Origin of the sequence: Aeromonas sp. R7-4, from assembly GCF_040908055.1 — a bacterium.
Taxonomy (GTDB): domain Bacteria; phylum Pseudomonadota; class Gammaproteobacteria; order Enterobacterales; family Aeromonadaceae; genus Aeromonas; species Aeromonas sanarellii.
Window position 1 is genome coordinate 1 of the sequence record NZ_JBFODA010000051.1, and the last position, 56593, is coordinate 56593.

At 63.8% G+C, this 56593-nt stretch carries 50 protein-coding genes, 1 tRNA gene and 1 riboswitch; of the genes, 17 read left to right on the forward strand and 34 right to left on the reverse strand.

Translation table 11 applies throughout. The annotated features are described in order from the left end of the window. The coding region (locus tag AB5Y72_RS13490; RefSeq protein WP_176235144.1) for a transposase at positions 1–278 on the reverse strand (278 nt) is incomplete at its 3' end. Between AB5Y72_RS13490 and AB5Y72_RS13495 the strand changes: the two genes are divergently transcribed. Continuing rightward, positions 277–801: a hypothetical protein gene (locus tag AB5Y72_RS13495; RefSeq protein WP_368199091.1), complete on the forward strand. Its 525-nt coding sequence runs from the start codon at positions 277–279 to the stop codon at positions 799–801. The genes AB5Y72_RS13490 and AB5Y72_RS13495 overlap by 2 nt on opposite strands. 128 nt (positions 802–929) lie before the next feature. Here AB5Y72_RS13495 and AB5Y72_RS13500 read toward each other — a convergent pair whose 3' ends face one another. From AB5Y72_RS13500 to AB5Y72_RS13520, 5 genes are read right to left on the reverse strand one after another with little or no spacing between them, the layout of a single operon-like run. Beyond that, positions 930–3722: an FAD-binding and (Fe-S)-binding domain-containing protein gene (locus AB5Y72_RS13500; RefSeq protein ID WP_368199073.1), complete on the reverse strand. Its 2793-nt coding sequence runs from the start codon at positions 3720–3722 to the stop codon at positions 930–932. Beyond that, a complete protein-coding gene (locus AB5Y72_RS13505) occupies positions 3722–4366 on the reverse strand; it encodes a lactate utilization protein C (protein ID WP_368199074.1) in 645 nt (214 codons plus the stop codon). Before AB5Y72_RS13505 ends, AB5Y72_RS13500 begins: the two co-directional genes overlap by 1 nt. 1 nt (position 4367) lies before the next feature. Continuing rightward, positions 4368–5804: a LutB/LldF family L-lactate oxidation iron-sulfur protein gene (locus tag AB5Y72_RS13510; RefSeq protein WP_368199075.1), complete on the reverse strand. Its 1437-nt coding sequence runs from the start codon at positions 5802–5804 to the stop codon at positions 4368–4370. Beyond that, on the reverse strand, positions 5797–6597 hold the full coding sequence (locus AB5Y72_RS13515; protein ID WP_084202572.1) for a (Fe-S)-binding protein: 801 nt from the start codon (positions 6595–6597) through the stop codon (positions 5797–5799). Before AB5Y72_RS13515 ends, AB5Y72_RS13510 begins: the two co-directional genes overlap by 8 nt. Before the next feature lie 13 nt (positions 6598–6610). Then, the gene (locus AB5Y72_RS13520; protein WP_368199076.1) at positions 6611–8308 is read right to left on the reverse strand and encodes an L-lactate permease; all 1698 of its coding nucleotides are present in this window, start codon (positions 8306–8308) and stop codon (positions 6611–6613) included. A 63-nt stretch (positions 8309–8371) separates the two neighbouring features. Between AB5Y72_RS13520 and AB5Y72_RS13525 the strand changes: the two genes are divergently transcribed. Continuing rightward, positions 8372–9349 (forward strand): LysR family transcriptional regulator, encoded by a 978-nt coding sequence (locus AB5Y72_RS13525; RefSeq protein ID WP_084202571.1) that lies wholly within the window; start codon positions 8372–8374, stop codon positions 9347–9349. Positions 9350–9373: 24 nt separating this feature from the next. Here AB5Y72_RS13525 and AB5Y72_RS13530 read toward each other — a convergent pair whose 3' ends face one another. Then, positions 9374–10171, reverse strand: coding sequence for an alpha/beta fold hydrolase (locus tag AB5Y72_RS13530; RefSeq protein ID WP_368199077.1), 798 nt, complete (start codon positions 10169–10171; stop codon positions 9374–9376). Between the two features lie 107 nt (positions 10172–10278). Between AB5Y72_RS13530 and AB5Y72_RS13535 the strand changes: the two genes are divergently transcribed. The 3 genes from AB5Y72_RS13535 to AB5Y72_RS13545 are packed head-to-tail and all read left to right on the forward strand — an operon-like array spanning position 10279 to position 11536. Continuing rightward, complete coding sequence (locus tag AB5Y72_RS13535; RefSeq protein WP_325783138.1) at positions 10279–10647, forward strand: MmcQ/YjbR family DNA-binding protein; 369 nt, start codon at positions 10279–10281, stop codon at positions 10645–10647. After that, on the forward strand, positions 10644–11189 hold the full coding sequence (locus AB5Y72_RS13540; protein WP_325783139.1) for a GNAT family N-acetyltransferase: 546 nt from the start codon (positions 10644–10646) through the stop codon (positions 11187–11189). Before AB5Y72_RS13535 ends, AB5Y72_RS13540 begins: the two co-directional genes overlap by 4 nt. Positions 11190–11200: 11 nt before the next feature. Then, positions 11201–11536, forward strand: coding sequence for a DUF3802 family protein (locus AB5Y72_RS13545; RefSeq protein WP_325783140.1), 336 nt, complete (start codon positions 11201–11203; stop codon positions 11534–11536). A 303-nt stretch (positions 11537–11839) separates the two neighbouring features. On the opposite strand, the gene msrA is transcribed toward AB5Y72_RS13545, so the two are convergent. Continuing rightward, positions 11840–12472 carry a peptide-methionine (S)-S-oxide reductase MsrA gene (msrA, locus tag AB5Y72_RS13550; RefSeq protein ID WP_010674365.1) on the reverse strand — a complete coding sequence of 211 codons (633 nt, stop codon included), beginning with the start codon at positions 12470–12472 and terminating at the stop codon, positions 11840–11842. Between the two features lie 252 nt (positions 12473–12724). Here msrA and argA point away from each other — a divergent pair, with 252 nt between their 5' ends. Both argA and lysC read left to right on the forward strand, forming a co-directional pair. Beyond that, positions 12725–14053: an amino-acid N-acetyltransferase gene (gene argA, locus AB5Y72_RS13555; RefSeq protein ID WP_325783141.1), complete on the forward strand. Its 1329-nt coding sequence runs from the start codon at positions 12725–12727 to the stop codon at positions 14051–14053. A 106-nt stretch (positions 14054–14159) separates the two neighbouring features. Next, positions 14160–14381, forward strand: a riboswitch (Lysine riboswitch). Positions 14382–14467: 86 nt separating this feature from the next. Continuing rightward, positions 14468–15820 carry a lysine-sensitive aspartokinase 3 gene (gene lysC / locus AB5Y72_RS13560; RefSeq protein ID WP_325783142.1) on the forward strand — a complete coding sequence of 451 codons (1353 nt, stop codon included), beginning with the start codon at positions 14468–14470 and terminating at the stop codon, positions 15818–15820. Positions 15821–15978: 158 nt separating this feature from the next. Here the strand turns inward: lysC and AB5Y72_RS13565 are convergent, their stop codons facing one another. Continuing rightward, complete coding sequence (locus tag AB5Y72_RS13565) at positions 15979–17061, reverse strand: hypothetical protein (protein WP_209791745.1); 1083 nt, start codon at positions 17059–17061, stop codon at positions 15979–15981. 249 nt (positions 17062–17310) lie between these two features. Between AB5Y72_RS13565 and AB5Y72_RS13570 the strand changes: the two genes are divergently transcribed. Beyond that, the gene (locus tag AB5Y72_RS13570; RefSeq protein WP_325783143.1) at positions 17311–19572 is read left to right on the forward strand and encodes an LTA synthase family protein; all 2262 of its coding nucleotides are present in this window, start codon (positions 17311–17313) and stop codon (positions 19570–19572) included. A 118-nt stretch (positions 19573–19690) separates the two neighbouring features. Here the strand turns inward: AB5Y72_RS13570 and AB5Y72_RS13575 are convergent, their stop codons facing one another. The 6 genes from AB5Y72_RS13575 to AB5Y72_RS13600 all read right to left on the reverse strand — a co-directional run bounded on the left by AB5Y72_RS13575 (position 19691) and on the right by AB5Y72_RS13600 (position 27024). Then, the gene (locus AB5Y72_RS13575) at positions 19691–20008 is read right to left on the reverse strand and encodes a heavy metal-binding domain-containing protein (RefSeq protein WP_042075218.1); all 318 of its coding nucleotides are present in this window, start codon (positions 20006–20008) and stop codon (positions 19691–19693) included. 158 nt (positions 20009–20166) lie between these two features. After that, positions 20167–21459 carry an NAD(P)/FAD-dependent oxidoreductase gene (locus tag AB5Y72_RS13580; RefSeq protein WP_042075216.1) on the reverse strand — a complete coding sequence of 431 codons (1293 nt, stop codon included), beginning with the start codon at positions 21457–21459 and terminating at the stop codon, positions 20167–20169. A gap of 74 nt (positions 21460–21533) precedes the next feature. Further along, positions 21534–22073, reverse strand: a complete 540-nt coding sequence (gene ycfP / locus AB5Y72_RS13585) for an alpha/beta hydrolase YcfP (protein ID WP_010674358.1) — start codon at positions 22071–22073, stop codon at positions 21534–21536. A 185-nt stretch (positions 22074–22258) separates the two neighbouring features. Continuing rightward, positions 22259–24067: a M3 family oligoendopeptidase gene (locus tag AB5Y72_RS13590; protein ID WP_325783145.1), complete on the reverse strand. Its 1809-nt coding sequence runs from the start codon at positions 24065–24067 to the stop codon at positions 22259–22261. Positions 24068–24147: 80 nt separating this feature from the next. Then, positions 24148–25938 carry a M3 family oligoendopeptidase gene (locus AB5Y72_RS13595; protein ID WP_325783146.1) on the reverse strand — a complete coding sequence of 597 codons (1791 nt, stop codon included), beginning with the start codon at positions 25936–25938 and terminating at the stop codon, positions 24148–24150. Between the two features lie 171 nt (positions 25939–26109). Continuing rightward, entirely contained in the window at positions 26110–27024 is a 915-nt protein-coding gene (locus tag AB5Y72_RS13600; protein WP_325783147.1) for a DUF808 domain-containing protein, read from the reverse strand. Between the two features lie 265 nt (positions 27025–27289). Between AB5Y72_RS13600 and AB5Y72_RS13605 the strand changes: the two genes are divergently transcribed. Next, entirely contained in the window at positions 27290–27892 is a 603-nt protein-coding gene (locus AB5Y72_RS13605; RefSeq protein WP_325783148.1) for a DUF924 family protein, read from the forward strand. Between the two features lie 66 nt (positions 27893–27958). On the opposite strand, the gene secF is transcribed toward AB5Y72_RS13605, so the two are convergent. From secF to hinT, 9 genes are all read right to left on the reverse strand, one after another. Further along, entirely contained in the window at positions 27959–28873 is a 915-nt protein-coding gene (gene secF / locus AB5Y72_RS13610; protein WP_325783149.1) for a protein translocase subunit SecF, read from the reverse strand. A 109-nt stretch (positions 28874–28982) separates the two neighbouring features. Beyond that, positions 28983–30785 (reverse strand): protein translocase subunit SecD, encoded by a 1803-nt coding sequence (gene secD / locus AB5Y72_RS13615; protein ID WP_325783150.1) that lies wholly within the window; start codon positions 30783–30785, stop codon positions 28983–28985. A gap of 146 nt (positions 30786–30931) precedes the next feature. Then, positions 30932–31399, reverse strand: coding sequence for a hypothetical protein (locus tag AB5Y72_RS13620; protein WP_042075203.1), 468 nt, complete (start codon positions 31397–31399; stop codon positions 30932–30934). A 108-nt stretch (positions 31400–31507) separates the two neighbouring features. Continuing rightward, positions 31508–32368 carry a DUF6279 family lipoprotein gene (locus AB5Y72_RS13625; protein WP_042075201.1) on the reverse strand — a complete coding sequence of 287 codons (861 nt, stop codon included), beginning with the start codon at positions 32366–32368 and terminating at the stop codon, positions 31508–31510. A gap of 50 nt (positions 32369–32418) precedes the next feature. Further along, positions 32419–33279 carry a phosphotransferase gene (locus tag AB5Y72_RS13630; protein WP_325783152.1) on the reverse strand — a complete coding sequence of 287 codons (861 nt, stop codon included), beginning with the start codon at positions 33277–33279 and terminating at the stop codon, positions 32419–32421. Beyond that, the gene (lpoB, locus tag AB5Y72_RS13635; RefSeq protein WP_325783153.1) at positions 33269–33865 is read right to left on the reverse strand and encodes a penicillin-binding protein activator LpoB; all 597 of its coding nucleotides are present in this window, start codon (positions 33863–33865) and stop codon (positions 33269–33271) included. The genes AB5Y72_RS13630 and lpoB overlap by 11 nt, the downstream gene beginning before the upstream one ends. Then, the gene (locus tag AB5Y72_RS13640) at positions 33865–34263 is read right to left on the reverse strand and encodes a YcfL family protein (protein WP_325783154.1); all 399 of its coding nucleotides are present in this window, start codon (positions 34261–34263) and stop codon (positions 33865–33867) included. The genes lpoB and AB5Y72_RS13640 overlap by 1 nt, the downstream gene beginning before the upstream one ends. A gap of 66 nt (positions 34264–34329) precedes the next feature. Further along, a complete protein-coding gene (locus AB5Y72_RS13645; RefSeq protein WP_325783155.1) occupies positions 34330–35742 on the reverse strand; it encodes a hypothetical protein in 1413 nt (470 codons plus the stop codon). Further along, positions 35742–36092 (reverse strand): purine nucleoside phosphoramidase, encoded by a 351-nt coding sequence (gene hinT, locus AB5Y72_RS13650; RefSeq protein ID WP_209791711.1) that lies wholly within the window; start codon positions 36090–36092, stop codon positions 35742–35744. Before hinT ends, AB5Y72_RS13645 begins: the two co-directional genes overlap by 1 nt. 257 nt (positions 36093–36349) lie before the next feature. Between hinT and AB5Y72_RS13655 the strand changes: the two genes are divergently transcribed. After that, positions 36350–38362 carry a methyl-accepting chemotaxis protein gene (locus AB5Y72_RS13655; protein ID WP_325783156.1) on the forward strand — a complete coding sequence of 671 codons (2013 nt, stop codon included), beginning with the start codon at positions 36350–36352 and terminating at the stop codon, positions 38360–38362. A gap of 74 nt (positions 38363–38436) precedes the next feature. Here the strand turns inward: AB5Y72_RS13655 and AB5Y72_RS13660 are convergent, their stop codons facing one another. Beyond that, a complete protein-coding gene (locus AB5Y72_RS13660) occupies positions 38437–39321 on the reverse strand; it encodes a 6-carboxytetrahydropterin synthase (RefSeq protein WP_325783157.1) in 885 nt (294 codons plus the stop codon). A 79-nt stretch (positions 39322–39400) separates the two neighbouring features. On the opposite strand from AB5Y72_RS13660, the gene AB5Y72_RS13665 reads away from it, so the two are divergent. From AB5Y72_RS13665 to AB5Y72_RS13685, 5 genes are all read left to right on the forward strand, one after another. Further along, complete coding sequence (locus tag AB5Y72_RS13665) at positions 39401–40744, forward strand: dihydroorotase (protein WP_219144023.1); 1344 nt, start codon at positions 39401–39403, stop codon at positions 40742–40744. Position 40745: 1 nt separating this feature from the next. Beyond that, positions 40746–40868 (forward strand): hypothetical protein, encoded by a 123-nt coding sequence (locus AB5Y72_RS13670; protein WP_325783158.1) that lies wholly within the window; start codon positions 40746–40748, stop codon positions 40866–40868. A 211-nt stretch (positions 40869–41079) separates the two neighbouring features. Continuing rightward, positions 41080–41156: transfer RNA gene (locus AB5Y72_RS13675), tRNA-Pro, on the forward strand. Positions 41157–41279: 123 nt separating this feature from the next. Beyond that, positions 41280–41756 (forward strand): hypothetical protein, encoded by a 477-nt coding sequence (locus AB5Y72_RS13680; RefSeq protein ID WP_325783159.1) that lies wholly within the window; start codon positions 41280–41282, stop codon positions 41754–41756. A gap of 203 nt (positions 41757–41959) precedes the next feature. Further along, positions 41960–43219, forward strand: a complete 1260-nt coding sequence (locus AB5Y72_RS13685; protein WP_042075181.1) for a dicarboxylate/amino acid:cation symporter — start codon at positions 41960–41962, stop codon at positions 43217–43219. A 72-nt stretch (positions 43220–43291) separates the two neighbouring features. Here the strand turns inward: AB5Y72_RS13685 and AB5Y72_RS13690 are convergent, their stop codons facing one another. Beyond that, a complete protein-coding gene (locus AB5Y72_RS13690; RefSeq protein ID WP_219144021.1) occupies positions 43292–43738 on the reverse strand; it encodes an isoprenylcysteine carboxylmethyltransferase family protein in 447 nt (148 codons plus the stop codon). 173 nt (positions 43739–43911) lie between these two features. Between AB5Y72_RS13690 and alr the strand changes: the two genes are divergently transcribed. Continuing rightward, a complete protein-coding gene (alr, locus tag AB5Y72_RS13695) occupies positions 43912–45138 on the forward strand; it encodes an alanine racemase (protein ID WP_042075178.1) in 1227 nt (408 codons plus the stop codon). Positions 45139–45195: 57 nt separating this feature from the next. Here the strand turns inward: alr and AB5Y72_RS13700 are convergent, their stop codons facing one another. From AB5Y72_RS13700 to AB5Y72_RS13735, 8 genes are all read right to left on the reverse strand, one after another. Continuing rightward, positions 45196–46152: a TerC family protein gene (locus AB5Y72_RS13700; protein ID WP_216990007.1), complete on the reverse strand. Its 957-nt coding sequence runs from the start codon at positions 46150–46152 to the stop codon at positions 45196–45198. A 291-nt stretch (positions 46153–46443) separates the two neighbouring features. Next, positions 46444–47439: a murein tripeptide/oligopeptide ABC transporter ATP binding protein OppF gene (oppF, locus tag AB5Y72_RS13705; RefSeq protein WP_318163017.1), complete on the reverse strand. Its 996-nt coding sequence runs from the start codon at positions 47437–47439 to the stop codon at positions 46444–46446. After that, entirely contained in the window at positions 47440–48420 is a 981-nt protein-coding gene (locus AB5Y72_RS13710; RefSeq protein ID WP_042075173.1) for an ABC transporter ATP-binding protein, read from the reverse strand. Between the two features lie 107 nt (positions 48421–48527). After that, complete coding sequence (gene oppC, locus AB5Y72_RS13715; protein ID WP_042075170.1) at positions 48528–49439, reverse strand: oligopeptide ABC transporter permease OppC; 912 nt, start codon at positions 49437–49439, stop codon at positions 48528–48530. Positions 49440–49453: 14 nt separating this feature from the next. Next, positions 49454–50374, reverse strand: coding sequence for an oligopeptide ABC transporter permease OppB (oppB, locus tag AB5Y72_RS13720; RefSeq protein WP_010674330.1), 921 nt, complete (start codon positions 50372–50374; stop codon positions 49454–49456). Between the two features lie 97 nt (positions 50375–50471). After that, the gene (locus AB5Y72_RS13725; protein ID WP_325783160.1) at positions 50472–52091 is read right to left on the reverse strand and encodes an ABC transporter substrate-binding protein; all 1620 of its coding nucleotides are present in this window, start codon (positions 52089–52091) and stop codon (positions 50472–50474) included. Between the two features lie 280 nt (positions 52092–52371). Then, complete coding sequence (locus AB5Y72_RS13730) at positions 52372–53007, reverse strand: YchE family NAAT transporter (RefSeq protein WP_042075167.1); 636 nt, start codon at positions 53005–53007, stop codon at positions 52372–52374. A gap of 164 nt (positions 53008–53171) precedes the next feature. Beyond that, positions 53172–53363: a hypothetical protein gene (locus AB5Y72_RS13735; RefSeq protein ID WP_325783161.1), complete on the reverse strand. Its 192-nt coding sequence runs from the start codon at positions 53361–53363 to the stop codon at positions 53172–53174. Between the two features lie 494 nt (positions 53364–53857). Between AB5Y72_RS13735 and adhE the strand changes: the two genes are divergently transcribed. Then, positions 53858–56533: a bifunctional acetaldehyde-CoA/alcohol dehydrogenase gene (gene adhE, locus AB5Y72_RS13740; protein ID WP_216990005.1), complete on the forward strand. Its 2676-nt coding sequence runs from the start codon at positions 53858–53860 to the stop codon at positions 56531–56533. The last annotated feature ends 60 nt before the right edge of the window (positions 56534–56593 follow it).

A 56593-nucleotide genomic window follows, 5' to 3' on the forward strand; every position in this document is an offset into this window, starting at 1 on the left:
AACCGGGCAAACAGACGCATGGAGGCGATTTCGTACAGAGCATCTTCCATCGCGCCATCGCTCAGGTTGTACCAATGCTGCATGCAGTGAATGCGTAACATGGTTTCCAGCGGATAAGGTCGCCGGCCATTACCAGCCTTGGGGTAAAACGGCTCGATGACTTCCACCATGTTTTGCCATGGCAGAATCTGCTCCATGCGGGACAAGAAAATCTCTTTTCTGGTCTGACGGCGCTTACTGCTGAATTCACTGTCGGCGAAGGTAAGTTGATGACTCATGATGAACCCTGTTCCATGGCTCCAGATGACAAACATGATCTCATATCAGGGACTTGTTCGCACCTTCCCTAAGGGAGGGTCAAGTGATAAAAAAATCATCCTTGAACCAGTCAGAAAAACACCTCTGGATTATGTTTTTTTAATCCTGGCTATAGTTTTGATAACGTTAGCTGGCTTTAACTATTTTAAAGAAAAAGACCTTACAACATCACTTCCAATTGCATTTTTTGCAATAATACCACTGGCTCTATTTAGTCGTCCAAAAAAACCTTCAAACAAATTTTTTACCTGTTCTCGCTGTCGCTGCAATGCTCCGTTTGACAATCGCACCATTCGTGCTTGGAATACGGGCACAATAAAACTCTATTGCTCAAATTGCCATGCTGAATGGTTGAATAACCGAGAAAACACAAGTAATAATTTCCACTCATCATCAAGCCGGGGTAGCGGCTGCCTTGGTGTTCTAGCAATGATGATCGTTATTCCAGTAGGGTTAGTGTCTATTGCATCCTGGCTGAGTTGAACATTACATAATGAGAACTTGGTGTGAAGCAGCTAGCGGCCATAGGCGTTAAAAATAGACGTCAGACTCTTGCTCCTATTTTTCCAACAAAGAAAGCCCCGTCAGAACTTGTTCTGCCGGGGCTTTCTTTATCTCGCCGCCTGATCCACCAGATAAAGGATGCTGTGATAGGGAATGCCGGCGTGCTGGCTGAGCCCCATTTCGCAGGTGCGGCTGTTGCTGAAACCCTGACGGCAATCGCTGGGCACCTGGGCTGGCAGGCTGGCAAGCGCCGCGGCGTTGAGCTCCGGGGTCATCAGCCCCTTGTCGCCGGCAAAGCCGCAGCACTGGATATGCTCAGGGATTATCACCTCACGGGCGCAGGCGCGGGCCACCGCCAGCATCGTCTCCCCCAGCCCCATGCGCCGGCTGCTGCAGGTGATATGGAGCATGACGGTCTCGTCGATGGGGGTCAGCTCAAGGTGGGGTAGCAGGTGTTCCAGCACAAAGGCGGAGGGCTCGAACACCCGAAGCCCCTTGCCGAGCGCCCCCGACAGCAGTCGCTGCACGCAGGGGCTGGTATCGAGCAGCACGGGCCAGCGCCCCTGCTCGCTTGCCTGCCACAGCGCCGCCACCAGCTCACTGCGCTTGGCGGCAGCCACCTCGACCATCCCCTTGCTGTCATAGGGCATGCCGCAGCAGAGCCCCTCAACTCTCACCGGCACTATCACCCGGCAACCCGCCTTCTTGAGCAGGGATAACACCACGTCCGGCAGTGACGGGGCATCCTCCTGCTGGCCGAATACCCGGCTGGCGCACGACGGCAGATAGACCACGGCGCGCTCGATGGATCCATCATTGCTCCCCTCCCCTTGCGACCACCGGTAGCGGCTCGGGCCCGGCAGGGTCGGCAGCCAGGCGGGTGTGCGCTGGCCGCTCAGATGGCGAACCCCGTTCACCAATCCGGCCAGCGCTTTGTCCCCCAACAGCTTGCCGGCAATCCTTTTGAGGCCGAGGGCTCCGCGAGCCGTGCGGGTGACGCCGGCGAAGTGATCGGCGCTCCAGCGGGCGATGGGCACGAAGCGCCGGTATTTGTCAGTGCGCAGCTTCTTGATGAGCGCACCGGTATTGATGCCGACCGGGCAGCGATCGGCGCAGAGCCCGGTGGCGGCGCAGGTGTCGATGCCCTGATAGTCAAACAGCCGGGCCAGCTGGTTGGAGGGCTCATCGGCACGATTGCGGCGGGCCAGTTCGCGGTAAAGCACGATGCGCTGGCGCGGCGAGAGCGACAGGGTGCGCGAGGGGCAGACCGCCTCGCAAAAGCCGCACTCGATGCACGGATCGACGATAGCATCGCTCGCCGGCATGGGCTTGAGGTGGGCCAGATGGGCCTTGGGGTCGTCGTTGATGATGACGCCGGGATTGAGCAGGCCATCGGGGTCGAGCAGCGCCTTGATGCGGCGCATCAGCGCCATCCCCTCCGGCCCCCATTCCAGCTCCACATAGGGGGCCATGTTGCGGCCGGTGCCGTGCTCGGCCTTGAGCGACCCGCCAAAGCGCACGGCGACGAGTTCGGCCACCGCATCCATAAAGGCGCCGTAGCGGGCCACCTGCGCCGGATCCTCGAACCCCTGGGTAAAAACGAAGTGCAGGTTCCCCTCCAGCGCGTGGCCGAAGATGATGGCCTCGTGATACTCAAACTCGTCGAACAGTTGCTGCAGCCCCGCAACCCCTTCGGCCAGACGCTCGATGGGAAAGGCGACATCCTCGATGATGACGGTGGTGCCGGTGGTGCGCACCGCCCCCACCGCCGGGAAGAGCCCCTTGCGAATGGCCCAGAGCCCGGCGCTATCGGTAGTAAAAGGCACAGAGGCGACCTGGGCGAACTCGGCCGCCATGGCCGTCACCTGCTCGCAGCGAGTCACCAGCTCCTCTTTCGATTCCCCATGCACCTCGACAAGCAGGGCGCAGGCAGCCAGGTCCAGCGTCTTGATAAAGTCCGGCAGGCCGGGCTTGCCCGCGACCGAGCGAAGGGAGCGCCCATCCATCAGCTCCACCGCCGCCACCGGCGCACTTTTCAGGCGCGAGGTGGCCAGACAGGCCTGCTCCGCATCCCGAAACACCAGCAGGGCCGAGGCCTTGTGGGGGTATTCGGGCACGGTATCGAGCACCACCTCGGCGATAAAGCCGAGGGTCCCCTCCGAGCCGATCATCAGGTGGGTGAGGATATCGATGGGGTCTTGATGGTCGAGCAGGGCATTGATGGCGTAGCCGGTGGTGTTCTTGAGCCGGTACTTGTGGCGAATTTTGGCGGCAAGCTCGGCGTTCGCCAGCACTTCGGCGCGCAGGGCGGCGAGCCCGGCCAGCAGCTCCGGGCGTCTGGTCGCCAAGGCGGCGCGGCTGTGGGGATCGCTGCTGTCCAGCACGGTGCCATCGGCCAGCAGCAGGGTCATGGCGTGCAGGGTGTGATAGCTGTTGTGGGCGGTGCCGCAGCACATGCCGCTCGCGTTGTTGGCGGCGATGCCGCCCAGCTTGCAGGCGTTGATGGAGGCGGGATCCGGCCCAATCTTGCGGCCCAGAGGCGCCAGATAGCGGTTGGCATCGGCGCCGATCACCCCGGGTTGCAGGGCGATGCGCTTGCCCTCGTCCAGAATGCGGTGGCCGCGCCAGCTATCGGTGAGAGTGATAAGCACCGAATCGCTCAGGGCCTGACCCGAGAGGCTGGTACCGGCGGCGCGAAAGGTGCACGGCAGGTGCAATTCGCGGCACACCCTGAGCACGAAGCGCACTTCATCGAGGGAGTCGAGGCGCACGATGCGCTCGGGCACCAGCCGGTAGAAGCTGGCGTCCGTGCCGTGGGCGAGCCGCAAGTCCGGGTCGCTCACCAGCCGCTCCGGCGGGATACGCGCGAGCACGGCGGCATCAAACTGGTTCCAGCGCATCAGCAATCCTCCACCAGCACCACCAAGAGGCGACTCGGGCCGTGGGCACCGTAGGCCAGGGTCTGCTGGATGTCGGCGGTCTTGGAGGGGCCGGAAACCAGCAACAGGTTGGTGGGCATGGCCTGCTGCCAGCGCCCGGCGTCCACCAGCCCCGCCAGGTTGTCGGCGATGGTGGAGGCCGCCAGCAGGGCGATATGGCAGGGGGGCACCAGGGATAAGGTGCGCGGCTCGCCGCCGTCCGGCAGCAACACCAGCGTCCCGGTATCGGCGATGGCCCCCGCGCAGTGGGTGATCCCCGCCTGACAAACGTCAAACAGCTCGTCTTTCCAGCCGGCGAACTCCCCCGCCGGGGTCAACACAGAGCGCCCGGCGCAGGCGGCCGTGACCTCATCCTGCCAGCGGCCGCCCTGGCCACAGGCCAGACTCGTCACGCCTTCTTCATCCAGCCAGGCGCTCAGATCACGGGCCAGGTTTGCCTGTTGGACAGTGAGGATCTCGGCGTGGCTGGCGGTGATCATGCCAAGAAAGCGCTCACGCCGCGCGTTGTCATCTTCCCCGCGCCAGGGCTGCCAGGCGTGCGGAGCCTGGGCAATGGGGGTAGCGGCGCCGCGCAGGCGGTTCAAGATAGCCTCTTTGCTCGACATCTCAGGACTCCTTCTTCTTCTGGCGCAGCAGGGCGTGCAGGCTCTGGGGGGCGGGTTTGGGGGCCTCGCGGCACTGGGTCCAGGGGCCCAAGTGTTTGGGCATCAAGCCCCGCAGGCGACCGGCCACACCGGTCGCGGCGTGATAGAGGCGCGGATGAGTGGCGGCAAAGGCAAAGCCCTGCATGGCCAGGGTCTCGAGCCGGCTCCTGGCCGCCCCCTGCCCCGCCAGCGGTTCGTGACCGGGCTCTGCGTCGTGTTTGGCCTCCCGGCGCAGGCGCTGCAACATGTCGGGAATGGGGATACGCACCGGGCACACCTCGCCGCAGGCCCCGCACAGGCTCGATGCGGTCACCAGATCGCTCGTGCTTTCCAGCCCCAGCAGGTGGGGGGAGATGATCTTGCCGATGGGGCCCGGGTAGATGGTGCCGTAGGCGTGGCCGCCGATGCGGGTGTAAACCGGGCAGTGGTTCATGCAGGCGCCGCAGCGGATGCACTGCAATGTCTTGCGCAGCTCCTCATCCCGGTAAGCCTGGCTGCGGCCGTTGTCGAGCAGCACCAGGTGCACCTCGTCCGGGCCGTCCAGCTCCCCTGCCCGGCGCGGGCCGCTGATGACGTTGAAGTAGGTGGTGATGGCCTGGCCGGTGGCCGAGCGGGTCAGGGCGCTGTAAAGAGGCGGTACGTCACTGAAAAACTCCACCACCTTCTCGATGCCGGTGATGGCCACGTGCACTTTCGGCACAGTGGTGCACATGCGCCCGTTGCCCTCGTTCTCGACGAGGCACAGGCTGCCAGTCTCGGCCACCGCGAAGTTGACGCCGGAGAGCCCCATGCCGGCGCGGCGAAACTCTTCGCGCAGGGCCCGCCGCCCGGTCTGGATCAGGGCGTCCACGTCCGTGGTGGGGGTAAAGCCTTCCAGGTTGCTTGCGAAGGTGTCGCTCACCTCCTGCTTGTTCTTGTGGATGGCGGGCATGATGATGTGGGACGGGGTGTCGCCGTCGAGCTGGACGATAAACTCCCCCATGTCGCTCTCAAGACAGCGAATGCCGTGGCGCGCCATCTCGTGGTTGAAGCCCACCTCCTCGCTCACCATGGACTTGCCCTTGGCGATGCTGCTCACCCCATGCTGCTGAGCGATGTCGAGGATGATGGCGTTGGCCTCGGCCGGCGTCTGGGCCCAGTGCACCCTGATACCGTTGCGCTCGCAGTTGGCTTCGAGCTGCTCCAGCAGCTCCGGCAAGCGCGAGAGGCAGCGCTGGCGAATTTGCTCGGCCGCATCGCGCACCGCCGCTTCTTCCTGCGGGTCGGCGAAGGCGTCGCGCCGCTTGCCGCGCAGGTAATCCATGGCGCCGCGAAAATTCTGGCGCAGCACGGGGTCGGCCAGGGCCGCCTCGGCCTGGGGGTGGAAGCGGCGCGGCGAATACTTGGCGTGATCACTCATGATGGGCCCCCTGTTTTTGCAGGGCCTGAGCCCCTTGTTTGTCTGATACCGGCTCGCTATGGGCGAGCAGGAAGCTGGCCAGATGGGTGGCGGGGAGCGTCTTGCCCTGATAGGCCAGGGATCCCTTGATGTTCAAGAGGCACCCCCAGTCGGCGCTCACCAGGGTGTCGGCGCCGGTCGCCAGCAGGTGGCGGGTCTTGTCCTCCACCATGGCCTGGCTGATGTGGGGGTGGCGCACCGAGAAGGTGCCGCCAAAACCGCAGCACTCGCTCTCGTAAGCCTGTTCGTGCAGGGTGACGCCGCCCAGTTGCCCCAGCAGGCTGCGGGCCGTGGTGTGCACCTGCATCTCGCGCCGGGCCGAGCAGGAGGTGTGCATGACGATGTTCGCCTCCCCCACGGCGCGCCAGCGCACCCGGCAGACCCGGGCCAGAAACTCGGTGAGCTCGAACACCCGCTCGCAAAACGCCGCCACCTCGGGGCTGTCCGGGAAGAGGCGGCGGTAGTGATGGTGCATCATGCCGCCGCAGGAGCCCGACAGCACCACCACCGGCCAGGGCTCGGGGAAGAGCGCCATCTGACTTTGCGCCACCTTGCGCGCCTCCTCCTCGTGACCCGAGGTGTAGGCCGGCTGCCCGCAGCAGGTCTGTTTCTCGACAAAGTGCACCCTTATCCCTTCCCGCTCGATCAGGGCGATGGCATCGAGCCCCGCCACCGGGTCGAACAGGTCCACCAGACAGGTGGCGTAGAGATAGACATCGGCCGGCTTGGCCGGATAGACCCGCATTACCTTCATCACTTGCTCTCCTTTACTTCAACTGCAGCAGTGCGTCCGAGACGTGGAAGCTGTACATGAGCGCCAGCCCGATAAGGCCGGTGGCCAGCAGGTAGTAGAGGGTCGGCAGCGCCGTCTTGCGCAGCGTCGCCCCCTCGCGCCCCAAGAGGCCCACGGTGGCCGACGCCGCCACCACGTTGTGGATGGCAATCATGTTGCCGGCCGCGGCACCGACCGCCTGCAGCGCCAGCATGGCGGCGGTGGAGACCCCCAGGGTCTGGGCCACCTCGAACTGGAACTGGCTGAACATCATGTTCGACACCGTGTTGGAGCCGGCGATAAAGGCCCCCAGCGCGCCGATAGTGGCGCTCAGGGCCGGGAAGAACTCCCCGACGAGCCCTGCGGCAAAATTCGCAGTGGTCACCGGCATGCTGGCGAGATCCGCCCCGTTGACGCCGGAGTTGATGAAGATGCGCACCATGGGCACGGTGAAGATCAGCACGAAACCGGCGCCGATCAGGGTGCGGCTCGACTCGCTCACGGCGCGGCCGAGGGGCGCCAGGGCTCGGGCTTGAATCAGGGTGGCGAGCAGGGCGCAGAACACCAGCAGGCCCCCCGGCAGGTAGAGCGGCTCAATGGAGGCGCTGACCCCCTTCTCACCCAGCAGATCCGTGAAGGCGAGGCTCACCGACAACAGGCTTGCCTTGAATTCCGGGCTCACCCGGCTCGCCACCAGCAAGAGGGCCAGCGCCACATAGGGGAGCCAGGCCAGCATGAGCGACATGGGGCGGCCGGCAGCCTCTTTGAGATCGAGCTTCAAGGAGCCCAGCCACTCGGCGGGCCACTCTTTCTCGGGGGCGAAATCCCAGGTGTTCTTCGGCACCAGAAAACCGTGGCGCGCCGCCGTCACCACCAGAGCCAGCCCCACCAGGCCGCCGATAAGGGACGGGAACTCGGGGCCGAGCAGCATGCCGGTGAGGGCATAGGGCACGGTGAAGGCGAGCCCGGCGAAAATCGCGAAGGGCAGGATGGAGAGCCCCTCGGTACAGCTGCGGTTGCGGCCGAAGAAGCGGGTCAACATCATCACCATGAGCACCGGCATCAGGGTGCCGACGGTGGCGTGAATGAGGGCCACGTTGGTGGTCACCTGCTGCAGGTAGATGTCCCAGCTGCTGCCGCCGGCGCTCAGGGTGTGGCCGATGGCCTGGTTATCCAGCCCCTTGTTGATGCCCACCAGGATGGGGGTACCCACCGCACCAAACGACACCGGGGTGGACTGGATCATCATGCCGAGCAGCACGGCGGCGAGCGCCGGGAAGCCGATGGCCACCAGCAGGGGGGCGGCGATGGCGGCCGGGGTGCCAAACCCTGAGGCTCCCTCGATAAAGGCACCGAAGCACCAGGCGATGATGATGGCCTGGATGCGCCGGTCCGGCGAGATATTGGTGAAACCGCCGCGGATCGCGGCGATGGCACCGGTGTGTTTCAGGGTGTTGAGCATCAGGATGGCGCCGAACACTATCCAGAGCACGGTCACCGTGATGATGAGCCCCTGCAGGCTGGAGGCGAGCACCCGGGTCGGGCTCATCTGCCAGCCCCAGAGGGCGATGAATACGGTCAGGATAAAGGCGATGGGCATGGCGCGCTTGGCGGGCCAGTTGAGGCCGACCAGCAGCACGGCGGCCACCACGATCGGCGAGAAGGCCACCAGGGCCAACAGGGTGTCTGTCATCATTGCATCCTTGTCCAGAGGTCGTGCGACGGGCGCACCTTGTTGTTGTTTTGTTAAGCGAACGTGACCTTACCCTGTTCCTTTTTCGCGATATATGGAAATAATGAACAACATTCATTCCTAAAATCGACAAATATGGCCAGTACCGACGACCTCATTCTCTTCGCCCAGGTGGTGGAGGCAGGCTCCTTCAGCAAGGTGGCCGAACAAAATTCCCTGACAAATTCAGTGGTTAGCAAACGGATTGGGCGCCTGGAAGAGGAACTCGGGGTGCAGCTGCTCTATCGCACCACCCGCCGGCTGACCCTGAGCGAGGCGGGCAAGGAGCTCTATCAGGGTGCCAAAAATGTGAAGGCCGCCGCACTGGACGCCTTCGATGCGGTGGCGGGATTCGGTGAAAAGGTGAGCGGTCATGTGCGGATGTCGGTGCCCACCATCTCGGGGGAGCTGCTGCTCGCCGACGCCGTGGCCGATTTTTGCCAGCAGCACCCCGGGCTCACGGTGGAGATGTCGCTCGACAACCGCTTCGTCAATCTGGTGGAAGAGGGGTTCGATCTGGTCATTCGCACCGGCTATCTGGATGATTCGAGCCTGATTGCCCGCCACATCCTCGACTCCCAGTGGGTGATCTGCGCTGCCCCCGCCTACGTGCGTCGCTTCGGGGCGCCGCGCGAGCCGTCAGACTTGCTCACCCACAACTGCCTGCGCTACGCCTACCAGAGCACGGGGGCCTCGGAGTGGGCCTTCAAGGGGGAAGATGGCAACTACCTGGTGTCGGTGTCGGGGAGCTTCTCCACTGACAACGCCGGGGCCCTGCGCAAGGCGGCGCTGGGGGGGCGCGGCATCGTCTACGTGCCGCGCTGTCTGGTCTATCACGACCTGATGAACGGAGATCTGGTGGACTTGTTTCCGGACCGGGTGGGCAAGAAGCTCGGGATCTACGCCGTCTACCCCTTCACCCGCCAGCCGCCGCGCAAGATAAGGTTGCTTATCGAGCATATCCGCCAGCGCTACCTCGACATCGCCCACTACTTCGTGTGAGCAGGCTCGCGGCAACGCCTGGAGTCAGGTGGCAGGCTGTGTCCCCGCCTGGTGGGAGAGAAACGCCAGGGACTGGCGGTTGAAGAGCTCCGGCTGCTCCACGTTGCAGACGTGGCCGCACTTCTCGATGATCTCGAGCCGGCTGAAGGGGTCCCGGGCCACCTGCTCGCGCACCGGGGCGAGGAACATGTGATCCTCCTCCCCCATCACGTAGAGGGTGGGAATGGGCAGGGCCCGCTCGCGAAAATAACGCATCAGGGGATTCACCTCGGTGGCGAGGCGGAACCAGCGCTTGAACTCTTTCTGGCACAGCTTTCTGGCCTCGCGCACGAAGAGGTTGCGGGACTCCTGATGGTGCTGGCGCGGCATGATGATGAAGGCGAACAGGCGGTAGAGCCACATGTAGGGCAGGATGTGCTGGCCGAGGCGACCCAGCTGCACCAGCACCCGGGAGCGGATATCGAGGCGCAGGATGGCGCCGCCCAACACCATGCTCTTGACCCGCTCGGGGCAGAGCTCCGCCAGGTGGCGGATGAGAATGGTACCGAGCGAAATGCCGACGAAGTGGGCATGGGGGATGCGCAGGTGATCCAGCAGACGCAGGATGTCCTCGGTCACCGCCCGGAAGCTGTAATGGCCCTTCACCACCTGCTGCAGCTGGTTCGACTGGCCGTGGCCGCGCAAGTCCAGCAACAGCACGTTGAAGTGCTCCCGGTAGGCGCGCAGCTGCTTGAACCAGATGGAGGAGCTGCCGCCCGCTCCGTGCACGAACACCACCCAATCCCGATCGGGACCCAGTTCAAAGGTCTTGTGGTACAACATCTCATGGGCTCCCGGGGTGATGGGGGGTATACTCGCCGCGCATATTAACAGATGGCTCACCCCGGTGAATATGCTTCCTCCATGATCGGACCAGAGCGGAGTCCTCCATGACACTCGTGCAATTGCGTGAATTTTTGCTCAGCCAGCCCGGCGCCACCGAGGACACCCCCTTCGGCCCGGAGATCCTGGTCTATCGCATCGCCGGCAAGATGTTCGCCTTGGTGGACTGGCAGGCCGAGCCCCTTCGCATCAACCTCAAGTGCGAGCCCGAGCTCGCCCTGCTGCTGCGGGAGATCCACCCCGAGGTGAAACCGGGCTGGCACATGAACAAGCAGCACTGGAACACGGTGACCCTGAGCGAGAGCCTGCCGGACGAGCTCTGGCAAGGCTGGATAGCGCACTCCTACCAGCGGGTGGTAGCGGGGCTGCCCAAGGCCAAGCGGCCACAGGCACCGACCGGCGACCCCACGCCATGAGCCCCTCCTTCCCGGCACAAGGAGCTGGCCCGTTTCGCATGGTGCCCCTCGCCGAGCACCATGTCCCCGCGCTGCTGACCCTGTTCGAGCAGTCGGTGCGCCGCCTGGGCCCGGAGCACTACAGCCAGGAGCAGGTGGAGCAATGGGCCAGGGGGGCCCAGCACCCTGGCCTCGCCAGCCAGTTGCGCGAGCACCACGGCTGGGTCGTCGAACGGGGGGAGACGCCCCTTGGCTTCGCCACCCTGAGCGATGACGGCCACCTCAGCCTGCTCTACGTGAGCGCGGATCATCAGCGCCAGGGGATCGGCACCCTGCTGCTGGAGGCGGTGCTCGAGCACGCCGTCCGGCTGGGACTGCGTCTCCTGACCACGGAGGCGAGCGCCTTCAGCCTCGCCCTGTTCCTGCGCCACGGCTTCGAGCTGGCAGGAGTGGAGACGGTGGACCGTGGCGGCGTCCGTTTTATCCGCCATCGCCTCTACTGCCGCTTGCCAAGCGGGGGCCAGCCACTAAAATACCCACCATTTCCCCAAGGCATTGAATAAAGGGCGACCATATGGTGGTAGAGAGCGACGGTTACATTGCGCTGATCGAGTATCTGGTAGAGAGTCTGGGTCTGTTCGAGAGCCAGCAGCAGGGCAGCGGCACCCAGACCATAGAGGATCTGGTGAGCAGCCGGGTGGCCGACAACCTGATGGCCATCTGCGAGCAGAATCCCCAGCTCGACCCCAAGGTGCGCTTCATGATCATGCAGGAGGCCGATGCCGTGGTGGCCGACCTGGAAGAGGTGCTCTCCGCCGTCTGGTTGTCCGCCCCCAGCGAAGCCCAGCAAGCCTTCCTCATCGAGTTCATCGACCTCATCAAGAACCTGTTCGACAGCACAATCGGCTGACCCCGCCCCTGCCGTGACGGCAAGGGGACGAGATGCAATGAGGCGAGGAGTGAGGCGGGACGCCCAATGAAAAGGGCCGCCTCATCGGGCAGCCCTGCTTGCTAGCATTGTCAATTCATCGCGCTTGTCAGAGTAATGAATTTCGGGGCAAAAAAATGTGTCTGGTCTTGGCAACCATCCGTGGTCGCTACCCTGTTGGTCAGCCAGGGTTCAGTTTAGTTCCCCACCTGACGCATTTTTTTCAATTATTTTTCATCACAATGACACGGGGGCCTGATGGCCCCCGTGGTATGCAATGACGCCTCAGCGATTCAGGCTGGGAGGCAGGCAGACGCCGATGCCCCCCAGGCCGCAATACCCCTCGGGATTCTTCTCCAGATATTGCTGGTGATAATCCTCGGCGTAATAGAAGGGGGCAAGCGGCAGGATGCGGGTGGTGATGGTGCGCCCGTCACCGCTCGCCGTCATGGCCTGCTGGTAGGCGGCCAGGCTCTGCTGGGCAATCGCCTCCTGGGTGTCGTCCCCGACGAAGATGACGGAGCGATACTGGGTGCCGATGTCGCCACCCTGGCGCATCCCCTGGGCCGGATCATGGTGTTCCCAGAACAGCTTGACGAGATCCCCATAGCTGATGACCTTGGGATCGAACACCACCTGCACCGTCTCGGCGTGGCCGGTCAGGCCGCTGCACACCTCCTTGTAGGTGGGATTGGGGGTCAGCCCCCCCTGATACCCGGCGGCGGTGGAATAGACCCCGGGCTGCTGCCAGAACAGACGCTCCACCCCCCAGAAACAGCCCATGCCGAACCAGGCAAGCTCCATCCCCTCGGGCCAGGGCCCCTGGGTCGGGTGGCCGTTGACTGCGTGCACCTGGCCAATCTCCAGCGCTTCCCGCCGTCCCGGCAGCGCCTCTGCCGGTGAAATAATCTGCTCCATATGCCCTGTCCTTGTATAAAACCCCGCGCAATGCGGCTGACGAAAAGGAACACCGAAGATATCAGGTTATTAGCCCGGATCAACCAGGGAGCGGCCCCCGGGGCGACCCTCCCGCCCTCGCCTGCGTCTTCCCCTCCCCACCCACACTGGTCAAAATGGCGACAAAAAAACATCAAGTCGATATTTAGTCTTGATTTGTGAATTTATTTTCATATATTGGGCGAATTGCTGCTTTTTTATGGAATGAAACACGTGCGTGAACGCGAACCCAGCCTGGTCCATGCCTTTCGGCAATCCACCCCCTATGTCAATGTGCACCGGGGGGCCACCTTCGTCCTGATGATCGGCGGGGAAGCCATTTGTCACCCCAATTTCGCCAACATCGTCAGCGACATCGCCCTGCTGCAGACCTTGGGGATCCGCCTGGTACTGGTGTTTGGTTCGCGTCCGCAAAATGACGAGGCCCTGGCCCGTGCCGGCATCCAGGCCCAGTATCACAAGCGGATCCGGGTCACCGACGACGCCAGTTTCGCCATCATCAAGCAGGTGTGCGGCGGTCTGCAATACGACATCACCGCCCAGCTCTCCATGGGCCTCGCCAACACCCCCATGCAGGGGGCCCGCATCAGCGTGGTGAGCGGCAACTTCGTCACCGCCCAGCCGCTGGGTGTGGATGACGGCATCGACTTCTGCCACAGCGGCCGGGTGCGTCGCATCGATGTGGAGGGGATCACCCGCCAGCTGGATCAGCACGGCCTGGTGCTCATCTCCCCCATCGGCTGCTCGGTCACCGGCGAGAGCTTCAACCTGAGCTCGGAAGAGGTAGCCCGCCGGGTGGCGGTGGATCTGAAAGCGGACAAGCTCATCTGCTTCAGCAGCACCCAGGGGGTCATGGACAGACACGGAGAGGCCATCTCCGAGCTCTTCCCCGAGCAGGCCGAGGAGCTGCTGGCGGGGCTGGAGCAGGCGGGGGAAGAGATGTCCGGCACCGCCCGCTACCTGCGCGCGGCCATCGCCTCCTGCCGGGGCGGCGTGCCCCGCTCCCACCTGGTGAGCTATCAGGATGACGGCGCCATGCTGCAGGAGCTGTTCAGCCGCGAGGGCCTCGGCACCCAGATAGTGCGCGAAAGCGCCGAGCGGGCGCGGGCCGCCACCATAGAGGACATCGGCGGCATCCTGGATCTCATCCGCCCCCTGGAGGAGGAAGGCATACTGGTGCGCCGCTCCCGGGAGCAGCTGGAGATGGAGATAGACAAGTTCACCATCATAGAGCGCGACGGCCTCATCATCGGCTGCGCCGCCCTCTACTGCTTCATGGAAGAAGCCATGGCCGAGATGGCCTGCGTCGCCATTCACCCGGAGTACCGCAACTCCAACCGGGGCGACACCCTGATCGCCAAGGTGGCCGAGCGGGCCAAGCGGCTCGGCATCCGCCGCCTGTTCGTGCTCACTACCCGCTCCATCCACTGGTTCCGGGAGCGGGGCTTCGATCCCCTGGAGGTGGAGGATCTGCCGGTGGCGCGCCAGCGCCTCTACAACTGGCAGCGCCGCTCCAAGGTTTTGTCCAAAACCATTTCGTAACTTGTTGATCTTGTGTCTGGTTGCCGTCAATTGTGTACTTTTTTACAAACTCGATTGACAGTGCAATCCAGTGCAGGGTATTTGTACATGCACGCCACCCCAGGGTGGCACCAGAAGAGGAGCGCTGCCCAGGCAGCCCAAGGGAGGACACCAGCGTCCTGCGAACTTGGGTCAGGGGGAGCAGCGCCGAGACGAGGCGAGTGACTGGACACCGCCACGTCGGCTGCGGGGGCTGAATCCCCCGGGTTGTCATCGGTCGTGTGCATCCCACAGGCATCCAGCAGGATCCTTGCGGGATGGGCACCACGGGTGGAGTGCTTCTGGCCGGGATCCTCACGTTTTCCTGCCATTTTTTGCCTCCTCCTCTCTTTTGCCCGATGAAACCGGATTTTCACCTTGAGACAGGAGTATGCAATGAACCTCATCAACGTCGCCAAGTTTGGCGGAACCAGCGTCGCCGATGCCGCGGCCATGAACCACTGCGCCGACGTGGTGCTGGCCAATCCGGCGACCCGGGTGGTGGTGCTGAGCGCCAGCGCCGGCGTCACCAACCTGCTGGTGAGCCTGGCCCAGGGCGAACTGGACGAAGCCGGGCAGGACGCCCTGCTCGACAAGCTGACCGGGATCCAGCAGGCTATCCTGACCGCGCTCGGCAACCCGAGCGACGTGAGCGCCCTCATTCACGCCCAGCTCGGCGACATCCGCACCATGGCGCGCCAGGCCTGCCAGCACACCGACGCCGAGCTTGCGGACAGGCTCATCGCCTGCGGCGAGCTGATGTCCACCCGGCTGTTCACCGAGCTGCTGCACCAGCGCGGCGTCAAGGCCCAGTGGCAGGATGCGCGCCAGCTGCTGCGCACCGACAGCCGCTTTGGCAAGGCCACCGTGGATCTCGCCGCGACCCGCGCGCTCTGCCAAGCCACGCTGGGCCCCCTGCTGGGTGACCACCTCGTCATCACCCAGGGCTTCATCGGTGCCGATGGCGACGGCCGTACCACCACCCTCGGCCGCGGCGGCTCCGACTACAGCGCGGCCCTGCTCGCCGAGGCGCTGGACGCAGGCAGCATAGAGATCTGGACCGACGTCCCCGGCATCTACACCACGGATCCGCGCCTGGTCACCCGGGCCCGCCCCATCCCCGAGATCAGCTTCGTGGAGGCGGCGGAGATGGCCACCTTCGGCGCCAAGGTGCTGCACCCGGCCACCCTGCAACCGGCCCTGCGCCAGGACATCCCGGTGTTCGTCGGCTCCGCCAGGGATCCGGCCGCCGGCGGCACCTGGATCCGCGCCAGCACCAGCACCAATCCCCTGTTCCGGGCCGTGGCCCTGCGCCGCCAGCAGGTGCTGGTCACCCTGCACAGCCTCAACATGTTCCACGCCTACGGCTTCCTGGCCGAGGTGTTCGGCATCCTGGCCCGCCACCGCATCTCGGTGGATCTCATCACCACCTCCGAGGTGAGCGTGTCGCTGACCCTGGATCACACCGGCAGCCAGAGCAACGGCGAACCCATCCTCAATGACAAGGTGCTGGCGGAGCTCGGCCAGCTGTGCAAGGTGGAGGTGGAGACCGGCTTCGCCCTGGTGGCCCTCATCGGCAACCGCATGAGCGAGGCGGCCGGAGTGGGCAGCCAGGTGTTCGACGCCATCCGCGAGCACAACATCCGGATGATCTGCTACGGCGCCAGCGCCCACAATCTCTGCTTCCTGGTGAAAGAGGACGAGGCGGGCCACATCGTCAACTGCCTGCACCGGGAGCTGCTCGACTGAGCAACGCTCTTCTCCTGGCCTGTACAAACCTGGCAGGCCCCCTGCATCCCTCGCGGGAGCAGGGGCTTGAGGGACATCCATCCTCCCTCTCTGGAGTCACCACGAGACCGACAACAAAGAGGGGCGCCGCGGCGCCCCTCTTGTCGTGCAGGTATGCCCTAGGATCGCGCGGGCGGCAGCAGGTTGGCCCGGATCTGCTCGCGCAGCCCCCCCAGCCGCTGCAACAGACCGGCCTGACCGAGCCCGGCCTCATCGTGCTCCAGGTTCTCGGCAAGCGCCGGGAAGTGATCCCGCACCGCCAGCTCCAGCCAGTCGAGGCGGCGCAGGGTGAGCGGGCCGCAGCTCTTGCCGCTGAGATCGTCCTGGATGTCGAGCCGGTGGCTGCGGTACATGTCGCGCCACCAGTTGGCCGCCAGCGCCTCGTCGCTTGCCAGCGCCGCACTCCACTCCCCCACCAGCCCCTGCATGCGGGCCAGCACGGGAGCGCTCGCTCCCTCCCGTGACAGGTATTGCAGCTCCCCCTTCGCCCAGGCGAGGCAGAGCTCGCGCCAGTGGCGAAACAGCGGCAGGGGGTCGGCCACATCCAGCCAGAGCCCGGAGAGGGTGCGGGTCTCGAGCCGCTCCGGCACGTGGAAGCCGGGATCGGTGAGGCCGTTGGAGTTGAATTCGTGCAGGGGATCGAAGGGCCACATGTAGCCAAAGTCGAACACCGAGATCTGCTGGCCGTCGTCGAGCAGGTTGCCCGGGCTCGGATCCCAGTCAAACCAGCCCCAGCGTGCCAGCTCGGCCTCCACCGCCAGCATCTGCGCCAGGTTGCGCTTGCAGAGCTCGCGCACCGGCTCGCCCCGCAGCCAGGGGGAGACCAGCACCCCGGCCCGGGCTGAGCCGAAGCTGGTACAGACCACGTTGGAGAGGATGGTGGGGTGCAATTCCCGCAGGGACTCTATCTCCCGGCGGCGCTCCAGCTCGGTGAGAAAGGCAGTCTTGCCGTCCACATTGGCCACCAGGGAGTCCTGCCGGCACCGTTTCAGGCACCAGTGATGCCCCTCCACCTTGAGATGAAACACCTCGGCGGTGAGTCCGTGGCCATAGGCCCTGATCACCGCCGGGTGATCCTCGGTCAGCCTGATGAGCTGGGCCAGCGGCAAGGGACAGTCCCGCTCCCGCCCGATCCGGATCTCTTCTTTGTTCTCCAGCATCTGGAGCAACCTGGCCTGACGCGCCGCAACCTTGGGATTCATACATGTACCTCCAACCGTTGCTCTGAGACTAAACAGCGGTACGGCGGCAGACCAGCGGCAAAGCCCCATGATGACGCTTTCATCACAGAATGAGCCCCCCTGGCGGATCGGGATCACATTTTGCAAGTCACGGTCGTCACGAAATATTCATCCCCTTGCCATTGAATTGACATCGAGGAACAAGCCCCTCACCATCTGGTCAAAATAGATGCAGCGTTGCTGCCGTGCCCGCTCCAAGGATGAGCCCCTATGAATGCCCCCGTCTCCGGTCACTACCCCTCCCCGTCCCGGCCCCTGGCCGGATGGCTGCTTGGGGGACTGACCGCCCTGCTGCTGCTGACCCTGGCCCTGCCGCTGCTCAACCCCGTAGGTTGGCTCGGACGGGCGCAACCGCTGATCCTGGGGCCCGCGGATCAGCCCATCGCCACCCTCTCCCGCTACAGCCTGCTCTACAAGAGCGACAGCCGTGGCCTCTATCTGGTGGTACGCAGCCAGTGGCAGTTGCTCAAACCGCTGCAGGAGGGGGACAAGGTGCGGGTGGAGCTGCTCAACGACAGGGGTGTTCGCATCGATCAGCTGAGCCAGGCGGCAGAGAAGCGCCAGAAGTGCCGCCAGGAGCGCTGCACCCTGGATCTCAACAGTGCGCTGCGGGCGCCGGATGATGCCCTGGACAGCCGCTATCAGCTGCGCATCGGCCTCTTGCTGAAAGATCGGCCGCAGAGCGGGGAGTACAGCCAGATCCTGCAGACCCTGCCGGAACGCGGCTTCAACCTGACCTATCTGATGACCAGCCTGCTGCTGGTGCTGCTGATGAGCGCCGCCATGCTCAGGGTGTTGATGCCGCGGCTGCGCCGCAGCTACCGCTCGCGGATCCTCGGCAGCCTGCTGCTCGGCAACCTCACCTTCGTGCTGCTGCACGGCTTCGTGGTGTTCAAGCTGGGGGAGTTTCTGTTCTGGTCCGGTTTTCGGCCTGAACACTACTATCTCGCCTGGGGCAGCATGGTGCTGGGCTGGAGCCTGTGCGCCCTGGCGGGCTTCAACCTCTACATGGGGCTGGTCTTTACCGCCCTCTCAGGCATAGGCCTGCTGGCGAACTTCATGAAGATCGCCATCTACGGGGTGCCGCTGGGGGGGGACGATCTCGGCAATCTGCTGGCCCTGCTCCACATCCTGCTGGATCAACACCCGGTGCTGCCGATGCTGGCCGTGCTGGGGCTCTTGTTCCTGTGCTGGCGCTTCGCCCTGTCCCGCTGGATCCTGCGCACGGCCGCCGCCACCGCCGCCTTCTTCGCCCTGTGCGTGTTCGCCACCCAGACCGGCAACAAGCTGCTCGGGGCCAACATCCGCTACGTCGACAGGGTGGTGAACTACCACAGGGACATCATCCGTGCCGGTCCCGGCCTCTACCTGTTCAACCTGGTGGACGAGATGCTGCAAAGCGGCAACGTCTTTCGCTACCCCCTGCAGATCAACGAGCGCACTCCCGAGCTCAGCCAGCCGGTCCTGGGCCAGCCACCGCGCTTCGATCTGGTGATAGTGCTGCAATACGAGTCGCTCTGGCTCGATTGGCAGGGCAAGATCTGCGCCCCCGCCCCCACCCTGAACCTGCCCGCCGGGGTGGCGCAGTGGCACAAGACCATCCACTCCCCCACCACGGGGGGCATGACGGTGCTGGCGGAGTTCGAGATGAACACCGGGCTGCCGGCGGGCCTGCTCAAGCAGGGGGTGGTGCCCTACTACTACCTGTCAAACCAGGTGCCCGGGCTGGCCCAGAGCGCGAAGCAGAGCGGCTACCAGACCCTGTTCGCCCACCCCTATGTGGAGAAGTTCTGGGGCCGTGCCAAGGCGATCCCGTCGCTCGGCTACGAGGAGCGCTGGTTCGACACCCGCTTCACCAGCCTGGAGCACAAGGGGCTCTATATCTCGGACGATGCCCTCATCGATCACCTGCTGAAACGCACGGCGCAGGACGACGGGCCCCTCTTCGCCTACGCGGTCACCATGCAGGGGCACGGCCCCTTCGACGGGGATCGCTATCGGGCCCAGCAGATCGATCGGGCCTGCCCGGATCAGAGCCCGGCGGAGCGGCAGTTGCTCAACACCTACTACACCGGGGTGGTGGATGCCATGGCCTCCCTGGAGCGGCTGCTCAAGACGCTCGATCGCTCCGGCAAGCGCTACCTGGTGGTAGCCTTCGGGGATCACCAACCCTTCCTGATGTCGGCGGGCAAGGGCATCCACGGCGCCAAGCCGCCCCGGGATGCCCCCTACCAGATCCCCATGATGGCCTTCACCCGCGCCGATGAGGGGCTCGATCTCGCCCGCCAGTTCGCCCCGGTGCGCCAGCTCTACCAGATGGGTCAGGCCACCCGAGCGCTGCTGGCGGGGGACTTCACCCCCATAGAGGACAAGCCCCTGCTGCACCCTGTGCTCGGGGAGGAGAAGGGCTTCGACCCCTCCCCCCTGGTGCCGCAGATCCGCGCCAGCTTCCGGGCCGATGCCTTGCCCTAACCCTTCTCCCGCAAGGGGAGAAGGGACCATCGCCTCATACCATCAGGGCGTCGCGCCCGCAAAAAAGCCGATCTCAGGATCGGCTCGGGGCGCTGGCTGGCAAGGGGTGAAAACGGGCTCACACCACCACGGCGGTGCCGCTGATGCTGACCATCAGCATGCTGCCGTTCTGGCCCACCACCTCGTAGTCGATGTCGATGCCGACCACGGCGTTGGCCCCCAGGGCGGCGGCACGCTCCCTGAGCTCCTCGAAGGCGATCTCCCGGGCCCGGGCCAGCTCCTTTTCATAGGCGCCGGAGCGACCGCCGATGATGTCGCGGATGCCTGCGAACAGATCCTTGAAGATGTTGGCGCCGAGGATGGCTTCGCCCACGACGATGCCGCGGTACTCGCGAATGCTCTTGCCTTCCAGGGTGGGGGTGGTTGAGAGGATCATCTTGCGCTCCTTGGGGTGAAAACGGGTTTCAGACTACCCCAAACCGTCGCCAAGGGACATCCCCCTGCCGCGCCACTTCGGAATCTGCCGCACCGCTTCGGCCATAAAAAAGGAGAGGCCTGGCCTCTCCTTCTGATCTGAGTGTCTACCAATACCGCTCAGTGCAGCTTCATGCTCGGGCGCAGCACCCGGTTGATGCGGCCCACCAGCATGATGAGGCCGGTCTTGATGTAGCCGTGCAGGGCCACCTGGTGCATCCGGTACAGGGAGATGTAGACGAGGCGGGCGATGTAGCCCTCCACCATCATGGAGCCCCGCATCAGGTTGCCCATCAGGCTGCCCACGGTGGAGAAGCGGCTCAAGGAGACCAGGGAGCCGTGATCGTGGTAGCGGTAGGGCTTCATCTCGCCGCCGTTCATCTTGGCCAGGATGTTCTTGAACGCCTGGGTCGCCATCTGGTGGGCGGACTGGGCGCGCGGCGGCACGAACTTGCCGTCCGGTTGCGGGCAGGCGGCGCAGTCGCCGATGACGAAGATGTTCTCGTCGCGGGTGGTCTGCAGGGTCTCGTGCACCACCAGCTGGTTGATGCGGTTGGTCTCGAGGCCCGCGATCTCCTTCATGAAGTCCGGCGCCTTGATGCCCGCGGCCCACACCATGAGGTCTGCTTCAATCAGCTCCCCATCCTTGGTGTGCAGACCCTCGGCGGTCGCTTCGGTGATCATGGTGGCGGTGCGCACGTCCACGCCCAGTTTCACCAGCTCCTGGTGGGCGGAGCCGCTGATGCGCTCCGGCAGGGCCGGCAGGATGCGGGGGCCCGCTTCCACCAGGGTCACCTTGAGGCTGTCGGTGGTGAGATTCTTGAAGCCGTAGGCATAGAGCTGCTCCACCGCGTTGTAGAGCTCGGCGGAGAGTTCGACGCCGGTGGCGCCGCCGCCGACGATGGCGATCTTCACCTTGTCACCGGGCTGGTATTCGGTGGCGAACTGCAGGAAGCGGTTCATCATGCTGTTGTAGAAGCGGTGCGCCTGGGAGGGGCTGTCCAGGAAGATGCAGTGATCCTTGATGCCCTTGGTGTTGAAGTCGTTGGAGACGGAGCCGATGGCCATCACCAGGATGTCGTAAGGGACTTCCCGCTCGTTGACCACCAGGGCGCCACTGTCGTCGTGGATGGGGGCCAGCACGATGCGTTTCTCGTCGCGCTTGATGTCGGTCAGGCTGCCGAGCTGGAATTCGAAGCCGTGGTTCTTGGCGTGGGACTGGTAGCTCAGGGCGTCGATGCCCGCGTCCATGGAGCCGGTGGCCACTTCGTGCAGCAGGGGTTTCCACAGGTGGGTGCGGTTGCGATCCACCAGGGTGACCTTGGCCTTGTTCTTCTTGCCCAGCTTGCGACCCAGGCTGGTCGCAAGCTCGAGACCGCCGGCGCCACCGCCTACAACGACAATATTCATCATGATGATTTTCCTTGGTTCCTCAAAACGAAAGGGAGCCATTGGCTCCCTAAAACGAAATCGGTTGACGTGATGGCTCAGGCTTCTTTGAAGGCCTTCATCCGTTGCAGATGGTGCGAGATGTTCTTGAACTTATGGGTCTCGCGCTCATCCCATACGATGTCGTAATAGTTCTTCAATTCACGTTCAGTGTCCCGATTATCGCGGATTTCATCCTGAACGGAAAGGATGCACAGGCAGTTTCCTGAATTTTTATTACGAAATTCGGTTACACACTTGGTGCCGATGTCCTCGTACTCCTCCGGCCTGTCGATCTTGCCCTGCATGTTCTCTTCCGGGTGCAGATTGGGGTTGAAGATCACCTGCTTGATGCCGCACAGAAACCCGATCCGCTCGCTCCAGTAGCCGCCGAGCCCCACGCCGCAGATGAGGGGCTTGGGGTCCGTGCTCATGTCGAGCTGTTTCTTCACTTCCTTGAGCAGGTGGCTCATGTCGTGGCGGGGGTGAACCGTGCTGTAGTGCACGAAGCGCACATCATCATCGATAAACTGCAACTGCAGCACTTTTTCATGATTGCCGGGGCTGGTGGCATCGAAGCCATGCAGATAGATGATCATGGACAAGACCTCAAAAACTGTGTCGGTTCTATCGAAACTACCCCAGCGGCGGGGCCTTGCGCCACCAAAACATCTGACTTTCTTGCTTTGGATCACGCCCGCCCGGGCCGGAAAACCGCGGGACAGAACCCTTTGCCCCGCCATGCCCCTGCAAGGAACATGGCGGGAACCGGGTCTGTCGTGACTCAGCCGCCGCTTTGGGCGAAGCGCTCCACCGCGCCGGCCACCAGGGCCAGGCTCCCCTGCCAGAAGGCGCTCTGGCGAATGTCCTGCCCCAGGTGTTTCTCCACCAGCGCCTCGGCGCTCATGCGGCCGGTGTCCCGCAGCAGGGCGCGATAGGCCCCGGCTACGTTCTCCTCCCCCGCCGCCTGGCGGCCCATCAACTGCTGATAGACCCCGAGGCTGAACAGATAGCCAAAGAGATAGGGGTAGTTGTAAAAGCCGAAGCCCGCGATGGAGAAGTGCGCCTTGGCGGCCCAGAACATAGGGTGATAGCGGCTGAGGCTCTTTTCATACCAGCGTCCCCAGGCCTCGTCGGTCAGCGCCTTGAGCCGCGCCGGCGAGACATAGCCCGACTCGCGCTCGGCCACCAGGGCGCGCTCGAAGTCGAAGCGGGCCGGGATGTTGACCAGGAAGGTGGCGGCGCCGTCGGCCTCCGCCCAGGCGATGGCAAGGCGCTCCTCGGGGCTCTGCGCCTGCTCGAACAGGGCGCTGCGCACCAGGGTCTCGGCGAAGATGGAGGCGGTCTCGGCGAGCGTCATGGGGTAGCTGCGCTGGCTCATGGGCAAGTCTCGGATGAGCCAGTTGTGCCAGGCGTGCCCCAGCTCGTGGGCCAGCGTGATGACGTTGTCCATGGTGCCCGCATAGGTGATGAAGACCCGCGGCTCCACCGGCTCGGCAAACTTGGTGCAATAGGCACCGGTGCGCCGGTTCGGGGTGGGGGCGGCATCGATCCAGCCGCGCTCGGCCATCATGCGGGCAAAGTCACCCATCTCGGGGTCGAAGCGGGCGAAGGCCTCGGCGATGATCCCGATCGCCTCCTCGAAGGGGATCTCCCGGCGGCTGGCGGCGGGGGGCGGCGCAAACAGATCCTCGGGCCCCAGCACCTCGAGGCCGAGGCGCCCGGCCATCAACCCCAGGGCCCGCTGGCCCAGGTGGCGGGCCTGCCAGGTCTCCTCCATCAGGGTATCCAGGGTCGCCCGCTCGATATGGCTCTGGTGGCAGGAGAGATCCAGGGCATCGAGGGTCCGAACCTTGCCGCGCTGGCGCGAGAGCTCCAGGCGCCAGCCGTTGAGGGCGTTGAGGATGGCGGCCACCGTCTCCTGCTCCCCCTCCCAACCGGCGCTGATGGCATCGAAGGCCTCTTTGCGCAGGGCCCGATCCGGGCTGGAGAGCAGGTTGCTCGCCTCTGCCAGCCCCATCTCGCGGCCGTCGATCACCAACCGGATCTTGCCCACCAGATCGTTGTAGAGGTTGCCCCAGGCGTGCAGGCCGTCGGTGCCCAGGCCGATGACCAGTTGCTCCGCCTCCACCGGCAGGCGCTGATCCTGCAATCGGCGCTCATGGCGCAGCCGGTACGCCTCCTCCCCCAGCAGGGGATCGGCCATCAGCTGCTCAAACTCGGGCGCAGGTAGCGCCAGCATCAGATCGTCGATGGGGGCAAGCGTCTTGAACAGATCGGCGTTGAGGGCGCGGGCGCGGGAGGCCTGCTGCTTGGCCAGCCCGTCCCGGGCATCCTGGCTCCCCTTGCAGGCCGCCAGCACGGCGATGTTCCAGCCGATGTCGCGAATGCGCCGGGCCCGCAGGCGCACTTCCCGCAGGAAGTCCTGCAGGGCCGGCAGGCTGGTTTGCGCCTGCGCCAGCCCCTCGATAAAGCCGCCAAGCTCCGCCAGGCTGGCGCGGGCCAGGCTCATGTCCGCCTCCAGCACGCTGCTGTCGAGGGAGGGGTAGATATGCTCATTTTGCCACTGCTGTGGGTAGACTCGTTGTTGCATCGAACGCTCATCGTCAGGGACGGGCCAGGCCCGTCGTGAAACCGGGGTGACCCGAGGGCCACGAACTTCGCGGGCTGGCCTCACACCAGCCGCTCGAGGCGCTCCACCGCCTCTTCCACATAACGCAGGCTCTCCTGCCAGAACCCGGGCGCACGGATGTCGACCCCCAGGTGCTTCTCCACCAGCGCCTCGGCGCTCATGCGGCCGGTATCTTGCAGCAGGGCGCGATAGGCGGGGACAAACGCCCGCCCGGCCCGCGCCTGCTGGGCATAGAGCCCCAGGCTGAAGAGATAGCCAAACAGATAGGGGTAGTTGTAGAACCCGGACTCGGCGATGGAGAAATGGCCCTTGCTGGCCCAGAACAGCTCGTCATACTGGCTGAGGGCGTCACCATACCACTGCTGCTGCGCCGATTTCATCATCTCCCGCAGCTGGCCCGCACCCACATACCCCTGCTCCCGCGCCGCCACCAGGACCCGCTCGAAGGTGAACCGGGCGGGGATGTCGAGCAGCAGGCTCGCAGCCCGCTCCCCGTCCAGCCAGGCGATGGCCCGGCGCTGCTCCACCTTGTCGGTGGCGGCCAGCAGGGCGTCGCGCACCAGGGTCTCGGCAAAGAGGGAGGCGGTCTCCGCCAGCGTCCTGGGGTAGTCGCGCTGCTCCAGGGGCAGGTCTCGCAAGAGCCAGCTGTGCCAGGCGTGGCCCAGCTCGTGGGCCAGGGTGATGACGTTGTCCATGGTCCCCTCGAAGGTGAGGAAGACACGCGGCTCCGGCGGGTCGGCATACTCGGTGCTGTAGGCGCCACTGCGTCTGTGGTCGCTCGGGGCGGCATCTATCCAGCCCCGATCCGCCATCATGCGGGCGAAGGCCCCCATCTCGGGATCGAAGGCCGCAAAGGCCTCCACCACCAGATTCAGCGCCTGCTCGAAGCTCATCCTGCCTTGCACGGCGAGCGGGGCCGGGGCATAGAGATCCCAGGGGGCAAAATCGGTGATCTGCCGGGCACAGGCCATGGCCCGCAGGGCGCGGCGCCCCAGCGCCTTGTGCTCGTCGGCCGCCGCCATCAGGGTCTCCAGGGTGGCGCCCGTGAGGTGCTCCTGATGGCAGGAGACCGCCAGGGCATCCAGCCTGCCTCCCCTGCCGCGCTGACGGACGATCTCGTTGCGCCAGCCGTTGATGGCGTTGAGGATGGCGGCCACCGTCTCCTGCTCCGCGGCCCAGGCGGTCTGGATGGCGTGCCAGGCGGCGGCGCGGCGTGCCCTGTCCGGGTGGGCGAGCAGGTTGTCCGCCTGGGCCAGCCCCATGGGAACCCCCTCCACCACCGGCATCAGCCGGCCCACCAGGTTGTCGTAGAGATCCCCCCACCCCTGCAGGCCGTCCACCGCCAGCCCCTCGATGAGCTGCTCGCTCTCGAGCGACAGCCACTGATCCTGCTGCGCCCTGTCGTGATGGATGTGGTAGGCCAGCTCGAACAGCTCGGGATCCTGCAGCAGGGTGCGCACCAGCGCCTCGGGGGCACGCACCCAGAACAGGGCCACCGGCTTGCAGCGCTGGGCCAGGGTCGCCTGCAGTTGCTGGCCCCGGGAAAGCAGCACCCTGGCGGCCTCGTCGCGACCGTCCCGGCTGAGGCGGTTGTAGCCATAGGTCTGGCTGTTCCAGGCCAGGGTCTTCACCCCATTGGCCTGGCGTCGGATGGCCCGCAGCAGGTGGCGCAGGGCGTTGGGGTCAGGGATGGGGTGAGCGGGATCCGGCAGGTCAGCCAGCAGGGCGTCGAGCCCGGTGAGGGCGCGGGCGGCCTGCGAGAAAGCGGCGTCGATGGCCGTATCGTCGGGGGCGGCATAGATGTGATCATCCTGCCAAACGGGTGGTTTCATGGTTGTCCTTGTCTGTTTGCGTCCATATCGGGGCCCCGCCTCTGCGGGCGGGTGACAGCCCGGATAGTACGAAGGGGGCCAGGCACTTGCCTAGCCCCCATTCGAGGCAACCGGAATCACGAGGAAGGCGCGGTGCGACGGCCCCTGTCGGCTGCCCCGCACAACAACGCCTTACTTGGCGGGTTTGAGCTTGCTCACCAGGGTCATGGCCAGCACCAGCAGCAGGCCAGCCAGCACCCCCACCAGGGCGTTCAGCAGGGTCGGCGTCACCAGGGCGAGGGCCGCCCCCATGCCGGGCAGGGAGGCGACAGCCGCCGCGGCCCCCTCGATCAGGTGGTGGACGAAGGGCCAGCCGTGGACCAGGATGCCGCCGCCGACCATGAACATGGCGATGGTGCCGACCAGGGCCAGCAGGTGCATCAGGCGCGGCGCCGTGACCAGCAGACCTCGCCCCAGGGCGCGGCGCAGGGCACTGGCATCGGGGGCCTGCAGCAGGTGCAGGCCGATGTCGTCCAGCTTGACGATGAGCCCCACCAGGCCGTAGACGCCTATGGTCATCAGCAGGGCGATGCCCGCCACCACGGCGATCTGCAGCCCCAGGCTCGACCCCTGTACGGTGCCGAGGGCGATGACGATGATCTCGGCGGAGAGGATGAAGTCGGTGCGGATGGCCCCCTTGATCTTCTGCTGCTCGAAGGCCGCCAGATCGTCGGGGATGGGGACGGCCTGGGACTCCTCTCCGGCCTCATGGGGCAGGAACTTGTGCGCCAGCTTCTCGGCCCCCTCGAAACAGAGGTAAGCGCCCCCCAGCATCAGCAGCGGAGTGATGAGCCAGGGCACCAGGGCGCTGATGGCGATGGCGGCAGGCACCAGGATGAGCTTGTTGCGAAACGATCCCTTGGCCACCGCCCACACCACGGGCAGCTCCCGCTCGGCCCGCACCCCGGAGACCTGCTCCGCGTTGAGGGCGAGATCGTCCCCCAGCACCCCGGCGGTCTTCTTCGCTGCCATCTTGGTCATCAGCGCCACGTCATCGAGCACGCTGGCAATATCGTCGAGCAGGGCCAACAAACTGGTTCCGGCCATATCAGAGAATCCTTAAGTCAGTGGAAGAGAGCTTCCCGAAGCACACCGCGCCCTTGTTGGCCACGACCTTGGTCATCAGCACCACGTCGCCCGGCACGCTGGCAATATCACCCGGCAGGACCGGCAAGGGTTCCGGCCGAAGGGGGATCCCTATTTCGGGAAAAGATGGCACAGTGTAACGGGAAGCCACCATGTCGGCAGCCCCCCATGGCAGGGTTCCCCTGCCCCATGTTCACTTCAAGGCCCCGGGCCCGAGGAGTTTTCCATGCAACCCTGGCAACCTCTGATCGATTTCTGGTTTGGTGACGATGCCGATGACGCCCGCCGTGCGGCGCGCCAGGCCCCCCTCTGGTGGGGCAAGAGCAGCGAGACCGACGCCCTGCTGGCCCGACGCTTCGGCGAGCTGGCGGCCAGTGCCGCGGCGGGCGAGCTCGCCCACTGGGCGGATCACCCCGCGGGCCGCCTGGGGCTCATCCTGCTGCTCGACCAGTTGCCGCGAAACCTCCATCGCGGCACCCCCGCCGCCTTCGCCCAGGACGACAAGGCGCGGGCTCTGTGCCTCAAGGGGCTGTCGTTCGGGGCGGACAGGGGGCTCTCGCCGCTGGCCCGGGTCTTCTTCTATCTGCCCCTCGAGCATGCGGAGTCCCGGGAACAGCAGGCCAGAAGCGTGGCCCTGTTCGAGGCGCTGGCCGCCGAGCAGGCACAGGGCCCGGCCCGGGAGACCTTCGAGGGGTTCGCCGACTTCGCCCGCCGCCATCAGGTCATCATCCAGCACTTTGGCCGCTTCCCCCACCGCAACGCCATCCTGGGGCGCGAGAGCACCCCGGAGGAGGTGGCATTTCTGCGCCAGCCGGGCTCCGGCTTCTGAGCCGCGCGGCCAGACGTGCATAAAAAAACGGGCCTTAGGGCCCGTTTCTCATGGCTTGGCCTGCGGTCATGCCGCCTCTGCCAGCTCCTCTTCCTGTTTCTGGTAGGCCTGGGGGGAGAGTCCCAGCAGCTCCTGCACGGTGGAGGCCACCGTGATGGAGGAGAGTGTCCCCACCAGGATGCCGGCGAACAGGGTGAAGGAGAAGCCGTAGAGTGCGTCGCCGCCGAACAGGAGCAGGGCCCCCACGGTGAAGAGGGTGGTGCCCGAGGTGATCATGGTGCGGCTGAAAGTGGCCTTGATGGCCACGTCCGAGCACTCGTGGATCCCCATGGGGGTACGCGACCCCAGCAAGTCCCGCAACCGGTCCGAAATGACGATGCTGTCGTTGAGGGAGTAGCCTATCACCGCCATCAGGCCCGCGATGACGTTGAGGTCGAACTCGATGTCAAAGAGCGCGAGCAGCCCGATGGCCACCAGACCGTCGTGCAGCACCGACACCAGGATGCCGATGGCCTGGCGCCACTCGAAGCGCACCGCCAGGTAGGCGGAGATGGCGAGCGAGGCCACCAGCACCGCCAGCATCCCCTGCTGGAACAGCTCCGCGCCCACCTGGGGCCCGACGATGGTGGTGCGCAAGAGCTCCACCGGCAGGGCGAGTTGCTGCCCCAGCATGGTCGCCAGATCCTCCGCCGCCCAGGGCAGCTCGTGGGGGGGCAGCTTGATGAGCCACTCGCCGGGCACACCGGCGCCGTGCAGCTCCACCACCCCCGCTAGGGGCGCCGTCATCAGGGCGTTGAGCTCATGGGCCTCCTTCAGGGTCTGGATGCGAAACTCCAGCAGGATCCCGCCGGTGAAATCGAGCCCGAGGGCGAGCCCTTTTGTCGCAAGGACGGCCACGCAGGCCAGGGTCAGCAGCACGGAGGCCCACAGCCCGATATAGCGCCAGCGGGTCAGCCCCATGGCCAGGATCATTCTCAGCATTGTTCTTCCCTCGACGTCAGGTGGTTCAGGCTTCCCGGCAGGAAGCGGTCGGTGCGCAGGTCATGCAGACTCACGGGCGCGGCATCATGGTGATGAAGTCGGTTCATGGTCATACCCTCAGCAGCTTGGCGCGGCTGTTGCCCCACAGGGGGTTGATGATGGCGCGGGTGCCCCAGATGCCGGTCACCATGCTGGAGATGAGCCCCAGGATCAGGGTGATGGAGAAGCCCTGCAGCGGCCCGGAGCCGATGGCATAGAGCACCACGGCGCAGATCAGGGTGGTGATGTTGGCATCGAAGATGGTGCGAAACGCCGAGCGGTAGCCAAAGTCGATGGCGTTGGCAAGGCTTCCCCCCTCCCGCAGCCGGTCCTTGATCCGCTCGAAGATGAGCACATGGGTATCCACCGCCATGCCCACGGTGAGCACCAGACCGGCGATCCCCGGCAGGGTCAGCACGGCCCCCGGCAGCACCGCCAGCATCCCCACCTGCATCAGGAGGTTGGCGACCAGCGCCGTGATGGCGACCCAGCCGAACTTGCGATACCAGGCCATCATGAACAGCATCATGCCCGCCATGCCGAACGCCAGAGCGGTGAAACCCGCCTCGATGTTCTGCAGACCCAGAGTCGGGCCAATGCTGCGCTCCTCCAGGATCTTCAGTGGCGCGGTGAGGGCGCCGGCCCGCAGCAGCATGGCGAGTTCCTGGGCCTCTGGCAGGCTGCCAATCCCGGTGATGCGGAACTGGTTGCCAAGGGCGGTCTGGATGGTGGCGACGTTGATCACCTCGCTGCGGGCGCGCAGCTTGCCCTCGGCGTTGGTCTTGTACTCGGTGAAGACGGTGGCCATGGGCTTGCCCACGTGCTGGCGGCTGAACTGGTTCATCTTGCTCCCCCCCAGGGTGTCGAGCACTATGTTGACCTGGGGCTGCCCCATCTCCCCCATGTTGGCGCGGGCATCGACGATGTGCTCGCCGCTCAGCACCGGCTGGCGGGCCAGTCCCACCGACTGGCCGTTGCGATCCGCCATCACGAAGCGGCTGTCGGCCTTGGCTTCATAGAAGGCCAGGGACGCGGTGGCGCCGATCACCTCTTTCGCCTGCCTGGGGTTGTGCACCCCCGGCAGCTCGATGCGGATGCCGTCCTGCCCCTGGCGCACCACCGAGGCCTCGACGATGCCGAGCTCGTTGATCCGTTTTTTCAGGATCGACAGGTTCTGGGTCACGGCGTTGTTCACCAGCAGGGTGCGTTCAGATTCGCTCAGCACCAGGGTCAGCGCGTTGCCGGAGCGGGTCAGGGTCCACTGATCCTGGCGGGTACCGGCGCTCTCCTTGATGATGGCGAGCCAGGCCTCCTGCCCCGCCACGTCGGGCAGGGTGACGGCCACGCTCCCCTGGGCGGTGCGCATCACGCTGGCACCGCGCAGGTTTGCCTCGCGAAAGCGGGTGCGCAGGGTATCCACCAGGTTCTTGGTCTGGTTGTCGATGACGAAATCCACGTCCACCCCGATCAGCAGCTGGGAGCCGCCGCGCAGGTCCAGCCCGAGCTTGATGGGGTCGGCGCCGAGCCGACTGATCCAGGTCGGGGCGTTGGAGTAGAACTCCAGGGTGAGGGCGGCGCTGTCCAGCCCCTGCTGCTCCAGCAACTGCTTGGCCAGTTGCTGCTCCCCCTGGCTGGCGAACACCAGCTCCATCCGATTGCCCTGGGCGACCTGCTTGAGCGGCTCGATGCGGTTGTCGGCCAGCAGGGTGCGCTGCGCGTCGCTCAGGCGCGACTGACCGTGCAGGCCGAGGGAGGGCTGCTCACCGAAGAAGGTGGGCAGGGAATAGAACGCGAAGGTGACCAGCATCAGCAGCAGCAGGGCGTACTGCCACAGGCTCATGCGGTTCAGGACGGTATGACTCTTTTTTCTCATGAAATCGGCCTCTGTCAGGCGATGGCAGGGGGCGACGCGACGTCGCACCGTGCAAAAAATGAAACAAGACAGCCTAGCCGTTCACTGAAGGTGAACAGCAACAGAGAGAAGATGAGGCAACAGGTGGCAAGCTGACCCCATCGGGATCAGGCGAGGAAGCTCTGGGCGAAGCGATACTGCAGATGTCGGCGCTGCAAGCGCCGCTGATGAAGGGTGGCAAACCTGTCGCGGAAACTGGTGCGGGGATACGACAGGGCGGCATAGAGCAGCAGGCCGCACAACAACAGCAGGATGGCCTGCTGGGACCAGCTCGTCACCAGCTCGTAGACTACGCTGCCAGGCTGATGATCGCGACTCAGGGAGTGCTCGAGGCGCAGCAGGTGATTCTGGTGGGAACCGACGAACTTGACGATGCCGTCGTCACTGCCGCTGACACCGTGGGCCGCCGGGCTTGCGTCGGCAGGCGCCGCCCCCTCCGCCAGCGAGTGGGCCTGCTGGGCCGAGGGCTGGGACGCGGGAACCCTGAGCCCCTCCACCGAGAGGGTAGAGAACAACAGAGCGAGGGTGATGAGCAGGGTCATCGCCGCCAGTTTCACGTTGTCGGTCAGGCTCAAAAAGTTAATTCCCACACAATAGAAAGGGCAAGCTACCACAGCCTGCCCCACAAGAACAAGGGCGGCAGGCCCGAAGGCCCGCCGCCCTTGCGCTCTGGTCCCTCGCCCTCAGCGGCTGCGGGTCATGCCCTCGAAGTCCTCGGCATAGTCCTTGAGCAGGGTATAGAGATGGGCCCGCTGGGAGAGATCCATGGACTGGCTGAGATCGCTCAGCCACTGGATGGTGCGCTGGCGTGACTGGTCCGTATAGCCGGTGAAGCGACCGTCCATCAGGCCGTCCCCCTGCTGCAGCAGCCGGGTCAGCTCCTGGCCGAAATTCGGACTCTGGCGCTGCTTCATCAGCCGGTCCAGCTCCTTGGTCCAGGCCTCCTGGAAATCGAGCCAGGGGGCCATCATCTCGTATTGCCACTCGGCCCACTGGTTGACGAGGGGCGCCTGGGCCGGTTTCACCTTGCCAATCCAGAACACCAGGCGCTCGTTCATCTTCTCCCGAAAGCCCTTGATCATCTCGGCCTTCGACTCGGTGGCAAAATCGTGCTGGCGCTCCTGCTGGCGCTTAACCCGATCGGCCATGAAATGCGCCACCTGGTCGTCGGTCAGGGTCTTGGCGAGGCGCACCGTGCGGGGAATGGCGTTCTCCAGGGTGCGGGTCAGGCTCGCCTGGGTTCTGTCCAGGTGCAGGGTGACCTGGGCCGGGGTCATGGGGCTGGCCACCGCCCTGGCCAGGGCATCGAGATCCCGGGCGTAGAGGGGCAGCTCATGCTGCCGGTGCCAGGCCATCAGCCCCTTCACCTCCTGATCCAGCAGGGTCTTCTGGCTGCGGTTCAGGGAGAAGTAGTCGTCCAGTTGCCAGACGATGGCCGAGTCGAGCCAGTAGTAGATCACCCGGGTGGCGCAACCCGTCAGCAGCAGGCAGAGCAGCAGCAGGCTCCAGCTACGAGGTTGACGCCATGAGAATGTGGTCACCATGCATGCCTCCCATTCATTGAAAACAAGCGTCAGTCATGCCGTTGCCGGATTCATTCCAGGCGCTGGCGGTTCGTGTCGATGAGGGCCTGATACTCGGGCCCGGGTTGCCGCTCGGCCATCAGCAGCGCCCACAGCAGGCCGATGTAATCGACCCATGGCAGGAAGGCATCGGCCTGAAATCCCTTGGCATTGAGCAGCTTATGCGTTCCCATGCCTTCAAGATAGCAGCTCTCCAACTGACGCCGCTGCTCTTCGCTCCAGCCATGGGTGCGCTGAATGCTGGCGAGCTCGAAGCCGGGATGACCGGCGGCGCCGTACTCCCAGTCGATGACCCAGGGCCGAGATCCCAACAAGTTAGCCGGATTGAGATCGTGATGGCAAGGGAGCCAGCAATCGTCCGGCTCCCGGCTCGCGAGCAGGGCCCGCTCCAGTGCCGGCAGCCAGGCCGGCACCCGGGCCAGACGGGCGCGATAGCCGGCGCTGTGGGCCCGCACCGCCATCACCACCTTGGGCACCGGCAAGCGGTGCAGGCGCCCCAGCACCCCGGCCAGCAGGGCGGGCTGCGCCTCGGGCGCGGGCGGCTGCTCAGCCCAGTTCGGCTCGTCGCACCACGCCAGCAGCATCAGGCCGCTGGCGGGATCGCCGTGATGGCAGGGCAGTGCCAGCCCCTGCCCCACGGCCCCCTGATAGAGCCGCCACTCGGTGGCGCGATCGATGCCGAGGCGCACCGGATCCGGGTGGCCGCGGCGCAGGAAGGCGCACTCTCCCGAGGGGAGGCTGAGCCGGTAGTTGCCGTTGGTCAGGCCGCTCGCCAGCGGCTCAAGGCGCCCCTGGTGCCAGGGGGCCGGCAGGCTGGCGAGCAGCGCCAGCTCCGCCAGGTCCCCCTGCCCGCGCGGGTCCTCACCAGCCAAAGGTGGAGGTCTTCGCCTGCTTGCGGATCTCTTTCTGATCGGCCCACAGCAGTTCGCCGTTCTCCAGATCCATCAGGTTCATGGTCATCTGGTAGTAGACGTCCTTCACCTTGCCGTTGTCCTTGACGATGCTGGCGAGGTTGCCATAGACCATGTAGCGGGCGCCGGTCTGCTTGCCGAGCCGCACCATGGAGGCGGGATCCACCATGCCGCTGCTCTGCTGGTACTCGAGCTGCTGCTTGACCGCGCTCACCTTGCTCATGTCGACGAAGCGGAACTTGCCGGCGCGCAGCAGCTTGGTGCGGATAGTGTCCGTGATGGCCTCGGTGTCGATGTGCTCCGAGGTCTTGTTGCGGATGGAGTCCATGAACATCACCGGGCGGCCCCCTGCGGTGATTTCGCTGGTCGCCGGTGAGGCCAGCATGGAGTCCGCCATCTTGTCGGCGATGGCCTGCAGGTCGCTTGAGCCGTAATCCACGGTGACCGTCTCGGTCTCGGTGGGATCGCCATAGCTGACTGTGGTGCTGGAGCAGCCGCCCAGCAGCAGGGCGCCGGTCAATATCAGCAGGGCATGGTTCATTCTCATCAGTTCGATTCCTCAATCACTTCGCGTACGTAAATCCGGTAGCCCCGGGCGGCCGGACTCGGCGCCAGGGCGGACAGGGTGCGGGTCTGGTAGCCGTGCAGCTTGATGGGGGTCCAGCCGCGGCCATCGCTGGCCACCTCCTGCCCGGCGTCATCATACCAATAGAACAGGTATTGCAGCTTGTTGTCGCCGCGCTGGGTGCTGGCGGCCGCCACGTTGACCTGCAGCAGGCCGTTTTGCTGGCGGCGGCTCAGCTCGGTCAGGGTGACGTTGACGTCCTGATGCTGCTCCGCCACCGCCGCCGCCCCGGGCGCGCCATAGAGCGCCACGCCGGAGGTATTGGTGGCGCAGCCCGCCAGCAGCAGTACCAGCCCGAGGGCCAAGCCATGTGCTTTCATCTTGTTCTCCTTGCCGGTGGCCGAGGGGCCGAACCGGTCAGTGTGTGATCTCGCCCGAATGGGCACTCATAGAGGCATCACCCGGGTGCTCAGGCCAGCGCCGAGGCGCTGCACCCAGACGAGTGTGGTGCGCCCGCCGTGCACGGTGAGCGGCAGGGTACGCATGGCGCCGCCCGCCCCCAGCTGGAGCTGCACCTCCCCGGCCGGCAACATCCCCTGCCAGCTCGATGCCTCGGCGGGCAGGGTCAGCCAGCTGCGGGTATCGGCCCGCTCCGAGAGGGTGTTGAAGATGCCCACCAGGATGTTGCCCACATCGCCCCCCTCCTTGGCGGCGCTGCGCCGCAGCTGCTCCTTGGTCACCAGCCGCAGGGCCTGGCGGATCAGCATGCCCGGCAGCCGCTCCTGCAGATCCTTGGCGGCCAGGGCTTCGAGCCGCACCAGCTCGCTGGTCTGCTCGACCCGCTGGCCGAGGGTGACGGTCAGGGGCCCGGTGTCGCTCGCCCTGTTGTCGTAATAGGGCACAGCCACCGTAAAGGTACGAAAATCGCCGCCCGAGGTGGAGAGGGGCAGCGGCAGGAAGAATTCGCGCCGCGCCGGGATGAGGCCATCTTCAAACAGCACCACCACCTGCCCCTCGCCCTTGGCAAGGGGCGGCGCCTTGCGGCCCACCTGCTGCTCGATTTCCTTGAGTTCATCGGGCGAGCCCCTAAGCACAGCCAGGCGCAGCAAGGCATCCTGCAGGCTCCGGTTGTCCGGCGCTATCTGGTAGCCGCGCCGATAGTCCACCCAGGCGTCATTGAGATCCCCGGCCGCCTCGTAGAGCACGCCGGAAAAATAGAAGGTGTAGGCGTTCTGGAAGCCGTTCTTGACCTTGCCTATCAGGCGATCCAGCTCGGGGGCGGCGCGCGACATCTGCTGGCGCATCTCCCCACCGGCCTCGTCCTCCTCTCCGGCCTTTTGCACCTCGTCGGCCCGGCGCTTGAGCGCCTGCTCCTGCACCTGGTTGGCGCGACGCACCTCCACCAGAGCGCCTTCGGCGTCCCCCCGCTGCAGGTACCCCAGGGCCAGGTAGTGGTGCAGCATGGTGCGCTCGTAGTCCGGGGCCCGGTAGGCCATGGTCTGATCGTTGGTCAGCAGGCTGCCCGCCTGGGCCAGCCCATGGCTCAGGCGGTACTGGGCTTGATTGTCTTCCCAGGCGAGGCGACCGTCGGCGGCGGCGAAGGCCTGCTTGCTGACTCCATCCTGGCCCGCCAGCCAGGCGATGCGCCCCTTCTCCAGCTGGTCCAGCACATAGGTATCGTCTCCCGGGGTCGACTCGCGTACCTCGGGCAGGGCCTCGGCGGCCTGACCCAGCAGCAGCGCGTTGCGCAGGGGCACCATCTGATCCGAATAGGAGACGAAGATGTCTTTCCACTGGGAGGCGCAGCCCCCCAGCAGGGAACCGGCCAACAGCAGGCCGGTCAGCGAGGCGGGACGCATCACAGGCTGAGCAGGGGTCCTAGGGGCTGGCCACCGACCAGATGCAGGTGGATGTGGTAGACCTCCTGCCCGCCGTGGCGGTTGCAGTTCATGATGAGGCGGTAGCCGTTCTCGGCGATGCCGGCCTCGGCCGCCAGCTTGCGTGCCACGGTGAACATCCGCCCCAGCGCCAGCTCGTGATCCGGCTCCACGTCGTTGACCGTGGGGATCAGCACGTTCGGCACGATCAGGATGTGGGTCTTGGCCTTGGGCTGGATGTCGCGAAAGGCGGTCACCAGCTCGTCTTGATAAAGGATGTCGGCGGGGATCTCCTTGCGGATGATTTTGCTGAAAATGGTTTCTTGCGCCATGGGTAACTCCTTTATATGAAAAAGAAAATTTAACACAAAACTCAAGCGACTCCCAAAAATGCCGCCACGGCCCGCCAAGTGTGACACAAGCCGACATTTGACACAGCCGTTGTCCCAATCCCTTCAGTTATTGTGAAGAATACCGATAGTGAGGATGTCGTCCCTACTGCCACGGCAGCGCACCCTTCGGGGCATGCAGGGTATCAAAGGGACGGGGTACTCAGGCAAGGGACTTTTGCACAGACAGCGGGACAATAATGAAACAAACAATGTCAGACCTCTCGATCTTACAGAGAGTCTATCTGGGCTTTGCCATCCTGGTCGCCGTCATGGTGGCCAGCGCGGTACTGACCTTTCGCGGCCAGAGCGAACTCAGCGGCGCCCTTGATCAGGTGACCCAGGAGTCCATGCCGCTGGTGCTCGCCAGCAGCCAGACCCAGATCAGCCTGCTGAGCGCCAACAAGTGGCTCACCGACGTGCTGACCGAGCAGGATCTCAAGCGCCTGCCCGAGGAAGTGGCCGAACTCCAGCAGGCCAAGGGCCAGGTAGACAAGATGCTCTCCAGCCTCAAGCAGCAGGTGGCGGCCCACCCCCAGCTGCAGGGTGACATGCAGGCCCTCGGCAAGCTGGTCGACGACTACCTGCAGCTGACCCAGACCCTGCCCGGCGAACACGAGGCCCTGCTCACCCGGCTGCACAAGGTCAATCTGGCCAAGGGCCAGTTCCAGGTCAGCCTGCCCCAGTTCAAGAAGAACCTCGGCGACATGATGGTCACCGTCGACGACAGCTTCATCAAGATGCTCTCCGAGACCCTGACCACCAAGCTCTCCGCCATCGAGCTCTCCACCATGGATGCCCTGAACCAGAGCATCCCCGCCCCCATAGAGGCGGCGCTCAAGCGCAACAAGATGCAGATCGAGAGCTTCAACAGCACCATCAAGGATCTCCAGGGGGAGCTCAAGGATTTCGACAACAACATGGGCCACTACGTCCACGGGTTCGTGCGCGACACCACGGGCAACGAAGGGGTGCTGGCCCAGTACCTGGCCCTGATGAAACAGCAGCAGGCCATGCGCGAGCAGAGCAAGCAGGCGAGCCAGCTCATCCTTGGCATCCAGAACAAGCTGGAGGGGATCACGGCCCAGAGCCAGCAACTGATGAACGCCAGCATCAAGGCCTCCGATCGGGTGCAGACCCAGAGCACCCTCACCCAGGGGGTCAGCATCGCCATCGCCATCTTCGTCGCCATCCTGGTGGCCTTCACCCTGGGCAAGGCCATTCGCCAGCCCCTCAAGGAGCTGCTGCGGGTGCTGACCGAGGTGACCCAGGGGGACATGACCCAGCGCGTCGGCTTCAAGAGCCAGAACGAGTTCGGCCAGCTCGCCAGCCAGATCAACCTGCTGATCCACCAGATGGGTGACGTGCTCAGGCAGCTCTCCCAGGCCTCGAACCAGCTCAACAGCGCCGCCCACGACAACCGCCACACCACCGAATCGGTGCGGGCGGATCTGGAGAAACAGCGCCAGGAGACCGCCTCGGTCGCCGCCGCCATGACCCAGATGGAGGCCTCGGTGCGGGAGGTGGCCCAGGCCGCCAACCAGACCCTGGAGCGGGTGATGGACGTGGAGAAGGCCTCCGAGATGGGTCGCAAGGTGATGGCCGGCAACATCACCACCACCCATCAGCTCGCGGGCAAGCTGCAGCAGACCGGCAAGGTGATCGGCGACGTGAGCGCCATGAGCGGCCAGATCGGCAACATCCTCGACGTCATCCGCGGCATCGCCGAGCAGACCAACCTGCTGGCCCTCAACGCCGCCATAGAAGCGGCCCGTGCCGGGGAGCAGGGTCGCGGCTTCGCCGTGGTGGCGGACGAGGTGCGCAACCTCGCCGGGCGCACCGCCCAGTCCACCAGCGAGATCCAGACCATGATCGAGAACCTGCAGCAGGGGGTCGCCCGGGCGGTCAACGTGATGCAGGAGTGCTCCCGCGAGATGGACAGCTGCGTGGATCAGAGCTCCCAGGCCAACAACGCCATGGAGGAGGTGCAGGGTATCGTGGTGCTCATCAGCGACATGTCGAGCCAGATCGCCTCCGCCGCCGAGCAGCAGCAGGCCACCAGCGCGGACATCGCCACCAACCTCAACCGCATCTCCGACATCTCGGATCTCAACTACCAGGGGATAGAGCGGGTGGCCGAGACCAGCCAGCAGCTCGACTCCCTGGCCGAGCAGCAGGAGACCCTGGTGCAGCGCTTCCGGCTCAGCGCCTGAGGGGCGCAACACCCCCAATGACAAGGCCCCGCAACAGCGGGGCCTTTTTGTTCATCTGGGCAACGCAGCGGGGATCAGGCGTAGGCGATGGCGCCCTTGCCGACCCCTTCATAGGCCACGATCTTCACGAACTTGTCCCCCACCTGCTTCTTCACCTCCCGGGCAATGTAGTGGGCCAGCAGTTCTATGGTGGTGTCGGTGTCGATCATCTCCACCTCCGCCGCCGGCATGACGAGCTGGAACAGCCCCTGGGGCGCCACGTACTTGAAGCCGACGTAGTGTTCGCCAGCCTCTTGCAGGATGGCCCTGGCCTGTTCGCTCAGCGCCAGCTCGGACAGGGCCACCCTGTCCTCTTCGGTGCCGAGGTAGATGTCGGCCCAGCGCTCGGCCCAGTTCAGCTCCAGCTCCAGGTCGCGCTCCCCGTCCACAGAAATCTCGATGGGGGAGCGGTGACCGTGGGCGATACGCTGGCAGTTGCCGTCGTGCTTCTTGAGGCCGTGGCTGTAGTGGTAGAAGGCGCCCTCGATGGCCTCCTGGCGCAGGGTCAGGGTCAGATCCTTGATATTGCCCGGCAGCCGCTTGGCCAGCACCGCCAGCAGATAACGGGTCACCGACTCTTTATCCACCTGGGGCGCGGGAATGAAGGCAAAGCCCTGGGTCGGGCAGCGCAGATGGATGGAGCGACCCGGGCGCAGCAGATCCACGGTGCACTCGTCGTTGTCCAGGGGCTGGACATGCACCAGGGGGCTCCCGGTTGGCACCAGCAGCTTGTGATCCACCTCGTCATCGATGATCGACTTGATGAGCTTCTTCACCCGCCCGAAATCCAGCAGCATGCTCATCTCGTTGAGCTCGCCGCTCATCTCGATGTCCACCAGCCAGCTCTCGCCCACCATGCCGCGGCGCTCGCACAAATAGCTGGAATCGATCACAGTCAAATCTCTAACAAATAACTTCATTACTCAGGCCTTGCTACAGAGAAAGTGCAGTTTGCGATATTATGACCCCGGATTATCGGCAAAGGAACTGGAACCCCCCATGAACAAATTGCTTATCAAGAATGCCACCCTGGTCAACGAAGGCCGCATCTATGCTTCCGACGTCCTGATCGAGGGGGAGCGGATCGCCCGTATCGCCCCGGACATCAGCGCCCCCGATGCGGTGGTGATCGATGCGACCGGTCGTCACCTCATCCCCGGGATGATCGACGATCAGGTCCACTTCCGGGAGCCGGGCCTGACCCACAAGGGGACCATCGCCAGCGAATCCCGGGCCGCCGTGGCCGGTGGCACCACCAGCTTCATGGAAATGCCCAACGTCAATCCCCAGACCACCACCCTCGACGCCCTCGAAGCCAAATACCAGATCGCCGCCAACTCCGCCGCCGCCAACTACAGCTTCTATCTGGGTGCCACCAACGACAACCTGGAAGAGATCAAGAAGCTCGATCCCAAGCAGTCCTGCGGCATCAAGATCTTCATGGGGGCCTCCACCGGCAACATGCTGGTGGACAACCAGGAGACCTTGGCGGCCATCTTCCGCGAGAGCCCGGTGATGATCGTCACCCACTGCGAGGACACCCCCACTATCAAGGTGCTGGAAGACGAAGCTCGCGCCAAGTGGGGCGAGGACGTGCCCATGCGCGAACACGGCCGCATCCGCAGCGCCGACGCCTGCTACAAGTCCTCCAGCCTCGCGGTCTCCCTGGCCAAGCAGTACGGCGCCAAGCTGCACGTGCTGCACCTGACCACGGCGAAAGAGCTCTCGCTCTTTACCGCCACCCCGGATCTGAAGGATCTCAAGGACAAGAACATCACCGCCGAGGTGTGCGTCCACCACCTCTTCTTCAACGAGGCGGACTACGACACCCTGGGCAGCCAGATCAAGTGCAACCCGGCGGTGAAGAGCGCGGCGGATCAGCACGCCCTGCTGGATGCGGTGCGGAACGACGTGCTCGACATCATCGCCACCGACCACGCCCCCCACACCTGGGAAGAGAAGCAGAACAGCTACTTCAAGGCGCCCTCCGGCGTGCCCCTGGTGCAGCACTCCCTGCAGGCGCTGCTGGAGCTCTACCACAACGGCGTCTTCTCGCTGGAGACCATCGTCAAGAAGACCTCCCACGCGGTGGCCGAGCGCTTCCAGGTGCAGGATCGCGGCTACATCCGGGAGGGCTACTTCGCGGATCTGGTGCTGCTGGATCTCGGCAAGCCCTACGTGGTCACCGACAGCAACCTGCTCTACCTGTGCGGCTGGTCGCCGTTCAACGGCTACCGCTTCCAGAGCACCATAGAGATGACCCTGGTGAACGGCCAGATCGCCTGGCAGAACGGCCAGGTCACCGACAAGGTGTTGGGCAAGCGGTTGACCTTCAACCGCTGATATGTGTGATGAGCGCTTCCAGCGCGCCCTGATTGAGATGACCCTGGTGTACGGTCAAGTCGCTTGGCAGAACGGCCAGGTCACCGACAAGGTGTTTGGCAAGCGACTGACCTTTAACCGCTGACCAGTCTTCGCTGATACCAAACGGCCACCCATCGGGTGGCCGTCATTTTTGGCCGACAAGCCGGGAAAACAGCGCAACCCCGGGTGATTGGTCGCACTTTGATCCGAAGTTGCTCGCAAAGCAGGCGAACGATCGCGAAGTACTGTTTCCCCTGTTGACAGGGCATGGCCATCTCCATAAACTCAGCCCCCGTCAGCCGAGCTGACTCCGTCGGTGTGTAGCGCAGCCAGGTAGCGCATCTGCATGGGGTGTAGAGGGTCGGAGGTTCGAATCCTCTCACACCGACCAAATTCCCCGAGAAAGGCCTTGTCAGACGACAAGGCCTTTTCTTTTTGCGCCGCTGCGCCCCTCATTGTCTCCCCATGTCCGTTGTGCTGTAGTGGTGCTCTGTCTTCTGCCCGGATCCCTCAGATGCCGCTCCCCCGCTCTCCCCTCCCTGGTCTTCTCCTGTGCGGCCTGCTGCTCGGCCAGCTCGCGGGCTGCGCCACCCCCTACGACAGCGAAAAATCCTTCTGGAACGGCCAGACCGGTTTCTCCCAGACCCGGCTCGGGCCTACCCAGTGGCAACTGGAGTTTGTCGGCAACGAGCTGGTGGACAGGGAGACGGCGCGCAAATACGTGCTCAAGCGGGCCGGGGAGATGGCGCTGGCACAGGGGTACGCCTGGGTGCTGGTGCAGACGCTGACCCTGTCGCGGGATGCGGTCAGGGTCACGCCAGCGCGCCCCCGATTCGGCTTCGACGAATACGAGCCCGATACCTTCATGGACGAGATGCACGTGGAGCATCGCACCTCGGCACTGCTGACCTTCACCCTGGAAAACCGCCCATCGAGCGACCAGAGCCTGGAAGCTGTTTATATTGCAAAGATTAAAATAAACAGCGATTAATATAATTAATTAACAAGATTTACATCACATACCACTAATAACCACATAAAGTTCTGCCATAAGTTGCTGGATTTCCCCTTCGCGATTAGGCATGCTCCAGCACACCGGCTGTCTGGATTCCACGGCCCGGATCACAAAAAAGGACTGAGGTGGCACCCTGCCTACCTGTACAGCACTGCACATATCGAGACTGGGACTCCCCCATGAAAATGAATAAATTGACCGTTGCCATCCTCATCGCGATGATGCTTGGCATTGTTACCGGGCAAGGCTATCGCCTGTTTGCCCCTGCAGAGGCCGCCGGCTTTGCCAGTGACATCACCCTGCTGACCGACATCTTCCTGCGCCTGATCAAGATGATCATCGCCCCCCTGGTGTTCACCACCCTGGTGGTCGGCATCGCCAAGATGGGCGACACCCGCACCGTGGGCCGCATCGGCGTCAAGACCCTGGGCTGGTTCATGCTCGCCTCCCTGATGTCCCTGACCCTGGGTCTGGTGATGGTCCACCTGATGCAACCCGGGGTGGGGCTCTCCCTCTCCCTGCCCGATGACGGCGCCAGCTCCGGCGTGACCGCGGCCGCCATTTCCCTCAAGGACTTCGTGACCCACGCCATCCCGAAAAGCGTGGTCGAGGCCATGGCCACCAACGAGATCCTGCAGATCGTGGTGTTCTCCCTCTTCTTCGGCCTGGCCGCCGCCGCCCTGGGGGATGCCGCCAAGCCCGTGGTCATGCTGATGGCCAGCGGCGCCGAGATCATGCTGAAGGTGACCGGCTATGTGATGAACTTCGCCCCCTTCGCCGTGTTCGGCGCCATCGCCGCCATGGTGGCCAAGGAGGGGCTCGGCATCCTCGCCACCTACGGCAGCTTCATGGCCCAGTTCTACCTGGCCCTGGCCTGCCTCTGGCTGCTGCTCATCGTCATGGGCAGCCTCTTCATCCGTCGCCGCATCCTGACCCTGCTGGCCATGATCCGCGAGCCCATCCTGCTCGCCTTCTCCACCGCCAGCTCCGAGGCCGCCTACCCCAAGACCCTGGACAGACTGGAGAAATTCGGCTGTGACAAGCGCATCGCCAGCTTCGTGCTGCCCATGGGCTACTCCTTCAACCTGGACGGCTCCATGATGTACTGCACCTTCGCGGTCATGTTCATCGCCCAGGCCTATGGCATCGAGCTCAGCACCGCCCAGCAGATCACCATGCTGCTGCTGCTGATGGTCACCTCCAAGGGGATGGCTGGCGTACCGCGCGCCTCCCTGGTGGTCATCGCCGCCACCCTCAACCAGTTCCAGATCCCGGAGGCCGGCATCCTGCTGCTGCTCGGCATCGATCACTTCCTGGACATGGGCCGCTCCGCCACCAACGTGCTGGGCAACGCCATCGCCGCCAGCGTGGTGGCCAAGAGCGAGGACAGCCTGGGGGACAGCGAACCCCTCGGCCAGGTCGACACCGCCAAGGCCTGATCCCGACCCGCGCTCTCGATACGGCCCGCCTCTGCGGGCCGTTTCTTTATGTGCAATCGGCCAGGAGCCCCCTCAACACCAGCGCCGCACCCGCCGGCAGTAATCGGCATAGGCATCGCCGAAGCGCCTGTGCAGCGCCCGCTCTTCCGCCAGGATTTGAAAGCGGGTGAGCCAGCCCCACAGCAGCAGCGGCCCGAGCCACACCATCATGCCCCCCAGATAGCAGGCCAGCGCCATGGTCCAGCAGAGCAGCCCTAGGTACATGGGGTTGCGGCTGATGCGATAGACGCCCCGGGTCACCAGCACCCGGCTCTGATCCAGGCGGATGGGGTGGACGCTGGTCCTCTGGCGCCAGAAGTGCAGGAGTGCCCCGCCTCCCAGCAAGGCTCCCGCCAGCAGCAGGGCTGCGGCCGGCAGGAGCAGGGGCTCTGCCCCCCTCGCCTCTCCCCGCCCCAGCCACATGACAAGGGCGATGACCACAAACAGCAGCAAAGGTGGGATCCGCACCACTAAACGCATATTTTATTCCTGCAGCATGTGCCACGAATGACGCCATTAAGATACACTCTCGCCGCTGGCACCTTGGAAAAAATGGATAAATATCATCCACATACGAATAAATTACCAAGATACCTACGCCCGCGTCCACACCAGGACGCGCCTCAACAGAGACAATAAGAAGGTAACATCCCATGCACAAGAAAACGCTGCTCGCGACCCTGATCTTCGGGCTGCTCGCCGGTCAGGCGGTCGCCGCCCCCTATCTGCCGCTCGCCAGCGACACCCGCAACGGCCAGGAGCAGACCGCCACCAACGCCTGGCTGGAAGTGGACCTGACCGCCTTCGAGCACAACATCCAGACCCTCAAGGATCGCCTGGGTGACAAGGGGCCGCAGATCTGCGCCATCATGAAGGCGGACGCCTACGGCCACGGCATCGACCTGCTGGTCCCCTCCGTGGTCAAGGCGGGCATCCCCTGCATCGGCATCGCCAGCAATGAAGAGGCCCGGGTGGCCCGCGAGAAGGGCTTCGAAGGCCGGCTGATGCGGGTCCGTGCCGCCACCCCGGCCGAGGTGGAGCAGGCCCTGCCCTACAAGCTGGAAGAGCTGGTGGGCAGCCTGGCCAGCGCCCAGGGGATCGCCGACATCGCCCAGCGCCACCACACCACCATCCCGGTGCACATCGGTCTGAACTCCGCCGGCATGAGCCGCAACGGCATCGATCTGCGCCTGGCGGACTCCAAGGAAGATGCCCTGGCCATGCTCAAGCTCAAGGGGATCACCCCGGTCGGCATCATGACCCACTTCCCGGTGGAGGAGAAAGAGGACGTCAAGCTGGGGCTGGCCCAGTTCAAGCTGGACTACCAGTGGCTCATCGACGCGGGCAAGCTGGATCGCAGCAAGCTCACCATCCATGCCGCCAACTCCTTCGCCACCCTGGAAGTGCCGGAAGCCTACTTCGACATGGTGCGCCCGGGCGGCATCATCTATGGCGACACCATCCCCTCCTACACCGAGTACAAGAAGGTGATGGCGTTCAAGACCCAGGTCGCCTCGGTGAATCACTACCCGGCGGGCAACACCGTCGGCTATGACCGCACCTTCACCCTCAAGCGCGACTCCCTGCTCGCCAACTTGCCGCTCGGCTACTCCGACGGCTATCGCCGGGCGCTCAGCAACAAGGCCTATGTGCTGATCCAGGGCCAGAAGGTGCCTGTGGTGGGCAAGACCTCCATGAACACCATCATGGTGGACGTGACCGATCTCAAGGGGGTCAAACCCGGTGACGAGGTGGTGCTGTTCGGCCGCCAGGGTGACGCCGAGGTGAAGCAGTCTGACCTGGAAGAGTACAACGGCGCCCTGCTGGCGGACATGTACACCGTCTGGGGCTACACCAACCCCAAGAAGATCACGCGCTGACCGCGGATCGGAAACAAGAAAGGGCTCCCGCGGGAGCCCTTTTCAGTGGTTTGGCCATCAAGCCGCTTTCACGCCCTCTTTCTTGCGGGTCACCCAGAGGCTGAGCCCCATGGACGCCAGCAGGATCAGCGCCACCACACCCAGCGCGATGCCGGTGGGTATCTTGAAGATGTCGAGCAGCAGCATCTTGACCCCGATGAACATCAGGATCAGCGCCAGGCCGTATTTGAGCAGGGCGAAGCGCTCCGCCACCCCGGCCAGCAGGAAGTACATGGCACGCAGGCCCATGATGGCGAAGATGTTGGAGGTCAGCACGATGAAGGGATCCGTGGTCACCGCGAAGATGGCCGGGATGCTGTCCACCGCAAAGATGAGATCGCTCACCTCCACCAGCACCAGGATGAGCAGCAGCGGGGTGGCGTAGCGCACGCCGTCGCGCCAGACGAAGAAGCTCTCCCCCTCCAGGGTCTCGGTCACCTTGAAGCGGCGGCGCATCCAGAGCAGCAGCGGGTTGTTGGCGAGATCCGGCTCCTTGTCGGCGGCCCACAGCATCTTGACCCCGGTCAGCAGCAGGAAGGCGCCGAACAGGTAGAGGATCCAGTGGAACTGCTCGATGAGCCAGCTGCCCGCAAACACCATGCCGGCCCGCATGACGATGGCGCCCAGCACACCGTAGAGCAGCACCCGGCGCTGCAGCTCGGCCGGAATGGCAAAGTAGCCGAACAGCATCAGCCAGACGAAGACGTTGTCCACCGCCAGCGCCTTCTCGATGAGGTAGCCGGTGAGGAACTCCAGCCCCTTCTCGTTGGCCACCTCGCGGCCCACGCTGTGATCCAGCCAGAGCCAGATGGCCAGGTTGAACAAGAGCGCCACGCTCACCCAGATGAGGGACCAGATCCCTGCCTCCTTGAGCGACACCTTGTGCGCCTTGCCGCCGCCGACGAAGCGTATGTCAATCCATAACAGGACCAGCACTATGCTGAAGAAACCGGTCCACATCCACCATTCACCCATTTTCACTTCTCCCAAAACGACAAAACCCACGACCGAGAGGCGTGGGTTTGCGTTTGGAGCAGATACACCTTGCCTCTCGGCAAGGTCTCACTTACAGCAAGTTCGATGTGCTGCCCGGCTGCCGGGTGCACTGCAGGATATGGGTGCACCGTAATGACGACAAACCGGCGAGAAGTTACTCCCCTTGTGCGGCGGATAGTAACAGCCTCGAAAGATAACGCCAAGAGGCATCTTCTGCCCCGGACAAAAAAACGGGGCGCCACCCGGGCGCCCCTCGTCATCCCATCTGTCTCAGAGCGGATCCACTTTGAGACAGGAAACCGCGTGGTCGAAGTTCCCCTCGAGCATGGGCCGGGTCTTGGCACACTCCGGGCCCGCCACCGGGCAGCGGGTGCGGAACACGCAGCCGGAGGGCGGGTTCATGGGGGACGGCAAATCCCCTTCCAGGATCTGGATGGTCTTGCTGCGCTCCACGTCCGGATCCGGGATGGGCACCGCCGACATCAGGGCCTTGGTGTAGGGGTGCAGGGGGTTCGCGAAGATCTCCTTGCCGGTGCCTAGCTCCACGGCGTTGCCCAGGTACATGACCAGCACCCGATCCGAGATGTGTTTGACCACGGAGAGGTCGTGGGCGATGAAGATGAGGGAGAGCCCCATCTCCTTTTGCAGGGATTTCAGCAGGTTCACCACCTGAGCCTGGATGGAGACATCCAGCGCCGAGACCGGCTCGTCGCAGATGATCATCTTGGGTTCCAGGATCAGCGCCCGGGCGATGCCGATGCGCTGGCACTGGCCGCCGGAGAACTCGTGGGGGTAGCGGTTCACCAGGTTCGGCAGCAGGCCCACCTTGGTCATCATGGCGCGCACCTTCTCCTTCACCTCATCCTTTGAGAGCTTGGGATAGAAGGTGATGAGCGGCTCGGCGATGATGTCGCCTATGGTCATGCGCGGGTTCAGGGAGGCCAGCGGATCCTGGAAGATCATCTGGATCTCCTTGCGCTTCTCCCGCAGGGCGTTCTGCTCCAGCTTGGTCAGGTCCTGCCCCAGCCACACCACCTTGCCGTCGGTGGCCGGCACCAGGCCGATGAGGGCGCGGGCGAAGGTGGACTTGCCACAGCCGGACTCCCCCACCACCCCCAGGGTTTCCCCCTCGTACAGGCGCAGGGTGACGCCATCCACCGCCTTCAGGGCGGAGGGCTTGGCCCAGGGCCAGGCCTTGTCACTCTTGATGCTGAAGTGAACCTTGAGGTCGGACACTTCCAGCAGCAGTTTCTTGTCAGTACCCATTTAGTTCACTCCCTTGATCATGGCATCCGATACCCAGTGGCAGGCCCGCTCCCGACCGTCGCCGAAGGGGGTCAGGACGGGAGACTGCTGGCCGCAAATCTCGTGGGCCCGGTGGCAGCGCTCCTGGAAGGGGCAGCCGGTGGGCAGACGCAGCAGGTTGGGCGGATTGCCCGGGATGGTGGGCAGCACTTCCCCTTCCGTATCGAGGCGGGGAATGGCGCGCAGTAGCCCTTCGGTATAGGGGTGGCTCGGGCGATAGAAGATGTCGTTCACCCTGCCGTATTCCATGGTGCGGCCCGCGTACATCACCAGCACCTTGTCACAGATGCCGGCCACCACGCCGAGGTCGTGGGTGATCATGATGATGGCGGTGTTGAACTCGCGCTTGAGCTCGTTCATCAGGGTCATGATCTGGGCCTGCACCGTCACGTCCAGGGCCGTGGTCGGCTCGTCGGCGATGAGCAGCTGCGGCCGGCACAGCAATGCCATGGCGATCATCACCCGCTGGCGCATGCCGCCGGAGAACTCGTGGGGGTACATGTTCATCCGCTTGCGCGACTCGGGGATCTTCACCGCGTCCAGCATGCGCACCGACTCCTCGAAGGCGGCGGCCTTGGTCATCCCCTTGTGCAGCATCAGCACTTCCATCAGCTGATCCTTCACCTTCATGTAGGGGTTCAGAGAGGTCATGGGGTCCTGGAAGATCATGGCGATCTTCTCGGAGCGGATGCGGTTGAGCTTGGATTCCGGCAGGTTGAGGATCTCCTCCCCCTGGAACCTGGCCGAGCCGGTGATGACGCCGTTCTTGGCGAGCAGCCCCATGATGGCGAACGCGGTCTGGGACTTGCCCGAACCGGACTCCCCGACGATCCCCAGGGTCTCGCCGGCAGAAAGAGAAAAGTTGAGGTCGTTGACGGCCACCACATTGCCGTCCGGGGTCTTGAATTCGACCCGCAGATCTTTCACATCCAGTAATTTCATATCAGCACTCCTTATCGCGCTGTCGTGATGCCGGCCTGCCCATCCCGAACGCAGCGCGTCCCTGAACGGGTCTTACGGCCCCTTGGCGTCTTGCCTGTCCCTTGCTGTCAGCGATCCTTTGGATCAAGGGCATCACGCAGACCATCCCCGAGGAAGTTGAAGCAGAACAGGGTCACCACCATGAAACCGGCGGGGAACAGGAGTTGCCAGATGGCCACTTCCATCGACTTGGAGCCTTCATCCAGCAGGGCGCCCCAGCTGGTCATGGGCTCTTGCACCCCCAGCCCCAGGAAGCTCAGGAAGGATTCGAACATGATCATGCCCGGCACCAGCAGGGTGGCGTAGACCGCCACTATGCCGAGCACGTTCGGCACGATATGGCGGGTGATGATCTTCCACTTGGAGACGCCGCAGACGTGGGCCGCCTCGATGAACTCCTTGCTCTTGAGGCTCAGGGTCTGGCCGCGCACTATCCGCGCCATGTCGAGCCAGCTCACCGCGCCGATGGCGAGGAAGATGAGGGCCAGATTGCGACCGAAGAAGGTCACCAGCATGATCACGAAGAACATGAAGGGGAAGGCGTTGAGGATCTCCAGCACCCGCATCATCAGGCTGTCGACCCGGCCGCCGATGAAGCCGGAGGCGGCGCCATACAGGGTGCCGATGATGACGGCCACCAGGGCCCCCATGATGCCGACCATCAGCGAGATGCGCCCGCCGAGCAGGGTACGCACGAAGAGATCCCGACCCAGGCTGTCGGTACCGAACCAGTGACCCGTCTCCATGTCAGGAGCGGTCTGCATGGCGCCCCAATCCGGATCGTCGAAGGTGTATTGGGACAGGTGGGGCCCGACGATCACCGCCAGACCTATGATGGTCAGGATGATGAGGCTGGTCAGGGCCGCCTTGTTGCGCAGGAAACGGCGACGGGCATCCTTCCACAGGGAGCGCCCTTCCACCACTTCCACTTTCTGGGCGAACGCCTCGACGGCTTCGCGCTTTTCAGTTGTGACTACCATGATGAACTCCCGGCTTAGTAACGGATCTTGGGATCGATGACGGCATAGAGGATATCGACCACGGCGTTAAAGGTGATGGTGAGGGCGCCGACCAGAATGGTCAGGCCGAGTACCATGGAGTAATCACGGTTCAGCGCTCCGTTGACGAACAGCTGGCCAATCCCCGGCAGGCCGAAGATGGTCTCGATCACCACGGAGCCGGTGATGATGCCCACGAAGGCCGGTCCCAGGTAAGAGACCACAGGCAGCATGGCCGGGCGCAGCGCGTGCTTGAGGATGATGTGGCGCAGCGGCAGCCCCTTGGCGCGGGCGGTACGGATGAAGTTGGAGTTCATGGTCTCGATCATGCTGCCGCGCATGATGCGGGAGATGGCCGAGATGTAGTACATCATCATGCCGAACACCGGCAGCACCATGAACTGGGCGCCCCCCCCCTGCCAGCCCCCCGCCGGGAACCAGCCGAGATAGATACTGAAGAAGAGCACCAGCAAGGGTGCCAGCACGAAGCCCGGGATCACCACCCCGGCCATGGCCGACGACATCAGCAGATAGTCGATGAGGGTGTTCTGCTTGAGGGCGGCTATGGTGCCGAAAGTGACCCCAAGGGTCACCGCCAGCAGGAAGGCGACCGAGCCAATCTTGGCGGAAACGGGCAGCGCCTGGCTCACCAGATCGTTGACGGTGAAGTCCTTGTACTTGAAGGAGGGCCCCAGATCTCCCTGGACCAGGTTGCCCAGATAGGTGAGGTATTGCATGCCGATGGGCTTGTCCAGGCCATATTTGGCCTCGATGTTGGCCAGGACTTCCGGCGGCAGGGCGCGTTCGCTGGTGAAGGGGTTGCCCGGCGCGAAGCGCATCATGAAGAAGGAGACGGTGATCAAGACCAGCAGAGTCGGGATCGCTTCCAATAGACGTTTAAGGATGAATTTCAACATAGACATTTCCTGTCCTGTACTGCTTCCAAAGGGTCGCGGTTGTAATAAAGGCCCGCCGTCTGGCGGGCCCTGCTTGTTATGCGACTTGTTTCTTTACTCAGTGAGCAACGATGTACATGTCTTTGCTGTAGATGTTGTCCAGCGGGTTGGCCGGGTAGCCGCCCACGTAGGGCTTGACCATGCGGGAGGTCACGTACTGATAGATGGGGGCGATCGGCATGTCCTTGGCCAGGATCTCTTCGGCCTGGACATAGAGCTTGTTGCGCGCATCGGCATCCACCTGGTTGCGGGACTCGCTCATCAGCTTGTCGAAGGCGGGGTTGGAGTACTTGCCGTCGTTGTTGCCGTGGGTGGTCTGCATCAGATCCAGCATGGAGGAGGCTTCGTTGTAGTCCGCAATCCAGCCGGCGCGGCCCACGTCGAAGTTACCCTGCTTCTTGGTCTCCAGGTAGGTCTTCCACTCCTGGTTCACCAGGCTCACCTGCACGCCGAGCTTCTTCCACATGGAGGCGACGGCCACGGCCACCTTCTTGTGGTTGTCGTCGGTGTTGTAGAGCAGCTCGAACTTGAGCGGCTTGCCCGGGCCGTAACCGGCTTCGGTCAGCAGCTCCTTCGCCTTGGCGTCGCGCTCCGCCTGGGTCAGCTTGGACCAGGCCGGCGCCACCGGCTTGAAGCCGTCCACGAAGTCGGGCACCAGGGTGTAGCCCGGGGTTTCGCCCTTGCCCATCACCTTGTCGGCGATCACGTTGCGATCGATGGCGTAGGAGAGCGCGGTACGCACCCGCACGTCGTCAAACGGTTTGTGCTTGAAATTGTACTGGTAGTAGTAGGTGCCCACATAGCCGCTCACCTTCACCTCGTCCGGCAGATCCTTCTTCATCTGCTTGAAGCGCTCGATGGGCATGTTGTAGGTGAGATCCACTTCGCCGGCCAGATAGCGGTTCAGCTCGGCGTTGGTGGACTGGATCGGCAGATAGGTCACCTTCTCGATGACGGTCTTGCCGTTGTTCCAGTAGCTGGCGTTGCGCACCACGTCGACGCGCTCGTTGACCACCCAGTCCTTCAGCACGTAGGCACCGTTGGACACCATGTTGCCGGGCTGGGTCCACTTGTCACCAAACTTCTCGATGACCTTCTTCGGGACCGGATAGGTGGTGGTGTGGGAAAGCATGCTGACGAAGTAAGGCACCGCCTTCTCCAGCTGCACCTCGAAGGTGTGATCGTCCACCGCCTTCACACCCAGGGTGTCGGACGGCTTCTTGCCAGCGATGATGTCGGTGGCGTTGACGATGGTCGGGATCTCCATGTACCAGGAGTAGGGAGAGGCCGTCTTGGGATCCACCGCGCGCTTGAAGGCAAATTCGAAATCGTGGGCGGTGACGGGATCGCCGTTGGACCACTTGGCATCCTTGCGCAGGTGGAACACGTAGTGTTTGTTGTCCTTGGTTTCCCAGGACTCGGCGACGCCGGGCAGGGTCTCACCCTTGGGGCCGGAGGTGACGAGACCCTCGAACAGGTCGCGCAGGATATTGGATTCTACCGTTCCCTCGGTCTTGTGCGGATCCAGGGTGGCAGGTTCGGAGCCATTGCCCTTCACCAGGGTTTGCTCGGGAGCCAGCTTGGTACCGGCGGGGACATCGGCGGCCTGGGCCAGGGTGGCGCCACCAAAGAGTGCGGTCAATAAAAGGGTATTAATAATTGTTTTTCTATGAGTCATTTCCATACTCCAACAAGAACATTCCATGCATTTGTTATCCACGAGACAAACACCTCGCTGCCCGCATAATTCCCTGACAATTCTGATAATGCAATAGATATCATCAGTGCGGGACCACTTTAATGGTCAAAAAAACAGCCTTAAACCATTTATTCAGCATTTAAATATCGCGCGGCGGTCATTTTTCATACAGAGCCGCTCGATTCTAGGAAATGACCAACAAAAAAGAAACAATAAAAAAGCCGGTCACAGGGACCGGCTCCGACAAAACAGACCTGGCTCACATCAGGCCGGGGAAGACTCCCTTGATGCCGGCTACTATGATCTCGATGCCGAGGGACATCATGATGAGACCCATGATACGGGTGACCACGTTGATGCCGGTGTTGCCCATCAGCTTGAACAGCAGGGGGGCGGCGCGGAAGATGAGCCAGGAACAGCAGGCGAACGCCACCACCACCAGGAACATGCCGGCCAGCTGGGGCAGGGTCTTCTGGCTGGCATAGACGATGGAGGACGAGATGGCACCTGGCCCGGCCATCAGGGGCAGCGCCAGGGGCACCACGGCGATGGATTCGCGCGCGGCCAGCTCCCCCTTCTCCTGCTTGTTGTGCTTCACCTCGCCGAGCTTGCCCTGCAGCATGGACCAGGCGATCAGGGTGATGAGCGAGCCCCCCGCTATACGAAAGGAGGCCAGCGAGATGCCGAAGCCGTCGAGGATCAACTGCCCCATGCACATGGAGACCATCAGGATGATCATCACGGCGATGTGGGCCGTCGTATTGGTCTTCCTGCGCTCCTCCGGCTGCATGTGACCCGTCAGGCTGACAAAGACCGGCAACAGACCCAGCGGGTTGATGATCGCAAAGAGGCCGACGAAGAATTTCAGGTATAAAGAGAAGTCAATTGCTGCCATAGGCGCCATCCAGAACCAAGCCGGGCCACTGAGGGCCATCCCCATCAAACTGCGCGTAAATTTACACCAGGACTTTTCCCTTCTCCAATCAAATAATCTCACCCTTACCGGGGCTTTTTAGTTAGTTCTTCTAATGTATCGACGAAATTCAACATATCGAGTTGTTAAGCAACATGGTCAATATTTAACGGCATGATACAACCCGTCGGCATTTTATTCTGCTCATCTCTCTCATCACGATATTGATACTCCACAAACGGCCATACCGCTGGCCGGATATCGGCATACCCCGGCGCCTCCTGCACAGTGGCTATCCGCCCGCGCCACGGCCAGCGACCGCCCTCTTCTGCCATCATAGGCCCATCATTGCCTGTGCCGTCGCCTCACCTTCAGCATCTTGTGCGCCGGGTGCGGCAACTGGATGAAAGCAACAAGCCGCTTTTTCAACAAACTTGAAACGCATGCCCCACTTCCAGCGTGGCCGTGTCACCATGACACTCCCCCTTGTCTGTTCCCGCGCCACCCGAAAAGGAGGGCGGACAGGGGCAAGGACCCGAACCCGGACGCAAAAATCCTTGCCTCTCTTGCAGTTAGCACTCTAGGCGCACGCAACAGGTTAGCAACATTCGGTCAGTCTGGCGGGTGAAACAAAATTTCTTTTGTTCTTTTGTTACATATGATCCAGATCAATCTTTTCTGACACATCCCGGCCCTATAATCGAGTCAGAAAGCAGTTTACTAAGGCATGTAAATACCCCGTTGTGGTGATTCTCTCCTTGACAGGGCGACTATAATTGCCGGGCATTGCCAAGGTCTTACTAAACAGTTTTCAAATCATCAGGAGATAAACATGGCAGTAACCAATTTGGCTGAACTGGATGCACTGGTTGCCCGCGTCAAGGAAGCCCAGCGTGAATTCGCCAGCTTCTCGCAAGAGCAGGTAGACAAGGTCTTCCGCGCCGCCGCACTGGCCGCCAGCAACGCCCGTATCCCCCTGGCCCAGATGGCCGTTGCCGAATCCGGCATGGGTATCATCGAAGACAAGGTCATCAAGAACCACTTCGCCTCCGAATACATCTACAACGCCTACAAAGATGAGAAGACCTGCGGCATCCTCAGTGAAGATGACGAGATGGGCACCATCACCATCGCCGAGCCGGTAGGCATCATCTGCGGTATAGTACCGACCACCAACCCGACTTCCACCGCGATCTTCAAGGCTCTCATCTCCCTGAAGACCCGCAACGCCATCATCTTCTCCCCGCACCCCCGCGCCAAGAACTCCACCAATACCGCAGCCAAGCTGGTACTGGATGCAGCCGTGGCCGCCGGTGCGCCGAAAGACATCATCGGCTGGATCGACCAACCCTCCGTCGAGCTCTCCAACGCCCTGATGCGCCACAACGACATCAACCTGATCCTGGCCACCGGTGGTCCTGGCATGGTGAAGGCCGCCTACTCCTCCGGCAAGCCCGCCATCGGCGTGGGTGCGGGCAACGTGCCCATCGTCATCGACGAGACCGCCGATATCAAGCGTGCCGTCGCCTCCATCCTGATGTCCAAGACCTTCGACAACGGTGTGGTCTGTGCCTCCGAGCAGGCGGTCATCGTGGTCGACTCCATCTACAACCAGGTCAAGGAGCGCTTCGCGACTCACGCCGGCTATATCCTCTCCAAGGATGAAGCCGACAAGGTGCGTAAAGTACTGCTGATCAACGGTGCGCTGAACGCCGACATCGTGGGCCAGCCTGCCACCAAGATCGCCGCCATGGCCGGCGTGACCGTCCCCCCCACCACCAAGATCCTCATCGGTGAAGGTCTGGAGCTGTGTGCCGAGGACGAGTTCGCTCACGAGAAGCTCTCCCCGACCCTGGGTATGTTCCGCGCCAAGAACTTCGAAGAAGCCGTCGAGATGGCCTGTGACATGGTCAACATCGGTGGTATCGGCCACACCTCCGGTCTGTACACCGACCAGGATCGCAACGCCGACCGCATCAAGTACTTCGGCGACAAGATGAAGACCGCCCGTATCCTCATCAACACCCCCTCCACCCAGGGTGGTATCGGTGACCTGTACAACTTCGCGCTGGCCCCGTCCCTGACCCTGGGTTGCGGCTCCTGGAGTGGTAACTCCATCTCCGAGAACGTCGGTCCCAAGCACCTGATCAACAAGAAGACAGTCGCAAAACGGGCAGAAAATATGCTGTGGCACAAACTTCCGAAATCCATCTACTTCCGTCGTGGCTCCCTGCCGATCGCCCTGGGCGACCTGGAAGGCAAGAAGCGTGCAATGGTGGTGACCGACCGCTTCCTGTTCAACAACGGCTATGCCGATGAAGTGGTCCGCCTGCTCAAGAAAATGAACATGGAAGTGGAGATCTTCTACGAAGTGGAAGCCGACCCCACCCTGTCCGTGGTACGCAAGGGCGCCGAGATGGCGAACTCCTTCAAGCCGGACGTGATCGTCGCCCTGGGTGGTGGTTCCCCCATGGATGCCGCCAAGATCATGTGGGTCATGTACGAGCACCCGGACACCGCGTTCGAAGACCTGGCCATGCGCTTCATGGACATCCGCAAGCGTATCTACAAGTTCCCGAAAATGGGCGTGAAGGCCGAACTGGTCTGCATCACCACCACTTCCGGTACAGGTTCTGAAGTGACCCCGTTTGCGGTCGTGACCGACGACGCCACCGGCATGAAGTACCCGCTGGCCGACTACGAGCTGACCCCGAACATGGCCATCGTGGATGCCAACTTGGTCATGGGCATGCCCAGATCCCTGTGTGCCTTCGGCGGTATCGACGCCGTGACCCACGCCATGGAAGCCTATGTCTCCGTGCTGGCCAACGAGTACTCCGACGGTCAGGCGCTGCAAGCCCTGAAACTGCTGAAGGAATACCTGCCCTCCAGCTACCTGAACGGCGCCAACGACCCGGTTGCCCGCGAGAAAGTGCACAACGCCGCCACCATCGCCGGTATCGCGTTTGCCAACGCCTTCCTGGGCGTGTGTCACTCCATGGCCCACAAGCTGGGTGCAGAGTTCCACATTCCCCACGGTCTGGCCAACGCCCTGCTGATCAGCAACGTCATCCGCTACAACGCGAACGACAACCCGACCAAGCAGACCGCGTTCTCCCAGTACGACCGTCCGCAGGCTCGCCGTCGCTACGCCGAAGTCGCTGACCACCTGGGTCTGACCTCAGCCGGTGACCGCACCGCGGCCAAGATCGAGAAGCTGCTGGCCTGGCTGGACGAGCTGAAAGCCACCCTGGGCATCCCGGCCTCCATCCGTGAAGCCGGTGTGAACGAGGCGGACTTCCTGGCCAAGGTTGACCAGCTGGCCCTGGAAGCCTTCGATGACCAGTGCACCGGCGCCAACCCACGCTACCCGCTGATCACCGAGCTCAAAGCCATCCTGATGGACACCTACTACGGTCGTCCCTTCGTCGAGGAAGCTCAGGTAGCGACCAAGGTTGAAGCCAAGGTCGAGGCCAAGGTAGACAGCAAGAAGAAATCCAAGGCCTGATAATCGGCCAGGATGACAAAGCCCGCGCAGTTGCGCGGGCTTTTTATTTGTCTATCTGCT

Excerpts from the sequence above, each read along its gene's own strand:
- AB5Y72_RS13495 (WP_368199091.1), top strand. The coding sequence starts at position 277 with ATGATGAACCCTGTTCCATGGCTCCAGATGACAAACATGATCTCATAT.
- AB5Y72_RS13500 (WP_368199073.1), bottom strand. The coding sequence starts at position 3,722 with ATGCGCTGGAACCAGTTTGATGCCGCCGTGCTCGCGCGTATCCCGCCG.
- AB5Y72_RS13505 (WP_368199074.1), bottom strand. The coding sequence starts at position 4,366 with ATGTCGAGCAAAGAGGCTATCTTGAACCGCCTGCGCGGCGCCGCTACC.
- AB5Y72_RS13510 (WP_368199075.1), bottom strand. The coding sequence starts at position 5,804 with ATGAGTGATCACGCCAAGTATTCGCCGCGCCGCTTCCACCCCCAGGCC.
- AB5Y72_RS13515 (WP_084202572.1), bottom strand. The coding sequence starts at position 6,597 with ATGAAGGTAATGCGGGTCTATCCGGCCAAGCCGGCCGATGTCTATCTC.
- AB5Y72_RS13520 (WP_368199076.1), bottom strand. The coding sequence starts at position 8,308 with ATGACAGACACCCTGTTGGCCCTGGTGGCCTTCTCGCCGATCGTGGTG.
- AB5Y72_RS13530 (WP_368199077.1), bottom strand. The coding sequence starts at position 10,171 with ATGTTGTACCACAAGACCTTTGAACTGGGTCCCGATCGGGATTGGGTG.
- AB5Y72_RS13535 (WP_325783138.1), top strand. The coding sequence starts at position 10,279 with ATGACACTCGTGCAATTGCGTGAATTTTTGCTCAGCCAGCCCGGCGCC.
- AB5Y72_RS13540 (WP_325783139.1), top strand. The coding sequence starts at position 10,644 with ATGAGCCCCTCCTTCCCGGCACAAGGAGCTGGCCCGTTTCGCATGGTG.
- AB5Y72_RS13545 (WP_325783140.1), top strand. The coding sequence starts at position 11,201 with ATGGTGGTAGAGAGCGACGGTTACATTGCGCTGATCGAGTATCTGGTA.
- msrA (WP_010674365.1), bottom strand. The coding sequence starts at position 12,472 with ATGGAGCAGATTATTTCACCGGCAGAGGCGCTGCCGGGACGGCGGGAA.
- lysC (WP_325783142.1), top strand. The coding sequence starts at position 14,468 with ATGAACCTCATCAACGTCGCCAAGTTTGGCGGAACCAGCGTCGCCGAT.
- AB5Y72_RS13565 (WP_209791745.1), bottom strand. The coding sequence starts at position 17,061 with ATGAATCCCAAGGTTGCGGCGCGTCAGGCCAGGTTGCTCCAGATGCTG.
- AB5Y72_RS13570 (WP_325783143.1), top strand. The coding sequence starts at position 17,311 with ATGAATGCCCCCGTCTCCGGTCACTACCCCTCCCCGTCCCGGCCCCTG.
- AB5Y72_RS13575 (WP_042075218.1), bottom strand. The coding sequence starts at position 20,008 with ATGATCCTCTCAACCACCCCCACCCTGGAAGGCAAGAGCATTCGCGAG.
- AB5Y72_RS13580 (WP_042075216.1), bottom strand. The coding sequence starts at position 21,459 with ATGATGAATATTGTCGTTGTAGGCGGTGGCGCCGGCGGTCTCGAGCTT.
- ycfP (WP_010674358.1), bottom strand. The coding sequence starts at position 22,073 with ATGATCATCTATCTGCATGGCTTCGATGCCACCAGCCCCGGCAATCAT.
- AB5Y72_RS13590 (WP_325783145.1), bottom strand. The coding sequence starts at position 24,067 with ATGCAACAACGAGTCTACCCACAGCAGTGGCAAAATGAGCATATCTAC.
- AB5Y72_RS13595 (WP_325783146.1), bottom strand. The coding sequence starts at position 25,938 with ATGAAACCACCCGTTTGGCAGGATGATCACATCTATGCCGCCCCCGAC.
- AB5Y72_RS13600 (WP_325783147.1), bottom strand. The coding sequence starts at position 27,024 with ATGGCCGGAACCAGTTTGTTGGCCCTGCTCGACGATATTGCCAGCGTG.
- AB5Y72_RS13605 (WP_325783148.1), top strand. The coding sequence starts at position 27,290 with ATGCAACCCTGGCAACCTCTGATCGATTTCTGGTTTGGTGACGATGCC.
- secF (WP_325783149.1), bottom strand. The coding sequence starts at position 28,873 with ATGCTGAGAATGATCCTGGCCATGGGGCTGACCCGCTGGCGCTATATC.
- secD (WP_325783150.1), bottom strand. The coding sequence starts at position 30,785 with ATGAGAAAAAAGAGTCATACCGTCCTGAACCGCATGAGCCTGTGGCAG.
- AB5Y72_RS13625 (WP_042075201.1), bottom strand. The coding sequence starts at position 32,368 with ATGGTGACCACATTCTCATGGCGTCAACCTCGTAGCTGGAGCCTGCTG.
- lpoB (WP_325783153.1), bottom strand. The coding sequence starts at position 33,865 with ATGAGAATGAACCATGCCCTGCTGATATTGACCGGCGCCCTGCTGCTG.
- AB5Y72_RS13640 (WP_325783154.1), bottom strand. The coding sequence starts at position 34,263 with ATGAAAGCACATGGCTTGGCCCTCGGGCTGGTACTGCTGCTGGCGGGC.
- AB5Y72_RS13645 (WP_325783155.1), bottom strand. The coding sequence starts at position 35,742 with ATGCGTCCCGCCTCGCTGACCGGCCTGCTGTTGGCCGGTTCCCTGCTG.
- hinT (WP_209791711.1), bottom strand. The coding sequence starts at position 36,092 with ATGGCGCAAGAAACCATTTTCAGCAAAATCATCCGCAAGGAGATCCCC.
- AB5Y72_RS13655 (WP_325783156.1), top strand. The coding sequence starts at position 36,350 with ATGAAACAAACAATGTCAGACCTCTCGATCTTACAGAGAGTCTATCTG.
- AB5Y72_RS13660 (WP_325783157.1), bottom strand. The coding sequence starts at position 39,321 with ATGAAGTTATTTGTTAGAGATTTGACTGTGATCGATTCCAGCTATTTG.
- AB5Y72_RS13665 (WP_219144023.1), top strand. The coding sequence starts at position 39,401 with ATGAACAAATTGCTTATCAAGAATGCCACCCTGGTCAACGAAGGCCGC.
- AB5Y72_RS13670 (WP_325783158.1), top strand. The coding sequence starts at position 40,746 with ATGTGTGATGAGCGCTTCCAGCGCGCCCTGATTGAGATGACCCTGGTG.
- AB5Y72_RS13680 (WP_325783159.1), top strand. The coding sequence starts at position 41,280 with ATGCCGCTCCCCCGCTCTCCCCTCCCTGGTCTTCTCCTGTGCGGCCTG.
- AB5Y72_RS13685 (WP_042075181.1), top strand. The coding sequence starts at position 41,960 with ATGAAAATGAATAAATTGACCGTTGCCATCCTCATCGCGATGATGCTT.
- AB5Y72_RS13690 (WP_219144021.1), bottom strand. The coding sequence starts at position 43,738 with ATGCGTTTAGTGGTGCGGATCCCACCTTTGCTGCTGTTTGTGGTCATC.
- alr (WP_042075178.1), top strand. The coding sequence starts at position 43,912 with ATGCACAAGAAAACGCTGCTCGCGACCCTGATCTTCGGGCTGCTCGCC.
- AB5Y72_RS13700 (WP_216990007.1), bottom strand. The coding sequence starts at position 46,152 with ATGGGTGAATGGTGGATGTGGACCGGTTTCTTCAGCATAGTGCTGGTC.
- oppF (WP_318163017.1), bottom strand. The coding sequence starts at position 47,439 with ATGGGTACTGACAAGAAACTGCTGCTGGAAGTGTCCGACCTCAAGGTT.
- AB5Y72_RS13710 (WP_042075173.1), bottom strand. The coding sequence starts at position 48,420 with ATGAAATTACTGGATGTGAAAGATCTGCGGGTCGAATTCAAGACCCCG.
- oppC (WP_042075170.1), bottom strand. The coding sequence starts at position 49,439 with ATGGTAGTCACAACTGAAAAGCGCGAAGCCGTCGAGGCGTTCGCCCAG.
- oppB (WP_010674330.1), bottom strand. The coding sequence starts at position 50,374 with ATGTTGAAATTCATCCTTAAACGTCTATTGGAAGCGATCCCGACTCTG.
- AB5Y72_RS13725 (WP_325783160.1), bottom strand. The coding sequence starts at position 52,091 with ATGACTCATAGAAAAACAATTATTAATACCCTTTTATTGACCGCACTC.
- AB5Y72_RS13730 (WP_042075167.1), bottom strand. The coding sequence starts at position 53,007 with ATGGCAGCAATTGACTTCTCTTTATACCTGAAATTCTTCGTCGGCCTC.
- AB5Y72_RS13735 (WP_325783161.1), bottom strand. The coding sequence starts at position 53,363 with ATGATGGCAGAAGAGGGCGGTCGCTGGCCGTGGCGCGGGCGGATAGCC.
- adhE (WP_216990005.1), top strand. The coding sequence starts at position 53,858 with ATGGCAGTAACCAATTTGGCTGAACTGGATGCACTGGTTGCCCGCGTC.